Annotated in this window: 46 protein-coding genes and 3 tRNA genes (1 of these 49 running past the window's edge); 12 read left to right on the top strand and 37 right to left on the bottom strand. The window is 58.8% G+C overall.

Going from position 1 to position 57,671, the window contains the following annotated elements:
- The 4 genes from CFN46_RS15225 to CFN46_RS15210 all read right to left on the bottom strand — a co-directional run.
- Positions 1-237, bottom strand: partial view of a response regulator transcription factor gene (locus CFN46_RS15225; protein WP_024950821.1) — the 5' portion only. 426 nt of this gene lie to the left of the window's left edge; the window shows 237 of its 663 coding nt (coding positions 1-237); it begins with the start codon at positions 235-237; its stop codon lies off the left edge, out of view.
- A 228-nt stretch (positions 238-465) separates the two neighbouring features.
- Positions 466-1,359 carry a DMT family transporter gene (locus CFN46_RS15220; protein WP_246116605.1) on the bottom strand — a complete coding sequence of 298 codons (894 nt, stop codon included), beginning with the start codon at positions 1,357-1,359 and terminating at the stop codon, positions 466-468.
- Positions 1,360-1,716: 357 nt separating this feature from the next.
- Positions 1,717-3,663, bottom strand: a complete 1,947-nt coding sequence (acs, locus tag CFN46_RS15215) for an acetate--CoA ligase (RefSeq protein ID WP_024950822.1) — start codon at positions 3,661-3,663, stop codon at positions 1,717-1,719.
- A 375-nt stretch (positions 3,664-4,038) separates the two neighbouring features.
- Positions 4,039-4,677: a SprT-like domain-containing protein gene (locus CFN46_RS15210; RefSeq protein ID WP_084487930.1), complete on the bottom strand. Its 639-nt coding sequence runs from the start codon at positions 4,675-4,677 to the stop codon at positions 4,039-4,041.
- 168 nt (positions 4,678-4,845) lie between these two features.
- On the opposite strand from CFN46_RS15210, the gene CFN46_RS15205 reads away from it, so the two are divergent.
- Positions 4,846-5,574, top strand: a complete 729-nt coding sequence (locus CFN46_RS15205; RefSeq protein WP_024950824.1) for a YecA family protein — start codon at positions 4,846-4,848, stop codon at positions 5,572-5,574.
- A 101-nt stretch (positions 5,575-5,675) separates the two neighbouring features.
- Here the strand turns inward: CFN46_RS15205 and CFN46_RS15200 are convergent, their stop codons facing one another.
- Positions 5,676-6,797, bottom strand: coding sequence for a phosphatidylserine/phosphatidylglycerophosphate/cardiolipin synthase family protein (locus CFN46_RS15200; protein ID WP_024950825.1), 1,122 nt, complete (start codon positions 6,795-6,797; stop codon positions 5,676-5,678).
- A gap of 228 nt (positions 6,798-7,025) precedes the next feature.
- Between CFN46_RS15200 and plsB the strand changes: the two genes are divergently transcribed.
- Positions 7,026-9,560, top strand: a complete 2,535-nt coding sequence (gene plsB, locus CFN46_RS15195) for a glycerol-3-phosphate 1-O-acyltransferase PlsB (protein WP_024950826.1) — start codon at positions 7,026-7,028, stop codon at positions 9,558-9,560.
- A gap of 96 nt (positions 9,561-9,656) precedes the next feature.
- On the opposite strand, the gene CFN46_RS15190 is transcribed toward plsB, so the two are convergent.
- From CFN46_RS15190 to ampD, 8 genes are all read right to left on the bottom strand, one after another.
- Complete coding sequence (locus CFN46_RS15190; protein WP_088744026.1) at positions 9,657-10,484, bottom strand: class I SAM-dependent methyltransferase; 828 nt, start codon at positions 10,482-10,484, stop codon at positions 9,657-9,659.
- A gap of 134 nt (positions 10,485-10,618) precedes the next feature.
- Positions 10,619-11,434: an undecaprenyl-diphosphate phosphatase gene (locus CFN46_RS15185; RefSeq protein ID WP_024950828.1), complete on the bottom strand. Its 816-nt coding sequence runs from the start codon at positions 11,432-11,434 to the stop codon at positions 10,619-10,621.
- Between the two features lie 113 nt (positions 11,435-11,547).
- Positions 11,548-12,243, bottom strand: a complete 696-nt coding sequence (gene tsaB / locus CFN46_RS15180; RefSeq protein WP_035158653.1) for a tRNA (adenosine(37)-N6)-threonylcarbamoyltransferase complex dimerization subunit type 1 TsaB — start codon at positions 12,241-12,243, stop codon at positions 11,548-11,550.
- 253 nt (positions 12,244-12,496) lie between these two features.
- The gene (gene adk, locus CFN46_RS15175) at positions 12,497-13,153 is read right to left on the bottom strand and encodes an adenylate kinase (protein WP_024950829.1); all 657 of its coding nucleotides are present in this window, start codon (positions 13,151-13,153) and stop codon (positions 12,497-12,499) included.
- Positions 13,154-13,615: 462 nt separating this feature from the next.
- A complete protein-coding gene (locus CFN46_RS15170; protein WP_088744024.1) occupies positions 13,616-14,377 on the bottom strand; it encodes a TerC family protein in 762 nt (253 codons plus the stop codon).
- A 255-nt stretch (positions 14,378-14,632) separates the two neighbouring features.
- Positions 14,633-16,666: a pyruvate dehydrogenase complex dihydrolipoyllysine-residue acetyltransferase gene (gene aceF, locus CFN46_RS15165; RefSeq protein WP_088744022.1), complete on the bottom strand. Its 2,034-nt coding sequence runs from the start codon at positions 16,664-16,666 to the stop codon at positions 14,633-14,635.
- 95 nt (positions 16,667-16,761) lie between these two features.
- Positions 16,762-19,437 carry a pyruvate dehydrogenase (acetyl-transferring), homodimeric type gene (gene aceE, locus CFN46_RS15160; RefSeq protein ID WP_024950831.1) on the bottom strand — a complete coding sequence of 892 codons (2,676 nt, stop codon included), beginning with the start codon at positions 19,435-19,437 and terminating at the stop codon, positions 16,762-16,764.
- A gap of 457 nt (positions 19,438-19,894) precedes the next feature.
- Positions 19,895-20,506, bottom strand: a complete 612-nt coding sequence (ampD, locus tag CFN46_RS15155; RefSeq protein ID WP_088744020.1) for a 1,6-anhydro-N-acetylmuramyl-L-alanine amidase AmpD — start codon at positions 20,504-20,506, stop codon at positions 19,895-19,897.
- A gap of 221 nt (positions 20,507-20,727) precedes the next feature.
- On the opposite strand from ampD, the gene nadC reads away from it, so the two are divergent.
- From nadC to CFN46_RS15140, 3 genes are all read left to right on the top strand, one after another.
- Positions 20,728-21,591: a carboxylating nicotinate-nucleotide diphosphorylase gene (gene nadC, locus CFN46_RS15150; protein WP_024950833.1), complete on the top strand. Its 864-nt coding sequence runs from the start codon at positions 20,728-20,730 to the stop codon at positions 21,589-21,591.
- A gap of 64 nt (positions 21,592-21,655) precedes the next feature.
- The gene (locus CFN46_RS15145) at positions 21,656-22,315 is read left to right on the top strand and encodes a class I SAM-dependent methyltransferase (protein ID WP_024950834.1); all 660 of its coding nucleotides are present in this window, start codon (positions 21,656-21,658) and stop codon (positions 22,313-22,315) included.
- Positions 22,316-22,424: 109 nt separating this feature from the next.
- A complete protein-coding gene (locus tag CFN46_RS15140) occupies positions 22,425-23,219 on the top strand; it encodes an SDR family NAD(P)-dependent oxidoreductase (protein WP_088744018.1) in 795 nt (264 codons plus the stop codon).
- Between the two features lie 132 nt (positions 23,220-23,351).
- Here the strand turns inward: CFN46_RS15140 and CFN46_RS15135 are convergent, their stop codons facing one another.
- The 4 genes from CFN46_RS15135 to CFN46_RS15120 all read right to left on the bottom strand — a co-directional run bounded on the left by CFN46_RS15135 (position 23,352) and on the right by CFN46_RS15120 (position 25,880).
- Positions 23,352-23,873 carry a GNAT family N-acetyltransferase gene (locus tag CFN46_RS15135; protein WP_035158659.1) on the bottom strand — a complete coding sequence of 174 codons (522 nt, stop codon included), beginning with the start codon at positions 23,871-23,873 and terminating at the stop codon, positions 23,352-23,354.
- A 68-nt stretch (positions 23,874-23,941) separates the two neighbouring features.
- Positions 23,942-24,622 (bottom strand): acireductone synthase, encoded by a 681-nt coding sequence (gene mtnC, locus CFN46_RS15130; protein ID WP_088744016.1) that lies wholly within the window; start codon positions 24,620-24,622, stop codon positions 23,942-23,944.
- Positions 24,619-25,215 (bottom strand): acireductone dioxygenase, encoded by a 597-nt coding sequence (locus tag CFN46_RS15125; protein WP_024950837.1) that lies wholly within the window; start codon positions 25,213-25,215, stop codon positions 24,619-24,621. Before CFN46_RS15125 ends, mtnC begins: the two co-directional genes overlap by 4 nt.
- Positions 25,212-25,880 carry a methylthioribulose 1-phosphate dehydratase gene (locus CFN46_RS15120; protein ID WP_254918516.1) on the bottom strand — a complete coding sequence of 223 codons (669 nt, stop codon included), beginning with the start codon at positions 25,878-25,880 and terminating at the stop codon, positions 25,212-25,214. Before CFN46_RS15120 ends, CFN46_RS15125 begins: the two co-directional genes overlap by 4 nt.
- Positions 25,881-26,288: 408 nt before the next feature.
- Here CFN46_RS15120 and tsaA point away from each other — a divergent pair, with 408 nt between their 5' ends.
- Both tsaA and CFN46_RS15110 read left to right on the top strand, forming a co-directional pair.
- Entirely contained in the window at positions 26,289-27,020 is a 732-nt protein-coding gene (tsaA, locus tag CFN46_RS15115) for a tRNA (N6-threonylcarbamoyladenosine(37)-N6)-methyltransferase TrmO (protein ID WP_024950839.1), read from the top strand.
- Between the two features lie 182 nt (positions 27,021-27,202).
- Positions 27,203-27,781 (top strand): NADPH-dependent FMN reductase, encoded by a 579-nt coding sequence (locus CFN46_RS15110; RefSeq protein WP_024950841.1) that lies wholly within the window; start codon positions 27,203-27,205, stop codon positions 27,779-27,781.
- A 123-nt stretch (positions 27,782-27,904) separates the two neighbouring features.
- Here the strand turns inward: CFN46_RS15110 and purC are convergent, their stop codons facing one another.
- The 4 genes from purC to dapA form a co-directional block, all read right to left on the bottom strand.
- Positions 27,905-28,621, bottom strand: a complete 717-nt coding sequence (purC, locus tag CFN46_RS15105; RefSeq protein ID WP_024950842.1) for a phosphoribosylaminoimidazolesuccinocarboxamide synthase — start codon at positions 28,619-28,621, stop codon at positions 27,905-27,907.
- 199 nt (positions 28,622-28,820) lie between these two features.
- Positions 28,821-29,603 carry an MBL fold metallo-hydrolase gene (locus tag CFN46_RS15100; RefSeq protein ID WP_024950843.1) on the bottom strand — a complete coding sequence of 261 codons (783 nt, stop codon included), beginning with the start codon at positions 29,601-29,603 and terminating at the stop codon, positions 28,821-28,823.
- A gap of 140 nt (positions 29,604-29,743) precedes the next feature.
- A complete protein-coding gene (locus tag CFN46_RS15095) occupies positions 29,744-30,682 on the bottom strand; it encodes a hypothetical protein (protein WP_024950844.1) in 939 nt (312 codons plus the stop codon).
- Positions 30,679-31,566, bottom strand: a complete 888-nt coding sequence (gene dapA, locus CFN46_RS15090) for a 4-hydroxy-tetrahydrodipicolinate synthase (protein WP_088744014.1) — start codon at positions 31,564-31,566, stop codon at positions 30,679-30,681. The genes CFN46_RS15095 and dapA overlap by 4 nt, the downstream gene beginning before the upstream one ends.
- A 432-nt stretch (positions 31,567-31,998) precedes the next feature.
- Between dapA and CFN46_RS15085 the strand changes: the two genes are divergently transcribed.
- Positions 31,999-32,475, top strand: a complete 477-nt coding sequence (locus CFN46_RS15085) for a peroxiredoxin (RefSeq protein ID WP_088744012.1) — start codon at positions 31,999-32,001, stop codon at positions 32,473-32,475.
- 92 nt (positions 32,476-32,567) lie between these two features.
- Here CFN46_RS15085 and CFN46_RS15080 read toward each other — a convergent pair whose 3' ends face one another.
- Positions 32,568-33,644, bottom strand: a complete 1,077-nt coding sequence (locus tag CFN46_RS15080; RefSeq protein ID WP_088744010.1) for an AI-2E family transporter — start codon at positions 33,642-33,644, stop codon at positions 32,568-32,570.
- Positions 33,641-33,946 carry a sulfurtransferase TusA family protein gene (locus tag CFN46_RS15075; RefSeq protein WP_246116607.1) on the bottom strand — a complete coding sequence of 102 codons (306 nt, stop codon included), beginning with the start codon at positions 33,944-33,946 and terminating at the stop codon, positions 33,641-33,643. Before CFN46_RS15075 ends, CFN46_RS15080 begins: the two co-directional genes overlap by 4 nt.
- Before the next feature lie 204 nt (positions 33,947-34,150).
- Here CFN46_RS15075 and CFN46_RS15065 point away from each other — a divergent pair, with 204 nt between their 5' ends.
- Positions 34,151-35,662, top strand: a complete 1,512-nt coding sequence (locus CFN46_RS15065; RefSeq protein ID WP_254918515.1) for a M48 family metalloprotease — start codon at positions 34,151-34,153, stop codon at positions 35,660-35,662.
- 148 nt (positions 35,663-35,810) lie between these two features.
- Here CFN46_RS15065 and nadA read toward each other — a convergent pair whose 3' ends face one another.
- From nadA to purL, 12 genes are all read right to left on the bottom strand, one after another.
- Positions 35,811-36,887, bottom strand: a complete 1,077-nt coding sequence (nadA, locus tag CFN46_RS15060; protein WP_088744006.1) for a quinolinate synthase NadA — start codon at positions 36,885-36,887, stop codon at positions 35,811-35,813.
- Positions 36,888-37,186: 299 nt separating this feature from the next.
- A tRNA-Lys gene (locus CFN46_RS15055) sits at positions 37,187-37,261 on the bottom strand.
- Positions 37,262-37,277: 16 nt separating this feature from the next.
- Positions 37,278-37,352 (bottom strand) — tRNA-Lys (locus CFN46_RS15050).
- A gap of 37 nt (positions 37,353-37,389) precedes the next feature.
- Positions 37,390-37,464, bottom strand: a tRNA-Lys gene (locus CFN46_RS15045).
- 239 nt (positions 37,465-37,703) lie between these two features.
- Complete coding sequence (gene rluB / locus CFN46_RS15040; protein WP_035160452.1) at positions 37,704-38,564, bottom strand: 23S rRNA pseudouridine(2605) synthase RluB; 861 nt, start codon at positions 38,562-38,564, stop codon at positions 37,704-37,706.
- A gap of 398 nt (positions 38,565-38,962) precedes the next feature.
- A complete protein-coding gene (gene scpB, locus CFN46_RS15035; protein WP_088744004.1) occupies positions 38,963-40,066 on the bottom strand; it encodes an SMC-Scp complex subunit ScpB in 1,104 nt (367 codons plus the stop codon).
- Positions 40,063-41,109, bottom strand: a complete 1,047-nt coding sequence (locus CFN46_RS15030) for a ScpA family protein (RefSeq protein WP_088744002.1) — start codon at positions 41,107-41,109, stop codon at positions 40,063-40,065. Before CFN46_RS15030 ends, scpB begins: the two co-directional genes overlap by 4 nt.
- Before the next feature lie 203 nt (positions 41,110-41,312).
- The gene (locus CFN46_RS15025) at positions 41,313-42,527 is read right to left on the bottom strand and encodes a tryptophan--tRNA ligase (protein ID WP_088744000.1); all 1,215 of its coding nucleotides are present in this window, start codon (positions 42,525-42,527) and stop codon (positions 41,313-41,315) included.
- A 167-nt stretch (positions 42,528-42,694) separates the two neighbouring features.
- On the bottom strand, positions 42,695-44,527 hold the full coding sequence (locus tag CFN46_RS15020) for a DEAD/DEAH box helicase (RefSeq protein WP_088743998.1): 1,833 nt from the start codon (positions 44,525-44,527) through the stop codon (positions 42,695-42,697).
- Between the two features lie 189 nt (positions 44,528-44,716).
- Positions 44,717-45,541 carry a crotonase/enoyl-CoA hydratase family protein gene (locus tag CFN46_RS15015; protein ID WP_088743997.1) on the bottom strand — a complete coding sequence of 275 codons (825 nt, stop codon included), beginning with the start codon at positions 45,539-45,541 and terminating at the stop codon, positions 44,717-44,719.
- A gap of 183 nt (positions 45,542-45,724) precedes the next feature.
- Positions 45,725-47,371: an FMN-binding glutamate synthase family protein gene (locus CFN46_RS15010; protein WP_217897842.1), complete on the bottom strand. Its 1,647-nt coding sequence runs from the start codon at positions 47,369-47,371 to the stop codon at positions 45,725-45,727.
- A 374-nt stretch (positions 47,372-47,745) separates the two neighbouring features.
- A complete protein-coding gene (purL, locus tag CFN46_RS15005; protein WP_088744062.1) occupies positions 47,746-51,660 on the bottom strand; it encodes a phosphoribosylformylglycinamidine synthase in 3,915 nt (1,304 codons plus the stop codon).
- Positions 51,661-51,843: 183 nt separating this feature from the next.
- Between purL and mltF the strand changes: the two genes are divergently transcribed.
- Together mltF and CFN46_RS14995 are read left to right on the top strand one after the other, a co-directional pair.
- Positions 51,844-53,337: a membrane-bound lytic murein transglycosylase MltF gene (gene mltF / locus CFN46_RS15000; protein WP_088743996.1), complete on the top strand. Its 1,494-nt coding sequence runs from the start codon at positions 51,844-51,846 to the stop codon at positions 53,335-53,337.
- Positions 53,338-53,413: 76 nt separating this feature from the next.
- The gene (locus CFN46_RS14995) at positions 53,414-55,369 is read left to right on the top strand and encodes a GGDEF domain-containing protein (RefSeq protein WP_088743995.1); all 1,956 of its coding nucleotides are present in this window, start codon (positions 53,414-53,416) and stop codon (positions 55,367-55,369) included.
- 55 nt (positions 55,370-55,424) lie between these two features.
- On the opposite strand, the gene tadA is transcribed toward CFN46_RS14995, so the two are convergent.
- Complete coding sequence (tadA, locus tag CFN46_RS14990; RefSeq protein ID WP_254918514.1) at positions 55,425-55,994, bottom strand: tRNA adenosine(34) deaminase TadA; 570 nt, start codon at positions 55,992-55,994, stop codon at positions 55,425-55,427.
- Between the two features lie 77 nt (positions 55,995-56,071).
- Here tadA and CFN46_RS14985 point away from each other — a divergent pair, with 77 nt between their 5' ends.
- Complete coding sequence (locus CFN46_RS14985; protein ID WP_024953191.1) at positions 56,072-56,920, top strand: acyl-CoA thioesterase II; 849 nt, start codon at positions 56,072-56,074, stop codon at positions 56,918-56,920.
- Positions 56,921-57,003: 83 nt separating this feature from the next.
- On the opposite strand, the gene CFN46_RS14980 is transcribed toward CFN46_RS14985, so the two are convergent.
- Positions 57,004-57,303, bottom strand: coding sequence for a hypothetical protein (locus CFN46_RS14980; RefSeq protein WP_141103672.1), 300 nt, complete (start codon positions 57,301-57,303; stop codon positions 57,004-57,006).
- Positions 57,304-57,671: the final 368 nt, after the last annotated feature.

Raw genomic sequence — 57,671 nt, 5'->3', positions numbered from 1 at the left:
ATCCGGAGTCTGGCCACGCAGCTGAATCAAACCAGAGAAGCCATGGGCTCCCGGCATGTGCAGGTCCAACAGGATCAAGTCAGCATCGGGATGGCGGGCAACAGCTTCGTTGGTCGCTTCCATGCTGTCAGCCTCAACGATCTCCGCCTGAGAGGCCACTTGCCTGAGCGCCTGCGTCAGTGCGGCACGAAAAAGCGGATGATCGTCTGCAACGATAAACTTCTGGGCAAAGGCCATTGAGTCTCCTCCAAAACCCCGATGGTGATCATCGTCGACCTTCCTGGCCGACCAACAATCGCCGTTATTTTCTAGCATGTTACCCCATGGAACGCGCGTTTAACAAAGCAGCCCACCATCGGGAGACATACTGATGTTTCGCTCGGGGAACACGAGTATCGCACGGATTGAGGCCCGATGAGCGATCAATCCATGCGCGAGTTCTGACAGCATCCTAGGGATGGCGAATCAGACCACCCTACCCGCAACGCGACTGGCATGCCAGCCGACCAATGCCACACCAGCAATCAGCACAAAGCCGATCAGACTGGCCACATCCGGCACCTCCCCCCACAGCGCCCAACCCGCCAACGCTGAAAAGACGATGGTCAGATAGGAATAAATCGAGACCTCTCCCGCCGGCGCCAATCGATAGGCCGTCGTCATCAGAATCTGGCCACCCGCTGCAAAAAGACCAATCCCTAACAACGCCAATGCTTGCGGGCCGCTCGGCATCACCGGATTCATCAGCATCGGCACCAACGTCACCACGCTCGATACCAGCGAGAAATGTAGCACAATTGTTGCCGAGGCTTCGCGCCCCCTGAGCGCACGAATCAATGTATAGGCCGCACCAGCCAACATCGCCGAACCAAGCCCAATCAATGCTGGCACCAGCGCTTCAGCGCCACCTTCAGCAAAGGCTAACTGGGGCTTGATAACCAGAGCTGCGCCGGTAAAAGCGACTAACATGCCGACAAGTCGCCAGCCACCAAGACGCTCAGCCAGAAACAGCCCTGCAAAAAGGCTGACGAAAAATGGTGACAGCTTGTTGAGGATGGTGGCATCCGCCAGCAGCAGATGGTCAATGGCATAGAAGAAACTCATTACTCCACCAAGCCCGATCAACGAGCGCGCCAGCAACAGCGGCTGATGGTGCCAATGGCCCAGCAAGCGAGCGCCCGCGATGCGCACCATCACCACTGCCACACCGAGACTGATCAGGTTGCGTACAAAGACTTTCTCGAACAGCGGCAGGTCACCGCTTAGTTTGACCATCGCACCCATCAGTGCAAAAGAGATCGCCGACAGGCACATCAGCACCACAGCGCGTGGACGATTTTCACCGTCATCTGTCTGCAAGGAAGCCTGCTGCGAAGAGTCTCCAGACGCTATCTGTGGAGACGCCTCTGAAGGTGTCGAGGGTGCATCGGAATTACCTGCCGCTGCCATGGAGTTACCCTGATAGTGAGTTGAATATGGCTTGAATGTGAAAACCTCACACTCAAGCAGTCACATGCAGTGCCGCGTTAATAAAATCTTGCCCAAAGGTATCATTATCTGCGCTTCAAACTGTCCGTGCACTCCTCAGGAGGCCCTCCTCAACGGCAAACATGTCTTTTAGTGACACTTGACGTTTCTGGTACAAAAAAAGCGTGGGAGCCAGGCTCCCACGCTTCGGTCATGTCATTTCCACTTGCTACAGATCAGCTCACTGACTCAGCGATTAGCACGATGCTCAATCAATTCGTCCACCACGGATGGATCTGCCAGTGTCGAGGTATCACCCAGGCCATCGGTCTCGTTGGCAGCAATCTTGCGCAGAATACGCCGCATGATCTTGCCAGAGCGTGTCTTCGGCAACCCTGGCGCCCACTGAATGACATCCGGCGAGGCAATCGGCCCAATATCCTTGCGTACCCATTGTGTCAGCGCCTTCTTCAGCTCGTCAGTCGGTTCGATGCCGTCATTGAGCGTCACGTAGATATAGATACCCTGCCCTTTGATATCGTGCGGATAGCCAACCACTGCTGCCTCGGCAACCGCTTCATGCGCGACCAGTGAAGACTCGATCTCGGCGGTGCCCATGCGGTGCCCAGAGACATTGAGCACATCATCGACACGCCCGGTGATCCAGTAGTAGCCATCTTCATCACGGCGACAGCCATCACCCGTGAAGTACATGCCGTCATAGGTTGAGAAGTAGGTCTGGATATAGCGCTCGTGATTGCCCCAGATCGAGCGCGCCTGACCTGGCCAACTGTCGAGGATCGCCAGATTCCCTTCGGCGACTCCCTCCAGAATATTGCCCTCGTTGTCGACCAGTGCCGGCTGCACGCCGAAGAACGGGAGCGTCGCAGAACCAGGCTTGAGGTCAGTGGCGCCAGGCAGCGGTGCAATCATGATGCCGCCGGTTTCTGTCTGCCACCATGTATCTACCAGCGGGCAGTTGCCCTTGCCGATCACACGGTGGAACCACTCCCAAGCCTCGGGATTGATCGGCTCGCCCACCGACCCCAACAGTCGCAGACTATCTCGGGAGCTGGAGTCCATCACCGCATCACCATGCGCCATCAAGGCACGTACAGCAGTCGGTGCGGTGTAGAGAATATTCACCTGATGCTTATCGATGATTTCACCGATACGGCCATGAGTCGGATAGCTAGGCACGCCCTCAAACATCAGTGTGGTAGCGCCATTCGCCAGCGGGCCATAGACGATATAGCTATGCCCCGTCACCCAGCCGACATCGGCGGTACACCAGTAGATATCGCCATCGTGATAATCGAATACATAACGATGTGTCATCGCCGCATAAAGCAAATAGCCGCCAGTGGTGTGCTTCAGCCCCTTGGGCGTGCCGGTAGAGCCTGAGGTGTAAAGAATGAACAGTGGGTCCTCTGCCCCCATCGCCTCAGCCGGACACTCACTGGATTGACGATCAACCAGCTCATGGAACCAGCAATCACGGCTACCCCACTGGACATCACCACCTGTGCGCCTTACCACCAAGACGTGATCGACGCAGTCGGTGCCGTCGCGTTCCAGTGCTTCATCAACGTTCTCTTTGAGCGGAACACGCTTGCCACCGCGCAGCGATTCATCAGCAGTAATCACGATGCGTGAACTGGAATCACTGATACGACCCGCCAGCGCATCTGGCGAGAAGCCGCCGAAGACGATCGAGTGCACCGCGCCGATACGAGTACAGGCCAGCATCGCCATCGCAGCCTCAGGAATCATTGGCATATAGAGCGTGACGACATCGCCACGATTGACGCCCAATTCCTTGAGACCATTGGCAAACTGACAGACACGCGCATGCAGCTCGCGATAAGTGATTGACTGGGATTCGTTAGGGTCATCGCCCTCCCAGATAATGGCGACCTGATCGCCACGCGTCGCTAGATGCCGATCGAGACAGTTGTGCGACACGTTGAGCTGTCCATCCTCGAACCAGCGCACATCGACATTGCCGGGGCCAAAATCGGTATTGCGAATGATCGAAGGTGCACGGAACCAGTCCAGCGTCTTGGCCTGCTCGGCCCAGAAGTCGTCGGGAGCCTCTACCGACTGCTTGTACATGGCCTGATAGCCTTCGCGGTCTACCCAGGCACGGGCAGCGACGTCGGATGCGACCGGATGGAGCTTGGCATGTTCGCTCATGATGGTACGACCTCTGACAAGTTGGCGGGCGACGCAGGTATCGACATTGTTATTGTCGGGAGCGGATGGCTTGCATGGCGAGACGCTTGCCATGGCAAAGCTGCCCTATGGAGCATTCATATGCTCTTGAAGACGACACCTTGCGAGTCGATCAAAGTCAGATCCAGCTTAAACCCAAGCATGGGGGGGCTACACACTAGACCTTGGTAGAAAAATTTTTACTAACAATTTCAACTGATTATCAACAAACAGAACCAAGGTCACAGCGACTTTCGGAGGAGGAGAACACGCCTTTGGGAGGAGGAAAACCTGATCTTGCGCGAAAGTAGACCTCAACGGAGGAAGTGAGAAAATAAAAATGGCATGCAAATGGCCTTACGACGATACCAATGGCCCTATCAGCATTTCACCACAGCGGCGACAGCGGTAACGGTGGCCACGGCATGCGTTGGCATGACGCCGATGGCTGAAGTAATGCGGCGCATCGCAGGCGCAACCATAGGCCCACGGCATGGGACTGGCTGCCGAGACATCCATGCGGTGGGTCACCTCAGGCGAGACGCCATAGAGATTCGTCATCACCTGCTGCCACTCCGGGCCATGCGGCTTGACCCGCTGGCCGCTCGCGCGCTCCACCACTTCCATCACCACCCAGTGCGCCACCTCATGAGGGACGGTCTGGGACAGAAAGTGCTGGCGATTCTCGCTGAGCAGCTGCCAGTTAAAGCGTAGCCGTTGACGCGTCGAATCCGCCGTACCCGCAGTACGTCCCTTGAGGCGACAGGAAATGGAAGGCATGCGCAGTGCGGGGAATAACACTCGGGCGCGCGCCAGACAGGCCAGCACCTGGGCCTCTAGCGTGGCATGTAACGACGGGGCCGTTAGTGCTGCCAGCGTAGCCTCATCGGCCAAGGGCAGCGGCGTAGCCGGCGCTTCTCCCAGACAGGCCAGTACATGGCCAGCGGGAAAGCGGTAGCGGCTAACGACAACGCGAGGCGTAGGAGAAGAAGGCATGACACGAACACCAAAGTGCAAGAAAGATAGCTGAACCGAACCGCTCCGGCTCAGGTGTAGACACCGAGCGTCACAAAATACTCAGGCACGGAATGATACACTAACGTCATTCGCAGTTGCCTGAAGGCACTGCCTGACTCCTCCCCTTTGCACACGAGACTTTCCCCCATGGCCGAGCCTGTCCAGACCCAGCCGCTGCTGGATGATGAATCCCTCGATATCCTCGACGAATTCCTCGAATCCGACCTGGTCGGCCCGGAGGCGCTCGACATTATCAGTGCACACGGATTCATGTTGGCGCTAGCCATTGCGCCGCGTGAAGTGCCATCCAGCCTGTGGTTGCCAGAACTGTTCCAGGGTCAGCCGGCCTACGAAAACCCACAACAGGAAGCCGACGTCGTCGCCCTGTTCGAGAAGATGCGCAGCAATGCCATCGAGGCGCTTGAGCACGGCATACTGCCAGAGCTGCTGTTCGAGCTGGATCTTGGCGGCAGCGATCCGGTCGAGACGCCGATTGGCGATTGGTGTGCAGGCTTCATGGAAGGCGTTTTCATGGACGAAGAGGCATGGTTTGGCACACAGGAAGAGTCTGCTGCTGAGCTGCTGCTACCCTTCATGGCCATTTCCGGTGTCTTCGATGATGAAGACGCTGAAATCGGCGAGCTCATTGCTGACCCGATCGGCGCTCAGCGCTTCGTCAACCAGCTACCCGAGTTACTGCTGGATCTGTACCTGTTATATCGCGTGCCGCCGGAAAGCCCCAAGCCGTCACCACGCCGCAAGGGCTCTGCTGTTCCGGGTACCGTTGCACCTGGGGCTGCCGGTATTCCGCGCAGCAAACACGCTGGTAACAAGGCCAGTGGCAAGGGGAATAAAAGCGGCGGAAAAAAGCGTTAAGATTTTGATATTTAGCCATATCTACAAGAACGGGCGGCCTTTAGGGGCCGCCCGTTCTTGCATGTTCGCTCAGATAATTAGCCGTGCGAGACAGAAAACACTCAACGTAAACGCGTCACGAGACTATCAAGGGTGCCATAGCCCCATTCACGACAGCGCTGCAGCCAAGGCCGCTTCAGCCAGGCGGCCTGAGTAATCTCGACGCTATGTGTGAAGTGGTTCTCGAACAACGCCGCCACATCAGCAGCAAAGCGATGGTCCTGCACCTCCTGATTGGCCTCGAGATTCCATTGCAGGCTCCAGTGATCGAAGTTGCACGAGCCAATCGTGACCCAATCATCCGCCAGCGAAAATTTGGCATGCAGAAAGCTTGGCTGGAACTCATGAATACGCACTCCCGCCTTGAGCAATCGCGTGTAGAAGCGCTGACCCGCTGAGCGCACACCGGGATGATCGTGATAATTACCGGCGATCAACAGGCGTACATCGATACCACGCCGTGCAGCACGCCGCAGACGACGTCGCATGCTGTAAGTTGGTACAAAGTAAGGCGTACATATCCATAGCCGCTTGCGGGCACTGCTGGATTGATGCTGCAAAGAGTGTCGAATGGCCTGATAGCGGAAACCATGTCCCCAGACAACGCGTCCACGCATGCCGAGATAGCCATCGACACGGGTCGCGCTGACATTTACACCGCATACCGCCTGACGACTCCCCGGCCCAGCGCTGGCTGGCGAATCCCACACGCGTGCGAAGAGACGCACCCAATCACGTATGCAAGGCCCCTCGACGCGTACCGCCACCTCAGACCAGGCCTCGGCGAACACATCCACGGCACCAAATCCGCCCGTGAATCCGATCTCCCCGTCCACGACCAGCAACTTGCGATGATCACGCGTCAAGTTACCGCTTAACCGCCACCAGCGGAGTGGATTATAGATACGCAACTGAATACCGGCCTCAATCATGATCTGCCGATCTGCCTCATTGAGTCCTAGCGATCCGAAGCCATCCAACAGCACCAGCACATTGACGCCACGTCTGCGGGCCGTACATAGGGCATCAATCAATACGCGACTTAAATGTCCGCTCTCGGCCAGGTAGAGTTCAAGCAGAATCGACTGCCGTGCTTCATCCACTGCCTTGAGCATGCCAGGCAGGAAGCGTGCGCCTTCCGGCAACAAGGTAAAACGATTGCCTGATCGCCACATCCCCAGCATACCCAGCCTCCTGTAACGACAACACCCTGACATGACAACCGAGGTCGGCGTCACCAGACAGAATGCGTATAATGATCAATATCATGCACACGGCTGCGCGCACCAGCCAGACCCTGTAAAAGTACCAGTAAACCCTGATTCATCGCCTCTGACACATTACCTCTGATACCTATCGCGATGCTGTGTCCCTCAGCTGATCGTCTTCGAGCACACCTGCGAGACTCTCCCATGTCGCCAGTCACCCTGCTAGTGCGCCCCTTGCGCAACCTCAGCCGCCGTCTACTGGACAAGTGGGTAGAGTTGCGCGCGGTAGAACCCGACATCAATGCGCTCGATCACAGTGCACTGAATCTCGATCCTGATCTGCCAGTGGTCTACGTCTTCCCTTATCAGGCGCTGTCGGATGAGCTGGTCGTCGAACAACTCTGTGAGGCTCGCGGTCTGCCCTCACCGACGCTGTCCTTGAGCATAGGTGATCTGAGGCTGCATCACTCACGCCTGCGGCTATTGCGTCGCTCACGCAACGACAAGAGCTTGCTCTCACGCCGTTTGGCGCAGCTGATCGAGGCACTGGAAACCGCACCAGATGACGTTGAAGTGCAGCTGGTACCGGTCAGTGTGTTCTGGGGACGCGCACCGGGTAAGGAATTCGGCTTCTGGAAGTTCATCTCAGCTGACAGCTGGCGTGTCACAGGTGTACTGCGGCGTGCAATTGCCATCATTGTGCACGGTCGCTCGGTAGATGTTCACTTTGGTCAGCCGCTGAACCTGCACGAGGTGTTACGCGAAGGCCCCGAGGATAAGGCGCTGGCACGTCGCCGTGTTGCGCGGCTGCTGCGCGTGCATTTCCGTCGTGTGCGCACCCGTCTGCTCGGGCCAGACCTCTCTCATCGCCACACCATGATCCGCAATCTACAAAAGGCTCCCCCCGTACAGGATGTCATCGCCGAGCTAGCGCGTGAGCAGGATCAACGACCAGCACGGCTGGAAAAACGCGCACTGAAATATGGCCGTGAAATCGCCTCGAACATGGGCTATCCGGTTCAGCGCTTCCTGGCACATGCCCTCAAGCGACTGTGGAACAAGCTCTACGATGGCGTTGAGGTGCGCGGCATGTCGCGCGTCAAGGCAATTGCCGGTGACTGCGAGCTAATCTATGTTCCCTGCCACCGCAGCCATATCGACTACCTGCTACTGTCCTACGTGCTGTTTCACGAAGGCTTGATGACACCGCATGTCGCGGCTGGCAAGAATCTCGACATGCCGATCATCGGTCCGATTCTACGGCGCGGCGGTGCCTTCTTCCTGCGCCGTAGCTTCCGTGGCAATCGTCTGTACGGCGCGGTCTTTGATGAATATGTTCACCAGCTGATTACCCGTGGCCACCCGCTGGAATACTTCATCGAAGGTGGACGCTCACGCACTGGCCGTATGCTGCCGCCACGTCCGGGCATGCTGGCGATGACGCTGCGCTCCTTCTTGCGTGATACCCGTCGCGAAGTGGCTTTCGTGCCGGTCTATATCGGTTACGAGAAGGTGTTCGAGAGTGTCAGCTACCAGCGAGAGCTATCAGGAGCGAGCAAGAAGAAAGAGTCGCCGCTGGACCTGTTCCGCGTACTGGGCCAGCTCAAGCAACCCTTCGGCAAGGTCTACCTGAATATCGGTGAGCCACTCAAGTTGGGTGCTTGGCTGGATGAGAGCACACCTGACTGGCAGGCGAGTCGCCATCAACGTCGCCCCGAATGGCTAACGACGGCGGTGCCACAGCTGGGCCACGAGATCGCGACGCGCATCAATGCCGCCGCCGCCCTCAATCCTGTCTCGCTGACAGCGCTGGTGCTGCTCTCCACTGCGCACCATGCGATCGAGGCGAGCCTGATGCAGCGTCAGCTCGCCATGTTGGTACGCCTGGCAAGCAAGCTGCCAGGCCGTCAGGACCATACCCTACCCGATGGCGACCCTCAGGATTGGCTGGCACACTGCCAACACTTGGGATTGATCACCTTGCGCCCACAAAGCCTCGGTGAGCTGGTGATCGCCACGCCAGAGCAGGCCAGCCTGCTGACCTGGTATCGCAATAATGTCCTGCATCTGTTGGCGCTGCCGGCGTTGATCGCCTTCGCTTTCCGCAACAACCCGCAGTTCACGCTCGAGACGCTCTCCGATCAGATCAGCCCCGCCTGGCCGGTGCTGGTACGAGAGCTGTTCGTGCCGGAATCCGCCGACCTGACGGCAGATATCGCCACGACACTGGCATTACTGAGCGAAGAGGGCCTGCTAGAGCATCAACCGGCTACTTGCGACACGCCTGCTCGCTGGTCACGTCCTGTCGCCAGCAAGGAGCCTTCCGAGCAGCTACGCCTACTCGCTCAGCCAGTCCAACCCACGCTGGAGCGCGGCTATCTGTTGCTCGCCGTGTTGTTGCAGCATGGCAGCGGCACACTGGATCGCGAGGCACTGGAGAATCACTCTGGCGCGCTGGCAGAGCGCCTGACGCTATTGTCAGGGCTCAATGCACCAGAGTTCTTCGACAAGCGCCTGTTCAGCGGATTGCTTGATACGTTACTGGAGCTGGACTTCATCTGGCTGGAAGACGGCAGACTGTGCTTCAGCGAAGCGCTTGAGGAGCTGCAACTGCGGGGCCGTGACCTGTTCGACCCCGCGCTACGCCATCGCCTGCAGCATGTGCGCCTGCGCAACAAGGAGACCGAGGGTGAATCTGAGAGTGAGCCTGAGAGCGAGGATAGTCCTGCCAGCGAGTAATGATTGCCCCTTCATCATGCCAGCCAGATAAAAAGACCCCGCTTGCGACTCTCATCGCAAGCGGGGTCTTTAGGTTTCTTAAGGCTTGACGCCGGCCTAGCGCAGCGCCTGCTTCACATAGACATCGTAGCGACTGGTCTTCTCTTCCACCATGTGACTCGGCGCGATGCCGCCAATCGGTTCAGCCTTGCGCGGGCGCTTGACCACTACACGATGCGTGGCGACCTCAAGCGCTGCCGCAAGCAAAGCGGGGGCATCGGCATCATCGCCTGCCAGCGTGCGGAAGACGCGCATCTCCTTCTTCACCAACGCCGACTTGTCCCGGTGCGGATACATAGGATCCAGATGCACCACCTGCGGCGGGTGATCCCACTGCGCGACCAGCTCCCCCAGTTCCTGCGTGGCGTCCCCGTGCAAGGCTTGCATGCGCAACGCTATCTCACGCACCTCCTCGTCCCAGCAGCCCTGCGCCCGCGTCAGTCCATCGACCAGGATCGCTGCAGTGGCCGCAACACGCTCCACCATCAGCACCGGTGCCCCAAGGCTTGCCAGCACGAAGGCATCGCGCCCAAGACCTGCTGTCGCGTCGACAACACTGGGTAGCGCACCACGATTCAGGCCACAGGCGCGGGCAATCAGCTGATTGCGACCGCCACCGAAGCGGCGGCGATGATCGACACGCCCTGCCACGAAATCCACACACAGCGGCTTGCCGTATTCACGCTCATCACCAGCAATCACCAACCGCAGCGCCCCCTGCTCATCCAACTGTACATCCAGCAACAGTGACGGCAGGGCGTCGTCATCACGAATCGCAATGCCGAAGTGGGCGGCCAGTGTCGCAAGCTCCGGACGCGCGTCAACACGAGAGCGAGCAATGGCAATTACGGGGGCCGTGGCATCAAGGGCAACGATAGGGCACATGAAACAGACTCGGTGAGTGACGAAAGAAAAAGATTCAGGCGCTCGGGCACCTTGATGACAGGCTGACAGAAACGCTGACGGCGCCGCAAGTGCGACGCCGTCAGTAGTCAAGCTTACGCCATCCAGCGTAACGCTTACAGCAGCAACATGCCGAACAGCAGGCCACCCAGCAGCAAGCGATAGATCACGAACGGCAACATGCCGATGCTATCGATTGCCTTGAGGAACAACTTGATGCACACCAGTGCCGACAGGAAGGACAGCAGGACACCCAGCGCCACATCAAATAGCTGCGCCTCGGTACCCGTCTCGATCAACTCCAGCCCCTTGAGCCCCCCGGCCGCCAGAATCAGCGGAATCGACAGCAGGAAAGAGAAGCGCGCAGCGCTCTGGCGTTCGAAGCCCAGAATCAGTGCAGCAGTGATGGTGATACCGGAGCGAGACGTACCGGGAATCAGCGCCAGCGCCTGAAACAGGCCAATGATCAGCGCACCTTTCAAGGTCAGCGTCGCCAGATCACGCGTACGTGTCCCCTTGGCATCCGCCCACCACAGCAACAGACCGAACACGATGGTTGTCGTCCCGATCACGGCAATGGAGCGCCCAGCCGTTTCTACCACATCACCGAACAATCCCCCGAAGATGACGGCCGGCAGCGTCGCCAGCAATACTGCCCACCCGAGGCGACTATCTTCCGTCTGACGAGTGGCTAGCGTGCCAGAACCACTGAACTGACCAAACCAGCCACCCAGAATATTGATGACATCCTTGCGAAAGGCCATCACCACGGCGAGCAGCGTACCGATGTGAACTGCGACATCGAAGGCCAACCCTTGATCTGGCCAGCCAAACACCTGAGACGGCAGAATCAGGTGAGCCGAGGACGAGATCGGGAGAAATTCCGTCAGCCCCTGAATGATGGCCAATGCCACCACATGCATGAGTTCCATGAAAAATCCTTTTTAAACATCGGGCCTCAGATAGCCCACACGGACGACAAGAGTGGCGTCACGCTTGATAGAACAGTTTGACAATAAAACCTTGTACCAATCTTATGAGGCGATCAGCGCCACGCGACTTCATTGCGCAGATAAACCGGCTGCGCCTCGACGGCAGGTACGGCCTCACCACGGGCAAACGCCTGTGCTGCCAGCATCACCATGTCCTCGGCATCTGGCTGGGGCTCTGGCAGACGCTGCGCCAGGCTGGCACGCAGCACTTCAGGCAGTTCGTCATGCATGACCAGACCAGAGCCAATCGCCAACCAGTCATGCTCACGCAGGTCTGTCGGTAACTCGAGCAGTCCCGGTGCACAGACTTGCTCTGGCAGCACCTGCTCGATATTCAACTCGCCATCACTGCGCGTCATGACGCGGTAAGCGCCGGTGTAGAGTTCCCCCATGCGAGCATCAAGCATCGGCAACACGAAGCGTGCGTGGTGATGACGATGGGCCTGCAGCGCCAGCGCCTTGAGCGTCGAGACCCCAATGACGGGGCAGTTGAGCCCGAATGCCAGCCCTTGAATAGTGCCGGCAGCGATACGCAGGCCGGTAAAAGAACCTGGCCCGTGGCCGTAGGCCAGTGCGTCAAGGTCATTCAAGGCGACATCAGCCCTCGCGAGGAGCGCCTCAATCATCGGCATCATCAGCTGGGTATGCTGACGAGGGGCCTCACAACGCTCGGCAGTAACAACGCCGTCTTGCCATAGGGCAACGGAACAGGCGGAGGAGGATGCATCAATGGCCAGAAGCGTGGTCATGGGCGGTTCGTCGTCAGAAAAATGTGACGCGATTCTACCTGTCCGCCGTAAGCAGCAAAAGACGCAGGCTGTCCACGGCAGGTGTCGGCAGCGGGCGTCAGTCGTGCCGTACCCCCCGCAGCCACGCTGGAGAGTGAAATACCGCAACTCACGATTTCTTTTTCATACCCCTAAAAGAACGCCCGCAGACAATGTCTGCGGGCGTTTTCGAATCGCGTCAGTCATGCAATGTTGCAATGACGGGTAGCGGCGCTCAGTGCTCCAACGCACTGACCAGCTGACCACGAATGTCATCGACAGAGCCGATGCCTTCGATACGATGGTAGGCGGGCGCTTGCGCAGCACCAGTGGCAGCCCAGCTGGAATAGTACTCGACCAGCGGTTCGGTCTGCTCATGGTAGACCGACAGGCGGTTGCGCACGGTAGCTTCGCGGTCATCCTCACGCTGGATAAGCGCTTCACCAGTGACGTCGTCCTTGCCCTCTTCGCGCGGCAGGTTGTACTCGATGTGATAGACGCGACCGGAATCCGGATGCACACGACGGCCAGACAAACGTTTGACGATTTCTTCATCGGCCACCGCAATCTCGACCACGTGATCAAGCTTCACACCGGCTTCCTTCATGGCGTCCGCTTGCGGAATCGTCCGTGGGAAACCATCAAACAGGAAGCCATTCTCGCAGTCAGACTGGCTGATGCGTTCCTTGACCAAGGCGATGATGATCTCGTCGGACACTAGCCCGCCAGTATTCATGATCTCCTTGACCTTGAGTCCCAGCTCGCTGCCGGCCTTGACTGCGGCGCGCAACATGTCCCCGGTGGAAATCTGCGGAATGTTGAAACGCTCGCAGATGAACTGGGCTTGGGTGCCCTTGCCGGCGCCGGGGGCGCCCAACAGGATCAAACGCATCGGTACTGCTCCTTGAATGTGCAAACGAAAAATATGAAACAGGTGTCAAAAAAGTCATCTGACGCTTGCGCGCCCCGCCCTCGGTAGCAGATGGCCATCCGAGGCGCTCTGATCGTCGACGCTATCGATGTCGTTGAAATAACCGAGATCGTCGATTACCAGAATGAAAACAGGTATTGGACCGACTGGTGACGAGCACTCACTATTTGCCCGCACTTGCGATCTCATTATGTCATTGGCATGCAATGTACAACCCGACGATACCGCTCACACGGCAATGGCACAAGCACACCAAAGGCGCGTATGCCGCCTCGCGCGGCCGTAGTGCTCGGGACATCAGGGAGTGCTATCAACTGTTGCTATCAATGCATGCCATCAGTGCAATGCTACAAACAAAAGTGCCCCCTGCGACTCTGAGTCGCAGGGGGTACCGGAAAATTCAAGCGGTTTGCACGTGAACGCTTATTCGGTCGTCTTTTCTGCCTGGCTACTCCGACGCAGACGCACTGCCTTGGCGCGCTTGCCGCGCAGACGGATATTGAGCATCTCCACCGCCAGCGAGAAAGCCATTGCCACATAGATATAGCCCTTGGGAACGTGAACCCCAAAGCCTTCCACCATCAGCATCATGCCGACCATGATCAGGAAGGACAGCGCCAGCATCTTGATGGTCGGGTGACTATCGACGAAGTCGCCAATCGGCTTGGCGGCTACCATCATGATGCCCACCGAGATGACGATCGCGATGATCATGACCATGAGCTGATCTACCATTCCGACGGCCGTGATCACCGAATCCAGCGAGAAGACGATGTCGATCAGTGCAATCTGGAGCATGATCGCCATGAAGCTGGCTCCCCCTTTCTTCGCACCCTCTTCCGCGGGATCCTCCCCTTCCAGATTGGCATGAATCTCATGGGTACTCTTGCCGAGCAGGAACAGTCCGCCGAAGACCAGAATCAGATCACGCCCGGAGAAACTGAAGTCCGCCACGCTGAACAACGGCGCGGTCAGTGACATCAGCCACGACAACGACAGTAGCAACACGATACGCATGCCCATCGCCAACCCAAGCCCGATCATGCGGCCACGTTGACGCTGAGACTCCGGCAGACGTGCCACCAGAATCGACAGGAAGATGATGTTGTCGATACCCAACACGATTTCCAGTGCGGTCAGGGTTGCCAGGGCCACCCACGCCGAAGGGTCCATCAGCCATTCCATTGCCTTGCTCCTTGACCGATCCAATAGGGTTCAGTGAAGCGCGCCTGCTGACGCCCGTCCCCCATCATCCGATGAGTCGCGCCACGGCACTCTTCCTGGCAGGAATCATGGCATGTTGCGTGAATCAGCAACAGATATGCCGTCATTGACGCGCCAACGCTCTCGAGATGCGCCAGACACAAAAAAACGGCCTCCCGAAGGAAGCCGTTCTGTCAGTGAGCAATACGTCGCTCACAGAGATGACTGCATCTGTCGTTACAGCAGCATACGACGCACGTCAGTCAGCACCTGAGCCAGATAGGCGGTGAAGCGCGCCGCATCTGCTCCGTTGACTGCACGGTGATCGTAGGACAGCGACAGCGGCATCATCAGACGCGGCTGGAAGGCAGCGCCATCCCACATCGGCTTCATCTGCGCCTTGGAGACACCCAGGATGGCGACTTCCGGCGTGTTGACGATCGGCGTGAAGGCAGTCCCACCAATCGAGCCAAGGCTCGAGATGGTGAAGCAACCACCGGTCATCTCTTCGCGCTTGAGCTTCTTGGTCTGTGCCTTCTTGGCCAGCTCAACGGATTCGCGAGCCAGATCCAGCAGGCTCTTCTGATCCGCATTACGGATCACCGGCACCATCAGGCCATCCGGCGTATCCACTGCGATACCAATGTGCACGTACTTCTTGTGCACCAGGGTCTCGCCGTCAGACTTGAGGCTGACGTTGAACTGCGGGTACTTGGCCAGCGCATGCGCTGCCGCCTTGATCATGAACGGCAACGGCGTGAGCTTGGCACCCGCGGCTTCCGCCTCGGCCTTCATGGACTTGCGGAAGGCCTCAAGTTCGGTGATATCGGCTTCGTCAAACTGAGTCACGTGCGGGACGTTGAGCCAGCTGCGATGCAGATTGGTGGCACCAGCCTTCATCAGGCGGCCCATCTTCGACTCTTCGATCTCACCGAACTGGCTGAAGTCCTGATCCGGCACCTGCGGGATACCGGCACCGCCGGTGGCCTGCGCAGCGGAAGCTGCCGGTGCGGACTTGGCCTTCTTCATCACTTGCTTGACGTAAGCTTGGACGTCTTCCTTCACCACGCGACCTTTCGGACCGCTTGGCGTGACATCAGCAAGATCAACCCCGAACTCGCGGGCCAACAGACGGACAGCCGGGCCAGCGTGTGACTTGGCGCCCTTGCTCGGCTTCTGTGCCGCCATCTGCGCTTCCGGACTCGGTGTTTCAGCCGGCGTCGGAGTCGGCTTCTTCGCTTCGGCAGCCTTGGGAGCGGCCGGAGCTTCTGCCTTGGCAGCTTTCGGCGCCGGAGCAGCACCTGCCACTTCGATGTAACCGATCAGATCGCCTTCAGAGACCGAGTCACCTTCCTTGACGGAAAGCTCGACGATCTTGCCCGCATACGGGCTGGGCACATCCATCGTCGCCTTATCGGATTCGAGCGTGATCAGCGCATCTTCTTCGCTGACCTCATCACCGACTGCCACGCCCATCTCGATGATCGGCACAGCATCGCTGCCAGAGATGTCAGGCACACGCAATTCCTTGCGCTGCGGCTCGCCGGACGTCTGCTCTTCTTCGGCTGGCGCTTCAGCTGCCTGCTCTTCAGGCGCTTGTTCTGCCGGGGCTGACTCGGTAGAGGCCGCATCGTTGGAGGAGGCACTGTCACCGCCTTCACCTGCGATTTCCATCTGACCGATGACATCACCGGAAGCGACGCTGTCGCCTTCCTTGACGGTCAGCTTGACGATCTTGCCCTTGTGCGGGCTCGGGACGTCCATGCTGGCCTTGTCAGATTCCAGCGTGATCAGCGCATCTTCGGCGTCAACTTCATCGCCTTCGGACACACCCATCTCGATGATTGGCACAGCTTCGGAATCACCCAGATCCGGCACGACGATGTCGACGGTCTGTGTGCCACCGGCAGCGGCCTTCTGAGGGGCTGCCTGCTGCGGAGCTTCCTCTTTCGAAGCTTCCTGCTTGGGAGCGTCAGCTTTCGGCGCTTCCTGAGCAGGCTCGGAAGCTTCCTCAGCAGGAGCATCGCTCTCGCCTTCCGCTTCCAGCTCCAGAATGTCATCGCCTTCGGAGACGGTATCGCCTTCCTTGACGAGAATTTTTACCACCTTGCCGCCCTTCGGTGCCGGCACATCCATGCTGGCCTTGTCGGACTCAAGCGTGATCATGGTGTCTTCGGCAGAGATCACATCTCCCACCGCCACCGTTACCTCGATGATCTCGACATCGGAGCTACCGCCAATGTCGGGAACCTTGATGATTTCGCTGCTCAAGATCGTGCTCCTTCCAAAACGTGCACGGGGAGCGGCACTATTATCACCGTCATCTTGATAGGTGAAGTGCCGCTCGCCTGTTCCGCGATCTCCGCTTAGACGTTCAGCGGATTCGGCTTATTGGGGTCGATGCCATAGGTTTTGATCGCTTCCGAGACGACCTTGCGGTCAATCTCACCGCGGTCCGCCAGCGCCTTGAGGGCCTGAACGGTGACGAAGTTACGGTCCACTTCAAAGAAGTGACGCAGCTTCTCGCGGGTATCGGAACGGCCGAAACCATCGGTACCGAGCACGTGATAGTCAGTCGGCACCCAAGCGCGTACCTGGTCGGCGAACAGCTTCATGTAATCTGTCGCTGCGATGGCCGGTCCATCACGCCCTTCCAGGCACTTCGTGATGTGCGGCTTGGCCGGGGTCTCTTCCGGCTTGAGGAAGGACTGACGTTCAAACTCAAGCGCTTCACGACGCAGCTCATTGAAGCTGGTGACGCTCCAGATGTCAGCATCGACACCGTAGTCATCCTTCAACATCACCGCAGCCGCTTCGACTTCACGCAAGATGGTGCCGGAGCCCATCAACTGAACGCGTGCCTTACCGTCTTTCGCGCCTTCCTTGAGCAGATACATACCCTTGATGATGTCGTCTGCGGGCACCGTTTCAAGCACGGGTTGCTCGTAGTTTTCGTTCATCACTGCCAGATAATAGAAGATCGGCTCGTGCTGCTCGAACATGCGCTTCATGCCGTCCTGCACGATGACCGCCACTTCATGCGCATAGGTCGGATCGTAGGTACGGCAGTTCGGAATGGTCGAGGCCAGGATATGGCTGTGACCATCCTGGTGCTGCAGGCCTTCGCCATTCAGCGTTGTTCGACCCGCGGTACCACCGACCAGGAAGCCACGCGCCTGCAGATCGCCTGCGGCCCACGCCAGGTCACCGATACGCTGGAAGCCGAACATCGAGTAATAAACGTAGAACGGCATCAGCGGCAGGTTGTGGTTGGCATACGACGTTGCCGCCGCGATCCATGCTGACATGGCGCCCGCTTCGGTGATGCCTTCCTCGAGAACCTGACCTTTCTGGTCCTCGCGGTAATACATGATCTGACCCTTGTCGACCGGCTCGTACTTCTGACCCGCCGCCGTGTAGATCCCCAGCTGACGGAACATGCCTTCCATACCGAAGGTACGTGCTTCATCAGGGATGATCGGGACGACACGCTCGCCGAGAGTCTTGTGCTTGACCAGGCCATTGAGCACGCGCACGAAGGCCATGGTGGTGGACACTTCGCGGCCGTTGGAACCCTTGAGCTGGGACGCGAAGATCTTGTCGTCCAGCGGCGGAATTTCCAGCGTTTCGTACTCGGTGCGGCGCTGCGGCAGATAGCCGTTAAGGCGCTCACGCATCAAGTGCATGTACTTCATTTCCGGGCTGTCATCGGCCGGCTTGTAGTACGGCACTTCTTCCAGCTGTTCATCGGTCAACGGGATACCGAAGCGATCACGGAATGTCTTCATCGCCTCGTATTCCATGGTCTTGACCTGGTGGGCTTCGTTGGCGGCTTCGCCATCGCCCATGCCCATTCCGTAACCCTTGACGGTATGCGCCAGGATGACGGTCGGACGACCATTGGAGTTGTTGACCGCTTCGTGGTACGCCGCGTAGACCTTGTACGGATCGTGACCACCACGGTTTAGACGCCAGATGTCGTCATCTGACATGTCCTTGACCAGATCGGCTGTCTCCGGATACTTGCCGAAGAAGTGCTCGCGCGTGTACGCGCCACCGTTAGCCTTGTAGTTCTGGTAGTCACCGTCGACGGCTTCATCCATGCGTTTTTGCAGGATGCCTTTCTTGTCCTGCTCGAACAGCGGATCCCAGAAACGGCCCCAAGTGACCTTGAGCACGTTCCAGTCGGCACCACGGAAGACGCCTTCCAGCTCATCCATGATGCGGCCGTTGCCGCGAACCGGACCGTCAAGACGCTGCAGGTTGCAGTTGATGACGAAGATCAGGTTGTCGAGGTTCTCGCGACCCGCCAGCGAGATGGCCCCCAGAGATTCCGGCTCATCACACTCGCCGTCACCCATGAAGCACCATACCTTGCGGTCGTACATGGACTTCAACTCACGCGAGTTGAGGTACTTCATGACGTGCGCTTGGTAAATCGCCTGAATCGGACCCAGCCCCATGGAAACGGTCGGGAACTGCCAGTAATCCGGCATCAGCCACGGGTGCGGGTAGGAAGACAGGCCATTGCCGTCAACTTCCTGACGGAAGCTATCCATCTGTGTTTCGGACAGACGGCCTTCCAGGAAGGAACGTGCATAGATACCCGGCGCCACATGGCCCTGGATATACAGCAGGTCGCCTTCAAAGTCCCCTTCCGGCGCACGGAAGAAGTGGTTGAAACCTACGTCATAAAGCGTCGCACTGGACATGAAACTCGAGATGTGACCGCCCAGGCCCTTATGGGCACGGTTATTGCGGATCACCTGAGCGATGGCGTTGTAACGGATAAGCGAACGGATACGACGCTCCATGAACAGGTCGCCTGGCATGCGCGCTTCGCGATGCACAGGGATACTGTTGCGATGGGGCGTGGTCACCGAGAAGGGTACCTGATGGCCATCACGACGCAGACGGTCGGCCAGGCGTGACATCAGGTACTGGGCACGATTTTCGCCCTCGCGATCCAGAACCGATTCCAAGGAGTCCAACCATTCCGTGGTTTCGATCGGATCGAGATCTTCTCTTGCCTCCAGACTCATAGACGTCTCTCCGAGTGAAGAAATTTTTTGTCAGATGTTCCGACGAAATGCTACGTCGGAACCAGTGGCGCTCTTCAGTGTGGGCGTAGCCTTCTGAGTGGGCTACATCTCCGATAAAGCGTCTGAGGCGGCATTGACCGACCGTCAGGTGCGACATGCGTTGTGCGCCAAAGCGGGGCACAAGATGCCGTCATTTGGCGTGAAAGATACCGCAAACACCCCCCCGTGCCAATTCGGAGAGCAGAGTCCTCACGCAATAATGCAGGTAATGCCTTCCCCGCCTCACCACTGGCTTGCGCCACTTTTCGGCAGGGATTCACACCCCGTTCATATAAGGCTTGTCGACCGAGCGTGTAATAAAACTACCAACATGCCCCGCCACAGCGCACTTCGTCGACCATCAGTAAAAATCTGCATCTACGATGCTGCAATGCACCATTGCGGCGCGACCACGACCTTAGCCCTGAATGTCATCCAATAACCGATCAAAATACGCCCAATCAAACGCAGGACCAGGGTCCGTCTTGCGCAACGGCGCAATCCGCGCATGCGAAGTAATCCGATCGCGCGTCAGTGCTGGGTAACGTTGCAACAGCCCTGCGACAGCGCGTGCCAAGGTGCGGTACTGCACATCGCGATACGGGTGAACCTCATCACCTTCCAGCTCGATACCAATACTGAAATCATTGAGCTCGACCCGCTCACGCTCACCGTCATGCCAATGTGAGCGACCGGCATGCCAGGCACGCCGGTCAAAAGGCACAAACTGCACTAGCCGCCCATCGCGCTGGATCAGCACATGTGCAGAGACACGCAATTGATGGATGTCGGCGAAGTAGGGATGTGCGTCGGGGTCGAGCTGATTGGTGAATAGCTGTTCGATGGCAGGCCCACCGAAACGCCCTGGCGGCAAACTGATGGAATGCAACACCAGCGCCGACACTTCTCCCTCAGGGCGGGCATTATGATTGGGCGAGGGCACGCAGCGGGCGCTCTCCAGCCAGTGCTCGGCGGTGACCGACAGGCGTGCCAACTGGCCCGACCGTGGGAAGGAAGAAAAGGGGGGCATCAAGAACTCCAGACGGGAACGGCATCGCACGTAGGGCGGGCAAGGTTGAGCAATAGCGCATATTGTCCTCGCACCAGACGAACAGTGACTGACCGCTCGCGTGGCTTTTCCTATAATGGCTCTCATTATGGCATGCTCGGCAGCTATGGGTCTGTGTCAGCGGCGTTCCGCCGCCAACAGCCCTGCTCCGGCAGCACTTTTTGCACAAGGACCCGATACGCATGCACTTCCACGACGCCCTCGCCGAAGATATCCGTACCAGTGCCGCCCGCCTGCTTGCCGAAGATGTCGGCGGTGGCGATATCACTGCCGAACTGATTCCGGAGCGCCAGTGGGCCAAGGCCCGCGTCATAAGCCGTGAGCCAGCAATACTCTGCGGAGTACCGTGGGTCGATGAGCTATTTCGTCGCCTCGATTCGCGCGTCAGCCTCAAGTGGCTTGCCAGCGATGGTGACCGTATCGACGCCGATCAGCCCTTCCTTGAGCTGGAAGGCCCGGCGCGCTCACTGCTGACTGGCGAACGCGCAGCGCTCAACTTGTTGCAGACTCTGTCCGGTACTGCCACTCGCGCCAATCACTATGCGACGCTGGTAAAAGGCAGCGATGTACGCCTGCTGGATACTCGCAAAACCCTGCCCGGCATGCGGGTTTCCCAGAAATACGCCGTCAGCTGCGGGGGTGGCCACAATCACCGCATCGGTCTGTATGACGCCTTCCTGATCAAGGAAAACCACATCGCCGCCTGTGGCAGCATCGCGGCAGCCGTGCGTGAGGCACGCGACATCGCCTCTGACCTGACCTGCGAAGTGGAAGTCGAGAATTTCGAGGAGCTGGCCCAGGCGCTGGATGCCGGTGCCGACGTCATCATGCTGGATAACTTCGATAACGCGCAGCTGATCGAAGCCGTCGCCCGCAACAAGGCACATGCCACGCCGGCAGTGCTGGAGGCGTCAGGCAACGTCAACGAGACTACTTTGCCCGGCATCGCTGCCACCGGCGTGGACTGCATCTCAATAGGCGCGCTGACCAAGGATGTAACCGCCATCGATCTGTCGATGCGTGTCTACACTGTCGAAACCCGCTAGCCAACCGGCAGGCTCTGCCTCCTTGAGGGGGCATCCTGCTTGCCATGCCGCCAGGGAGGCGCCCATGTCCCCTTTTTCTCCCGTCACGCCTCCACCTGCCAGTACCTCCAAAGCACGCAGAGGCTGGAAGACAGCTCGCTGGAGTCTTTACGCACCGATTTACGATCAGGTAGCAGCGCGCGCACTGAAGTCGGCACGCCGTGAGGCACTTGCCACACTGGACCTCAAGGCCGGCACGCGCGTACTGCTACTTGGGGCAGGTACGGGGCTCGATCTGCCCTTCCTACCGCGCGATATCGAACTTGAAGTCATCGATGCCTCTCCCGCCATGCTGCGCCGTTGCCGTGAACGTGCCGAGACGCTGGGCTTTGATGCCAACGTAAAACAGGGCGACGCCATGGCACTCGATTTCCCTGACGGTTACTTCGATGTAGTGATCGCCCACCTGATCATTGCCGTGGTACCTGAACCACAGGCTGCCCTTAATGAGGCGTTGCGCGTGCTGGCCCACGATGGGGAACTGTCACTGCTCGACAAGGGCTTGCGCGGTCAGCAGCCGGCCGGTGTGATCCGGCGGCTGCTCAACCCACTGGCACGGCTGATCGCCACCAACCTCAGCGTACCATTGGACAGCCTGCTGCAAGAGCATGCCGTAAAGCGACTGGGTGATCGTGACCTGGGCCCCGGTGGGCTGTTGCGTCATATGCACCTGCGCAAGATCTGATCCGCATCGCCTTCACCCTTGTTTTACCTGTCTCCCGACATCATGCCTTGCAGAGTGTCAGGACATTTCTACTGTCACGTAAAGCTTCCCGCTTTGTGAAGGAGGATGCATGCAAATCGATCTCACCGGACGTAGTGCCATCATCAGTGGCTCCACCGCGGGTATCGGCTACGCCATTGCCTCGGGCCTTGCCCATGCAGGCGCCAGCGTCACTCTCACTGGCCGCCAGCAATCACGGGTTGATGAGGCCGTGGCTAGTCTTCGACGAGAGCTGCCAGATAGCAGAGTACAGGGCGTAGCGGCAGATCTTGGTACTCGCGAGGGCTGCGACACGCTGATTCGCGCCGTGCCGGACACCGACATTTTGATCAACAATGTCGGTGTCTTTGCGCCACAGGACTTCTTCGAGACGGATGACGACACCTGGGAGCAATTCTTTCAGGTCAACGTGATGTCAGGCGTGCGCTTGTCGCGCCATTACGCTCGCGGCATGAAAGAGCGCAATTGGGGCCGTATCCAGTTTCTCTCCAGCGAATCCGCGCTCAACATTCCCAGTGAAATGGTCCACTACGGCATGACCAAGTCTGCCGTACAGTCCGTCTCTCGAGGCCTGGCCAAGGTCCTGGCCGGAACCAATGTCACCGTCAATGCTATCTTGCCGGGGCCGACACGCTCCGAAGGTGTGGTGGAAATGCTCAGGAAGAGTGCCGAGGAGCAAGGCAGCACGCTCGAAGAGGTTGAGGCCAACTTCGTCAGGCAAACCCGTCCGTCCTCCATCATTCAGCGCATTGCGACAACGGAGGAAGTGGCCAGCATGAGTGTCTATGCCGCCTCTGAGCAGGCCAGTGCCACTACGGGCGCTGCATTGCGTGTGGAAGGCGGTATCGTCGATACCATGGCCTGACACCCGCCACATTCATCACGCCATAGCTATCACGTCATAGCCATCATGCCGGTGATCCTGCGCCCAGATGACTGACGCAAAGCGCCCCCAGCGAGCGATCGCTGAGGGCGCTTTCTTGTCACGAACTTGCACTCACTCGTCGAGACGCTTCTCGAAACGCTCACGCTTGAGGCAGATTCCATTACGCTTGACGTGCTCCAGCCCTAAACTCTCCCAGCCACGGCGCACCAGTCCTGGTGATAGCATCAGACTGGCTTCAAGACTCACCACGCGCACACTACGTCGACGCAAGTCACTCTCGGCAGCAGCAAGCAATTGTGAGCCGATACCCTGTCCCGTCAGGCCTGGATAGACATATAGCATCTCGATGCGTGCCAACGGCCACTCGGGGGCGTACTCGCAAAAGCCGATGCAACGACCATCACGCTCAGCCACCAATACCTCGAAGCGGTGCTGACGTGCAGCCCAGCGCTCTGCATCACGCGGTACACGTCCTGCCCACTGTTCACGCTGTGCCAGATCATAAAAGCCTGCTGCCCCCTGCATGACAGCCTGATAAAACACCTCGGCCTGATCTGCCGCATGCTGGGTGCACGCCGGCACGATACTGATGCGAACGTCCTGTACTTCGCTGCTATCTGTCTGACTGTGCAATCGTTCGTCCCCCTTATGCCCTCCCGAAAGAAAGCCTGCCAATGTCCCTGCAAGCCAATGCTATTGACTCAACCGCTGAAGGATATCTCATCAAATCTACTAGCCTGCGGATGGTCACCGGTAACCATGTTCGGCTCGCGCACTAGCTGCCATGTCTGAAAGTCGGCAGCGGCGGCGGCGTCCAGCTCAGCGACGACATCGGACAGGAATAGAATCTCGGCACCCGGTATCCCGAGTTGACCAGCAATGCGGCGATAACTATCGGCTTCCTGCTTGGGACCAGTAATGGTATCGAAGTAGCCAGCAAACCACGGTGTCAGGTCTCCCGCATCAGAATGACCGAACAACAGCTTCTGCGCCTGAATAGAGCCTGAAGAGTAGACATACAAGGACAGTCCGCGTTCCTTCCAATCGCGAAGCCCCTTCACCGCATCAGGATAGACATGTCCCGTGAAGTCACCAGCCTCATAGCCCCGCGCCCACACCATCCCCTGTAGAGCCTTGAGCGGCGTGGCCTTGCGGTCCGCGTCAATCCAGCCTTCCAGGATAGCGATCACGCCTTCGACACTGGCCTCGGGTGCTTCGGCCAGCGCGCGGGTGGCGGCGATCTGCTCCGCCACGTCGGCACGTTCGGCATTCTCGCGCAGGAAATCGCCAAGATGCTGGCGTGCATAAGGGAACAACACCTGATGCACGAAGCGGATCGAGCCGGTAGTGCCCTCGATATCGGTGACGATGGCGCGAATCATGCGGACTCCTCGGAATGTGGGGCTGCTGTCTGGGTGAAGTGCTCAGCCAATGACTCGTGACGCGGAAAACGGCTCGCGATGTCACTGGAGGTAAAGTTGGCGACCCAGCCTTCTGGATTGGTGAACAGGCGGATGGCGGTGAAATCCGGCGTCGGCCCCATATCAAACCAATGCGGTGTACCTGCCGGTACCGCAATCAGATCATTCTGCTCACAGCCGACCGCGAAGACGCGCTCACCCAGATGCAAATAGAAGATGCCGCTGCCGCGTACGAAAAAGCGTACTTCGTGCTCAGCATGACGATGCTCATCGAGAAACTTGCCGCGCAAGGCCGCCCGCTCAGGATGATCAGGCGTCAAGCCGATCACGTCAGCAGTAACGAAACCGTTCTCGGCCTTGAGGCGTGCCACATCATCGGCATAGGCCGCCAGCACCTGGGTCTGATCGGTCGGGTCACTCATCTCACAGCCCGCCGTCCAACGCTCGAAGCGAATACCCTCGGCTTCAAGCTCACGGGCGATCTGCGCACCATCGGTGGTGAGCAACTGCGGACGCGAGGCGTCCTGTTCGGCGTAGATCGCTAGAAAGCTCATCGCTGTCTCCTCAGTTCCAGTTCACAGCCCATCAGGAAATCGAGTGCTTCGATATGACGGCGGCAGGCAGTCATGCTGCTGGCCCAGGTGTAGAGGCCATGGCCACGGATCAGGTAGCCGTGAAGATTGGCATCCACTTGCAGCCGTGCCCGAACATCAAGCGCCAGCGCCGCGATGTCCTGAGTATTGTCGAATATTGCCAGACGTACCGGTGTCTCGTGGCTTTTGACACCCTCCAGCGCCTTGTTGAGTTCAAAACCCTCAAGACTCAGCGTATCGCCGACGTGACACAGCGACAGCACCGTGGCCGCACGGGAGTGGGTATGCAGAATCGCGTGAGCCTCAGGCAGGTCTTCATACAGCTGACCATGCAGACGCGCCTCATCAGAGGCCTTGCGGGAGGTGCCCAGCAACCTGACGGCGAAATCGCTGACCAGGACATCAGCTGTCGTCAAACGGCCCTTGTGGCAGCCCGAGGCGGTCACTGCCATCAAGGTGTCGCTCAGACGACAAGAGAAATTACCACCGGTCGCGGGTACCTGGCTTGCGGCGTCCAGCGCTCGCCCAGCCTCAATCAACTGCTGGCTCGCCTGCGCAAGACGGTCCAGGTCCAACATCGACTGTACGCCCGAAGAAGTGGCGGCAATGGTGATAGGGTCTGACATGATGAAAGTGGCCCTCAAGAGTCCCGTGGGGCAATCAGCCCATACGTCAGCATCACGATGCAGCGCTGCGAGGCGATGCTCTCGCGGCAGACTACACAAGCCGGCAAGGCGAGACCAGTCATGGCGCGCGGCAATCATGGGATGAGGCCGTCATGGCGCAAGACATGCCGCGCGCTACCGAGCGTGGCATCATGGCGTCTACGACTCTTTTTTTGCGCTGCTTTTCTTGTTTTCTATCGAGTGCGCTTTTCTCACGCCCATTGTCGACGACTTATCATGACTCCCTCAGATCACATGGATCACTCCCCAGTACCAGACGCGACTGGCGAGGCTACTGCGCTGGCACGTCGGTTGCCGCGGCTTCCCGTGCATTTACGCGAACAAGCAGCCGCCCTGAGCGAACAGGCCATGCAGCCGGTGGGTATCATCGAGAGCTGCTATCCGGACAAGTTCGGCATTCCCCGTCAGCCGGGATTGGCACGTCATGCCACCGCCATCCTGCATCTACTGCCGCCCTTCGATGACCCGGATTGCGTACGCGACATTGAGGGGTTCAGCCATCTATGGATCCACTTCCTGTTTCACGCAAGCCCTACCCGCTGGACGCCGCTGATCCGACCACCACGCCTTGGCGGAAACGCACGTACCGGCGTGTTTGCGTCACGCAGCACGCACCGCCCTAATCGTCTGGGTCAGTCTGTCGTTGAGCTGGCCGGCGTCGAAACCGGGGCACGCAAGAGCGGGGCTAGCTCGAGCGACAATGGCGTGCGTTTGCTGCTACGCGGACATGATCTGCTCGATGGCACGCCAGTCATGGATATCAAGCCGTATCTGCCGTGGGTCGATGCTGTTCCCGATGCCCAAGCCGGTTATGCACCGGCAGCGCCTGCTCGTCATGCAGTCGTCTTCAGCACAGCCGCCACCGAGACACTCCAGCAGCGGGCCGATCACGCCACCCTGCGCGCATTGATCGAGGAAGTACTCGCACAGGACCCACGCCCGGCTTATCACGCTGCCAAGCCAGCCGATGGTCAGCGTCAGTATGGCGTACGTCTGGTGGATGTAGATGTACGCTTTACTGCGCTCACTCAGCCGGACGACCAATTGTTCATGCAGGTCCAATCCATCGTCACTGCGTAACGCTTCCTATCGATCACTCTCATCAACACCACCGCTTGAGCAGATGAACGCAACGGCATATTCCTCTGAACTACATCAGGCAAGACGAATTGCGGGATGGCAGATAACCTCGCTGACTGCCCATACTGGGCAGGTATGTCGACTACTTGCTGTTTATCCGCCATCTCTCGGGAGTCTGCCGTATGAGCGTCCGCCTACTAGCCTTCGCCGCCAGTACCCGCAAGTCCTCTGTCAATCGCCGCCTGATCACCCGTCTGGCGCATCTGGCCGGTGAATCAGGTGCCGAGATTACTCTGCTCGACCTCAACGATTTCCCGATGCCACTCTACGATGGTGATAGCGAAGAGGTCAGCGGCCGGCCTGCCAGCGCTGATCACCTACAAGCGCTGTTCGCCAGTCATCAAGGGCTACTGCTGGCGACACCGGAATACAACGGCTTCTTTAGCCCGCTGCTCAAGAACACCTTCGATTGGCTATCGCGTCCCGCGACTGATGGTCAGAGCGGCATGGATGCACTGCGCGGCATGCCGGTCGGCATCGTCTCCGCTTCACCGGGGGCCATGGGTGGCATGCGCGCCCTGCCCTTCGTACGCCTGTACCTGAACAATCTCGGCATGCTGGTCACGCCACAGCAGATCGCAGTGTCACGTGCGGGGAGCGCCTTCCGCGAGGATGGCAGTCTGGATGACGAAGGTCAGGACCACGCGCTGGCGAGCGTCGCGCGGCAGGTAATCGAACTGGCAAGCCTGCGCTCTTCGTAAGCGACGTTTTTGACAACATCATTCTGGCCCCTGCCCCATCAACAACAACGCCCCCTCTACCAATGGCAGAGGGGGCGTTTTTTCATGCACTTTACAGCGTGACGACGAATCGTCAGGCCGCCATCACGCAGTGAAGTCGATACCGATACGGCGACCGACTTCTTCATAGGCTTCGATCACGCCACCCAGCCCCTGACGGAAGCGGTCCTTGTCGAGCTTCTCGCGCGTCTCGGCATCCCACAGACGGCAACCGTCCGGTGAGAATTCATCACCCAACACGACTTCGCCATTGAAGACACCGAATTCCAGCTTGTAATCGACCAGCAGCATGCCGCCGTCGAGAAACAGCTTCTTGAGAATGTCGTTGACCTGGAAGGTCAGTTCCTTGGCGCGCGCCAGGTGCGCAGGCTCTGCCCAGCCGAAGGTCTCGACCAGCGATTCATTGATCAGCGGGTCACCCATCGCATCGTTCTTGAGGAACAACTCAAAGGTCGGCGGTGTGAGCTCGAGACCTTCTTCGATGCCTAGACGACGTACCAGCGAACCCGCGGAAATGTTACGCACCACACATTCCACCGGCATCATGTCGAGGCGCTTGACTAGACATTCGTTATCGCTGACCAGACGCTCGAAGTGAGTCGGGATACCGGCCGCCTTGAGCTTCTGCATGATGAAGGCATTGAACTTGTTGTTCACCATGCCCTTGCGCGCCAGCTGCTCGATACGCTTGCCGTCGAAGGCGCTGGTATCGTCGCGGAATTCCAGCAGCAGCAGATCCGGGTCGTCAGTAACGAAGACAGACTTGGCCTTGCCGGCGTAGAGCGCTTCACGCTTTTCCATGAGGTTCCCCCTGATGACGCACACAGCGTCGAGTGTTTAGGCGGTCGAAATTGGCTCGATCACGCTTGAATCTTTGATAGCCACGTCGTTGGCCGAATGAAAGACCCACCACATGACGGAATACGTTGAGAGCTGTCCGTCTGGTCAGCTAGTCCTGAATCACAAACGCCCGATCGCAGAGCGACCGGGCGTTTGTGATTCAGGCAATGGCCTGCCAACCAAAGCCGCTGTCCTGCGCGGCGATGATCAGGCGGCTATCGTCACCCTCAAGCCAAGGCGCAAGCGCCTCACGGGCGAGTGACGGATGATTATTGTGCTCTGACAGATGTGACGCTACCAGTCGTTGCAGACGTGCCAACCCAAGATATGGCAAGGCAGCACAGGCCTGTGCATTAGCCAGATGCCCAAAACGCCCGCCAACACGCCGCTTGAGACTAGGCGGATACGGGCCCTTCGCCAGCATCTGCGGATCGTGATTGAACTCCAGCACCAAGGCATCGCAATCCGAAAAGCACTGCAACACATGCTCACTGACATGACCAAGGTCCGTCAGCACACCCAGTCGACGCGCCGTTGTCTCACCACGTCGACTGAACACGAATTGCACTGGCTCACGTGCGTCGTGTGGCACGGTGACCGGCAGAATCTCGAGATCCTTGATCGCGAATTCCAGCTGAGGTGTGATCAGGTGACGAGTCGGCAATATCCCAAGCTTCTTCGCACGTCCAGCAAGCCAGGTGCCCACCGTCAGATGCACAGGAATTTTATGTCGACGCGCCAACGGGCCAACCCCACTCAAGTGATCACCGTGCTCATGCGTCACCAATACGGCGTCCAGCTGAGAAGGATGCACTCCAAGGCGCGCCAGACGTGCCTCGGTATCCTTGAGCGTAAAGCCGCAATCGACCAGCACCAGCGCCTCACGCGTTCTTATCAACGTGCCGTTGCCCTTGCTGCCACTGCCAAGCGATGCCATCGCCATTACGCCCTGACGCCCCTCAACCAGCAGGCCAGAGGCTATTGCACCGCCCTCGGGTGCGGGAAAGAGGGACTGAAACGACGCGACCGCCTCATCCGACGAAACGTCAGATGAGGCGGCGCAAGGCGTATCAAGCAGCATGCTCAGCGCAGTGTCGACGCCACGGCGTCGAGCAACTCGCGCGCCAGTGCCGGCGAGGTATCTTCACCGTCGGCACGATGTGCAGTGACCAACGTGTGATCATCTTCGCCACGCAGTGTCAGCACCATCGGCAACGGATCACCGTCACCACCGATACCCAGCCAGCCACCGTCACGATCTTCGCGCGGAATATAATCGACCATGAATTCACCTTTGGAGCGATTCTGATCGGTCAGCTTCTGGTATTCGGTATTGAAGTTCTTCTGCAGCTGATACAGCAGCTCAGCCCAGCTGCGCTCGGTATCCAGTGCCAGATCGACCTGCCAAGTGCCATCACGGCCTTCAAGGCGTACACGGTCATCACGGCTCAGCGACTGCGCTGCCAGCGATACACCACTGTCAGAAGAAGAGGCAGACAGATAGCCGCGCAGGGCATTCAGACAGCTACCGGACACACCGGCACCTTGCTGACAGCGCACTTCAGAAGCGTCGGAACGCAAGCCTTGGCTGACACTGATCACGCCTTGACTGGTCGTGATCTCGCCTTTGCCGGCATCGATATTCTGCACGTCGAGACCCTGGTCACGCGCAAAGGATTGCAGTCGTGTCCAGACAGCTGCCGGCGCAGCGTTCACTGCCAGCCAGCGGGCATCACCGCTCTGACGCAGAGCGACGAATTCACGTTCGCCCTGCTCACTGGTCGCCAGCGGCTGAGGGCGCGGTGCCTCAAAATCTTCGCTGGCAAGGAAGTCACTGCTGGCCTGCGGCACCGGCATGGAATCCTGGTAATCCGCTGCATTACGGGTCGCCGGCAGCTCGAGCGGCGGCGCAATGCTCGCATCCCCATATTCGCTGTTACGGTCGTAGTAATAGCCATCACTGGAGCAGCCCGCCACCGCAAGTGCGGTCAACAGGGCCAGTGGCACAATACGCTGACTCATTGGTTAAGCACCTTGGCCAATTGCAGCGCCTCATCAACCGTGGAGTGATACTGATCGGACAACCAGGTCATCGGCAGACGCATGCCAGCTTCCGGTGCGATCCCCATGCGATGCATGGCGTATTTGACCGGAATCGGATTGGATTCGACACCCAGCGCGGAGTGCAGCGGCATCAAGCGCGTGTTGATCTGATGGGCACGCTCTGCATCGCCGGCAACCGCAGCAGTACACATGTCGTGCATCAGGCGTGGCGCGACGTTGGCCGTCACGGAAATATCGCCATGCCCGCCCATCAGGATGAAGTCACAGGCTGTCGCGTCATCGCCGGAGTAAAGCGCAAAGTCAGTATCCTTGAGACGATCGATCAGCTCCTGACCACGCTCCAGATTACCGGTGGCGTCCTTGAGGCCGACAATGTTGTCGAGCTCAGCAAGACGGAAGACCGTCTCGTTGTAGATATCGGAGCAAGTCCGGCCCGGCACGTTGTAGAGAATAACCGGAATACCGGCCTGCTCTGCGACGGCCTTGAAGTGCTGATACAGCCCTTCCTGGGTCGGCTTGTTGTAGTACGGCGCGACAGACAGGCAGTAATCAGCGCCGACTTCCTTGGCGTAGCGTGCCAGCTCAACCGCTTCAGAGGTGGCGTTGGCACCCGTACCGGCAATGACCGGAATCTTGCCAGCAACCGTCTCGACCACGCAGCGAATCACATCGAAATGCTCCGCAAAAGACATGGTGGTGGGCTCGCCGGTGGTACCGGCAGCCACAATGGCATCGGTGCCGTTATCGAGGTGAAAACCGACCAGCTGGCGCAGGGCGTCCCAGTCGATCTCGCCGGTGGCTTTCATCGGGGTCGCCAGTGCGACAATGCTACCTGTGATCATCCCTCGATCTCTCCTCTGGTGCCTGATGCGCCAGCCGCTCTTTCTACCTTCTGGACGAGGGCAGACAAGAGCCAAACTCTGGCATAAGTGGTAAACGCAAGACCATGAATGCGTGAGCACGACATCACGCGAACCGTATCAATGATGTCGATGTTACAAAGACCATCGAAGCCTGTACAGGCGCCATCTGCACAGGTTCATGCCAACAAGGGGCAATCGCTGTGATCGATGGCTTGCGTACGGGGCTGTAGCACGCACCGTAACGCGGACTTTGACAAGCTGCGACACCCTGCGTGTAATGCAGGACAGGGCACGAAAAACTCGCGCGACGGCCCGTTTCTCGCCCGCGTGTTTCGACCCGCCCCGTTTTTAGCCATCCTTCCTTCTGCCACCCGCTTTCACGCGTGGCACCTTTTCTGCCAGGAGAACACGATGAGCGTCAGCGTCGGTCAGCCAATCCCCGATTTCACCTCTCAAGCCACCAGCGATACCGTGGTCACGCCCGAAAGCCTCAAGGGCAAGCAAGCCGTCATCTATTTTTATCCGAAGGATCACACCCCGGGCTGCACCACCGAAGGCGGTGACTTCCGCGACCATCTGCAAGCGTTTGAAGCCACCAACACCATCATCTTCGGCGTTTCTCGCGACAGCTTGCGCACCCACGAGAACTTCCGTGAGAAGCAAGGCTATCCGTTCGAGCTGATCAGCGATCCGGACGAAGTGCTGTGCGGCGTCTTTGACGTCATTCATCTCAAAAAATTCATGGGCAAGGAGAGCATGGGCGTCGTGCGCTCCACTTTCCTGATCGATGCTGATGGCAATCTGGCACGCGAATGGCGCGGAGTTAAGGTCAAGGGCCACGTCGAGGAAGTGCTGGAAGCGGCTCGCGAATTGAACTCAGCAGCGTGAGACTTCGTGCTGGCGCTTGATGCACCGAACCCGAAAATGAACAAAAAAAGCCCCGCCAGATGGCGGGGCTTTTTTCATCTTCAAAGGTCACATCAGACCATGTTCTCCTCGGCACGCGCTCGGCGTGGCCAGGCATACAGCAATGACTTCATCAGGGTTGCCAGCGGGATGGCGAAGAACACGCCCCAAAAGCCCCAAATGCCCCCGAAGAACAGCACGGCGAGAATGATCGCTACCGGGTGCAGGTTGACTGCCTCGGAAAACAGCAACGGTACCAGCACGTTGCCATCCAGTGCCTGGATAATGCCGTAGGCCACCATCACGTACATGAAGGTATCGCCCAACCCGAAATGGAAACCTGCGACGGCTGCGACCGGCAGCGTTGCGCCTGCCGCGCCGATATAAGGGATCAGCACCGAGAAGCCGACCACGATCGCCAGCAACGCCGAGTACGGCAGCCCGAACACCACGAAAGTGACATAGCTGATACCGCCGACAATGACGATCTCGATCACCTTGCCGCGCACGAAGTTGGCAATCTGGTCATCCATCTCGTTCCAGACGCGACTCATCAGCAGGCGCTTGTTCGGCAGCAATGCCAGCGTGAAGTCCACTAGCCGTTCGCGGTCCTTGAGCATGAAGAACACCAGAATCGGCACCAGCACCAGATAGATGATCACGCCCATCAGATTGCCCAACGACGCTAGTGACAACGAGACGGCACGCTGACCGAATTGCGTCAACTCGCGTCCAGCGGCCCCAATCCACTGCTGAACCTGCTCTGGCGTAATCAATCCCGGGAAGCGCGTTTGCAGCTCACCCAGCCAACGCTGGCTGGAAGCAAACATGCCGGGTATCTCTTGAATCAGGTTGGCTAACTGGTGCCAGACCAGCGGCAACAAAATCAACGCGCTAGCCAGCATGATGCCCATGAAAACCAGTGTCATCAGGCTAACGGCGGCCAAGCGCGGCAGGCCGCGGCGCTCCAGCCAGCTAACACCGCTTTGTAGCAAGAAGGCTACGACCAGCGCAGTGAAAAAAGGCGCCAGCATACTGCCCAGCAAGATGACGGCGGCAAAAACCAGCACTAGCACCAGAAACAGGACCACCGCCTCCTCATCGGAGAAATAACGCTCGATCCAGCCGCGCAACAGGGTCTTCATGGTCATGATGGGGTTTCCTCGGACTGCACGGCGATCAGAAAACGATAGTCACCGCTCGCGGTTTCCTCGCGAGAGATGAGCGCATGATCACTCAGCGCGAGATAAGCCGGAATATCCCCCCAGGCACCGGCGTCGCTGGCCAATACTTCAAGCTGCTCGCCAGCAGCCATGCTGGCCAGCGTGAGCTTGGTGCGCAGCAGCGGCAGCGGGCAATGAAGACCGCGAGCATCGAGCTGTTGAACGTCGGTACCTGATTTTGGGTCTATCATCGGATTCGCAGTCTCAGCGGTAGGTCGTTCGGATGCCATCTGCCCTTCCGTTATCGTTGTGATGTTCTGCTACGTGCCATGAAGACCGTAGCTTGAAAACGCCCCGATTTAAGGGCACCTTGCCTGACAAAGCAACTTTCCGCCCCATCAGCTAATAACAGCGGGGTTGCCAATGCCAGTCTGGCCCACGTGCTTATGCCCGAGCGGCTTGCGCATTGCGCCTTATTCAAGAGGATTGCCTGCATGTCGTTGCTATCCCATCTGAGACGCTCCACATCATCACAGGCGATCATACGCCCCTCGAGCATGCGTTTACCGAGCATCCTGCTCGGCATTCTTCTCCTCAGCACACCTGCTGTAAGCGTATCGGCTGCCGCCCAGAATGACTATGGCTTACCGGACTTGGGCAGCGCCAGCGGCGGTATTTCCAACAACGATGAATATCGTATCGGGCGTGCCTGGCTGCGCCAATTCCGCGCCCATGTCCGCGAGTGGGGTGATCCCATCACACTGGATTGGATTGGCGGGCTAGTCCGCCAACTAGCCCCGTGGAGCGAGCTGGATGATCGCAACTTCATCATCACACTGGTCGCCAGCAGTCAGCTCAACGCCTTCGCCGTGCCCGGTGGAGTCGTCGGCGTAAACACCGGCCTGTTCGCCTTTGCGCCAGACCGCGACGCCTTTGCTTCAGTGCTCGCTCACGAGCTTGGCCACCTTTCCCAGCACCATTTCGCGCGCAATATGGAGCGCCAAGCCGAAACTCGCCTGCCGACACTAGCAGGCTTCCTTGCCGGCATGGTGATCGCCGCTGGCGGCGGTGGTTCCGCCGGCATTGCGGCCATGGCGGGCACACAGGCTGCCGCCATTTCCGATCAACTGGCCTACTCACGGCGCTTCGAGCAAGAGGCCGATCGCGTGGGCATTGAAGCGATGTCACGCGCGGGCTTCGATCCAAAAGCCATGCCGCGCATGTTCCGCGCCATGCAGCGTATGGCTAGCCTACAGGGCAACGATGCTCCGGAGTTCCTGCTGACTCACCCCGTGACAGAAGCGCGCATCGGTGACAGCCAGGCCCGTGCTGACAAATTGAAGACCGCAACGCCTAATCCGCTGGCCACGCTGTCCTATTCACTCGTACGGGCTCGTGCATTGCTGGCGCTCAACCTTCGCCAACCGGAGCAGGGGCTGATCACACTGCGCGGAGACTCTCCAGACCCTGACGCCATTGCCTATTATCAGGCGCTGGCGTTGGCTGAGAATAACGAGACCGACAAGTCACTGGCCGCACTGGACCGCCTGCATGACAAGCATCCTGATCTCACGTTGATCAGCGCAAGCGCCGTCGAAGTCGCGCGTGATGCGCGCCGCTATGATGAGGCCACCCAACGTGCCAAGCGTCTGCTGCGCCTGCAACCAGACTACCTCCCGACACGCCTGGCGCTGGCTGAAGTCGCACTACAGCAAGACCCTGCTGCCGCTCGCCAACAACTCGAGGATATCCTGCGAGAACACTCAAGTGACCCCGCGGTCTGGAGTCTTGCCTCGGAGGCCAGTGGTCGTAGCGGACACAAGGCCGAGGCCTTCCTCTACCGTGCAGAATTCGATCAGCTGGAGGGTCGCATGGACCGCGCCTTCGCACAGCTGAAGCTGGCTGACGAGGCCGCACGTAAAGATGGCGACTTCAGTATGGCCAACCGCATCAGCGCGCGTCGCGAAGACTTCAAAGGCTATCGCAACGCCATCGATGAATTTTGATCCGTTGTGACTGAAGGCGCCAGACGGCGCGCATGACACACGTAAAGTACCGCACGAAAAACCGCCGCCCCGAGAAATCGGGAGCGGCGGTTTTTTCATGTCCAACTCAGCCATTCCTGGTGCCATCACATCAGGAAATGGCCAGACATCAGCGGTTGAATTCCAACATGCGCGTCAACGGTTTCAAGGCGCGCATACGCAGGCCATCGTCCACAAAGACCTCCTCGGGATTAACCTGAGCCGGATCACGCCGTAGCACGGCCGCCAGATTCTCCAGTCCGTTCATCGCCATCCATGGGCAGTGCGCACAGCTCTTGCAGGTCGCGCCATTACCTGCGGTCGGCGCTTCAAACAACTGCTTGTCCGGCGCTGTCTGCTGCATCTTGAAGAAGATACCGCGATCAGTGGCGACGATCATCTGCCGATGAGGCAATTCCACCGCCGCCTTGATCAGCTGTGAAGTAGAGCCCACCACATCGGCTAACTCCACCACCGCCTGCGGGGATTCCGGGTGCACCAGCACGGCGGCGTCCGGGTAGACCTTGAGAAGGTCCGTGATTCCCTGAGCACGGAACTCGTCGTGCACGATGCAAGCGCCGTCCCACAGCAGCATGTCAGCGCCGGTCTGTTTCTGAACGTAGCCACCCAGGTGCTTGTCCGGCGCCCAGATGATCTTCTCACCCCTGGCGTGCAGGTGCTCGATGACATCAACAGCAATCGAGGAAGTCACTACCCAGTCTGCACGCGCTTTCACGGCAGCCGAAGTATTGGCGTAGACCACCACGGTACGCTCTGGATGGGCGTCACAGAAAGCCGCAAATTCGTCTTCAGGACAGCCGAGGTCCAGCGAGCAAGTCGCCTCAAGCGTCGGCATCAGAACACGCTTCTCTGGCGACAGGATCTTGGAGGTCTCGCCCATGAAGCGCACCCCTGCGACGATCAGCGTCGACGCCTCGTGGCGGGCACCAAAGCGAGCCATCTCGAGGGAATCGGCGACACAGCCACCGGTTTCCTCGGCGAGCTGCTGGATGGCGTCATCGCAGTAGTAATGTGCGACCAACGCAGCGTCCCGCTCGATCAGCAGCTGCTTGATCTCTTTTATCAAGGCTGCATCTTCTGCTGCAGGGCGGGTCGGGCAGTATGCGCGGGCCAGATGCTCACGCACCTGCTCACGGACGGCATTGTGGGCCTCACGACCCGGCGTGGCGTATGTCAGGCTATTCATATCTCTCTCACCTGCTCACAGAGGCTCCCCCTGTGCTGAGTGGGTCAGGACTCGGCCTCGGACGCGAACGGCCCGTGGTGGCCCTGCCTGCGCAGCAGCTGGGCTCCCCAAGCTGCCGCATATGCCTTGGGCGTCTATCGCCCGCAGCGTTGCCCGCATGTCACGGACTCTACAAGGATACTCCTGCACACTCCCCTCTCCAACTGCGAGAGCCGCAAGTACGCATCCCTTGAGACGACACACGTTTTCCTTGGCACAACAAAAATTGCCCCGCGCCAATAAAGGCACGGGGCAAGATCTGGTGGGTCGTGAGGGATTCGAACCTTCGACCAATTGGTTAAAAGCCAACTGCTCTACCACTGAGCTAACGACCCAAAACTGGGTGGCGGATGGTGGGTCGTGAGGGATTCGAACCTTCGACCAATTGGTTAAAAGCCAACTGCTCTACCACTGAGCTAACGACCCGCCGCCGGGTGCTTTGCAAGAGACCATTTTCAAAAAATGGTGGGTCGTGAGGGATTCGAACCTTCGACCAATTGGTTAAAAGCCAACTGCTCTACCACTGAGCTAACGACCCTTGCGAAGCGGGGCGTAAGATACCGCCATTCCCGTGATGACGCAAGCCTTTCGCGAAAAAACTTCAAGCAAATGACCAGCTTGACCACGACTGACCGACGACTCACTCCCCCGCCCTTGGTATCTTTGGATACACGCAAGCCCGCGACAGGCGCGGGCTTGCGTGGCATTGCGACATTCCAGCTCGGGCTTGAAGGGCCACGAGCAGAGCCAGTCGTGACTGCGGACGTGAAACGCCTATCAGCGCGGCTTGCGCGTACGCTGCGGTGGCTTCTTCATCGCGCGCACCGGACGACGCTTCTGCTTGTCGCGACTCCAGCGGTTCTGCTCATCCGGCGTCAATGCTGGCGCCTTGCGATGCTCAAGACCCGATAGGGTCGACAGTTCGTCGATCTCGCTCTGTTCCAGCTCCACCCACTCGCCAGCACGTGCGCGCTTGTCGAGGAAGATGGTGCCGTAGCGCACGCGCTTCAGACGGCTGACGGTCAGGCCCTGGGAGTCCCACAGACGGCGAACCTCACGATTGCGCCCTTCCATGATGACGACGTGGAACCAGCTATTGATGCCTTCGCCACCAAATTCCTGCACATCGGTGAAGCGTGCAGGTCCATCTTCCAGCATCACGCCGCTGACCATATTGACGACGTGCTCGCGCTTGACCTCACCCATGACACGTACGGCGTACTCACGCTCGACCTGCGTCGACGGGTGCATCAGGCGGTTGGCCAGTTCACCATCAGTGGTGAACAACAGCAGACCACTGGTATTGATATCGAGGCGGCCGATGGCGATCCAGCGCTCACCCTTCAATCGCGGCAAACGCTCGAAGACCGTACGACGACCTTCAGGGTCCTTGCGCGTGCACAGCTCACCTTCCGGCTTGTTGTACATGATGACGCGACGCGCACTTTCCTCAGCACCCTTGAGGTTCTGCGGGCGATCATCGAGGCTGACCTGATGGTTCGGCCCGATGCGATCACCCAGCTGGGCAACCTTGCCATTGACCTTGACGCGACCAGCACTGATCGCCGCTTCCATCTCACGTCGCGAGCCGAGACCGGAGCGTGCCAGCACCTTCTGTACCTTCTCGTCCTCAAGCAGCTTGTCCCCCTTGGCCTGCGGCGGCAACGGACGCAGCTCAGGCGCTTCTGCCACCGGCTTCTTGCCGACGTTGGCCTTGCTGCCGCGCGTGGACTTGCCCGTGTCACGTGACGGGCGAGCCGGCGCCTGTTCAGCACCTTCAGCAGCCTTGCTTGCAGCCGCTTTCGCGGTCGCGACCTTACCTGTAGCTGCTTTGCCTGTCCCCGTTTTGCCTGCAGCAACCTTGCCTGCTCCAGACTTGCCAGCAGCATCCTTGCCGGAACGGAACTTGCCTGCGGCATCTTTGGTACCAGCGGGCTTGCCGTTGCTCGGCTTGCTGGCTGCCGGACGAGAGGTCTTGCGCTTGTCGGAATCTGTCTTGCTCATGACATGAACCATTTCATCAATAGGAGTTTCGCTTACGCAGGGTCGTCATCATCGACGGTCCCGGCAGTGGAGGAGTCGTGCGGCTGCGTCTCCGCAGCGTCATCATCCTCGTCTACACCGCGCAAACGTTGGCTGAGGCGCGCTTCGAGTGTGGCGAAGTCGAGACCCAAGCCTGTGGACGCCATCCCGGCGTGGTCTTCTTCCGCCTGCGTAGCGGAGGGTGTTGCAGCCGAGGGAAGCGAAGAGGCTTCAGGCACGCTTTCCAGCGCACGTATCCTGAGCGCCTCTTCAAGCTGCTCGGCAGTCACTTCCGGCGGCTGCCAATCATCAGGCACCGCCGCGGCCGTCGCGTCACCAGAGTATGTGGGAGTCTCCTCACCACCCTCATCCGGTTCCGCCACGGTGTCGTTATCCGTGGTCACACTGGCCGTCTTACCACCTGTGGCCTCGATACCGTCCATCTCAGCATCGTCTATCTCAGTACCGCCTGCATCACCGTCTGCATCACTACCGTCAGCCGCTTCCGGATCTTCCGGAAGCGGCAAGGTCTGTGAGGGCGGCACATCATACAGCTCTGCCTCAAGCTGTTCGAGTCCTTCGAAGCCTTTCAGTTCATGTACCGGCGGCAGCTCTTCAAGCGTCTTGAGCCCGAAGTCATCCAGGAACTGGCGTGTGGTGGCAAATACCGCCGGGCGCCCCGGTACATCACGATGGCCGACTACCCGCACCCAGCCACGCTCGACCAGCGTGCGCATGATCGATGAGCTGACCGTCACGCCACGTACCTGCTCTATGTCACCACGCGTCACAGGCTGACGATAGGCCACCAGTGCCAGAGTCTCCAGCAAGGCACGCGAATAACGCTGCGGACGCTCTTCCCATAGCCGCGAGACCCAGGGGGAAAACTGCTGGCGAACACGCAACCGCCAGCCACTGGCCGTCTCGATCAGCTCCAAGGCACTGCTCTTGGGCAGGTGACGTTCGCCCAAGCGACCGAGTGCTTCACGTAGCGCCGGCTTGGTGGGACTCGTGTATTCATCGAACAGGCCCGCCATGCGGTCCAGCGTCAACGGCTCACCGGCCGCCAGCAACGCGGCTTCAATGATCTGGTCTAGAGGGGCATCGCGTTGACTCATGACGCCGCGTTCTCCTGCTCGTCGGATTGAGGGGGATAGGAGGAAGTGGCATCGCCGTGGGCATCATCGGACCGGGCTTCATCAGGTTGGACATCATCAAAGGCACCCTGCCCGGGGGCTACTTCATGTTCGTCACCGAATTCCTGCGCCAGCCAATCATCACCACCTTCGCCATCCGGTTCCGGCGTGCGAGCACGCACATGGATAGGTGACAGCGCCGCGTTCTGGACGATCTCGATCAACGATTCCTTGGCCAGCTCCAGAATCGCCATGAAGCTGACGACAACACCGGCTCGGCCTTCATCCAGCGTGAACAGCTTCTCGAATGGCGTGAAGTGATCGTGCGTCAGCAGATTCATGATGAGCAGCATGCGCTCGCGGGTCGACATCACCTCGCGGGAGATGGTGTGGGCCTGGACGAGGTCTGCCTGTCGTAGCAGGCCGGACAATGCGCCCAGCAGCTCCGAGAGATCAACCTCGGGATGCGCGATACGCGTTTCAAGCTCAGGAAGATCGGCCGTGGCGATGAACCAATCACGTCCCTGGCGCGGCATTTCGTCGAGCCCTTCGGCCGCCAGCTTGGTCTGTTCGTACTCCTGCAAGCGACGAATCAGCTCGGCCCGTGGATCTTCCTCGCCCTCTTCATCGTCCTGCCGCGGCTGTCGCGGCAGCAGACTGCGCGACTTTATTTCCGCCAGCATTGCGGCCATCAGCAGATACTCACCCGCTAGGTCGATCTGCATGGCGTGCATCAGTTCGACGTATTCGATGTACTGATGCGTGATGGCCGCGACATTGATGGCGAGGATATCGAGGTTCTGGCGACGGATGAGGTAGAGCAGCAGATCCAGCGGCCCTTCGAAGGTCTCGAGGAATACGCGCAGGGCCTCGGGCGGAATATAGAGGTCTTGCGGCATTTCCGTGAGAGCCGTGTCGTTGACGCGCGCCAGCACTGCCGAGGCCGCCGCAGGGGCAACGACGAGCGGTGCGGGCTGATGCCCATCGGTCAGGACAAAGCTTGCGCCATCGAGCAGGTCGCTCATGAAATCTCCTGCGAGGGGGCCTGAATCATTGACCCACGGGGACCCGCGACTGCGGGGGGACGGGCATTCTAGCGGCTCATGGCCCATCCCCCAAGCCATGATGTTGCCTATCACTAACCCCGCACATCAGAGCAGGGCTCGTGACAGACATGCGGGCAGTGGCTGCAGACTATCAACGGCGACACTGGCGCAAGCGTCAGCCCTCAACGATAGGTCAGGCCAATGACGCGCCTCAGCTCGTCGAGCGTATCTCGTACGGTGTCACGGGCACGCTCAGCGCCTTCCGTCATCAGTGTACGTACCTTGCCGTGATTGCCTTCCAACTCCTCGGCGCGTTCACGTATCGGGGCAAGCGTGGTATCGATGTGCTCGATCAGGCAGCCCTTGCACTCGAGGCACCCGATGGATGCCTCGCGGCATCCACTGGAGGCCCACTGAAGGTCAGCGTCGGGTGTGAAGCTCTGATGAAGACTCCACAGCGGACAACGTTCAGGATCACCGGGATCACTACGCCGCACGCGCGCAGGGTCGGTGGGCATGTCGCGTATGCACGCCTCGATTTCACGACGATTGCTACGCAGGAAGATGGCCTCATCACGCCCACCGCCACTGGCCTTCAGCTCCATGCCCAGCAGTGACGGCGTCTCGCTCTGCCAGTGTTCCGGCTCGCCGAGAATACGGCGACCCCCGCCTTCCAGATAGCCCAGCAGACGCTCCTGCTGATGACGGTTGAGCTTGTCCTGCTCAGCCAGCAGACCACGCGCGCGCTCGAAGGCATCCAGATCGCCTTCCTCCTGATAAGCCGTCAGCCAGTCGCGATACAGGCGGCCACTCTTCTTGCCAAGACGAGCAATGGCGCGCTCGGCCTGCTCTTCAAAGCCGGCATCACGGCCATAGCGATGATTGAAGCGCCGCGCGACCTCACGCGTGAACTCGACGTGCGCTCGCTGCTCCGGGCCGGCCGGCACCACTTCACCGCGCAATGCCAGAATATCCGCCGCCTGCATCAGAGGAGCCCCCAGCATGGCGAAGCTGGCACCCTGTTGCTCTCCAAGGCCTGCCACCATCTCGCGATAGCTGGGCAGGCGCTCCAGCCATGCTTTGGGCGTGACACTGCCCAGAATCATGTGGATGTCGGTCAGTTCTGGCACCCACGATTGGATGAACAGGGTCGCAAGCTTGGGATTGACGCCACAGGCGAGACAATCGATGACCATCGCCCAGCTGTACTGCTCGATCTCATGAGGCGTATGACCGCTGACCGCCAGTGCATTCCAGTCGGCGACCAGAAAGTAGGCATCGTGATGGTATTGCAGCTCGGTCCAGCGCCGGATCACTGCTTGATAGTGTCCGAGTTGCAGGTGTCCAGTGGGGCGTAAACCGGACACTAGCCTGGCCGAGGTATCGGTGGCACTCACCTTGTGAGTTCTCCCTGAAGCGTATGAGGCGGTCAGTCTATCAACCTCAAGCGCCGATCAGCAGCCCCGCGACGCCATGTCATTTGTCGCATACGCCTCCGCCAGCCATCATCCATCGCCTGACAGGCCTGCGGGCGCCCGCCATGGAGCGTGAAACAGCCGCACTATCAGCCTGCCGCAATGCCTGTCCGGTAGCGGCCAGCGTAGTCAAATAGCTTGTCACGAATCTGCCAGTAGCGACCGCTCTTGCGGCCGATGACGAAGTCCGGCGCCTTGAGGCGCGCTTCACCCGCCAACACCTCGGCAATGTCCTGCGGCGCCCAGTCACTGCCCGGCGCACGCAGATGACGCGCCAGAAAACTGAGCCGGAAGGCATGGCGTTGTGGGGCGGTTTCCAGCGCAAACCATTCCGAGAGGTCAGTACCGTCCTCATCGAAGTAGGTGACCTTGAGGCGTGGCAAACCACGCCCGTTGCGCGCCTCCTCCAGCTGCCAACCGCTGACACGCAGCACCCGTGCATCACGCAGTTTGAGCGCATCACGCAGTTTGTCATCCGGGTCCACCAGCCGAGCCTGACAAGCATGACAATGCCGCGCGGCAATGTCATTGGCCTCACCACACTGCGGACAGGCCTTGGCACGGTAGCGAAAATCACATTGCACCAACTTGATGGCCTTGACCGGCGAGCCATCGTTGCCTGGCTCAGCCTCGTGCCTAGGCTCCGCTGCGCCCAGCAGTGCGGATGGCTCGACCAACCCCTGACAGCGTCGCCCGAAGTGCTCGATGACCAGATCACCGTCCTTGCGTCCCCAGAAGAGATTAGCGTTGCCACACACCGGACACTCAACCTGAACTGGTTCGGTGTCACCTGCCGGCTTGGGGGTCGCCACTTCCGGCGCGTAGAGATCCCAGGGGTTGCCCGCATAATCAAGGATCAGGCAGTCGGACTTGCCGGGGCTGAGGCGCAGGCCGCGACCGATGATCTGCTGATAAAGACTGACCGATTCTGTCGGTCGCAGGATGGCGATCAGATCGACATGCGGTGCATCAAAGCCCGTCGTCAGCACGGCTACATTGACCAGATACTTGAGCTGCTGCGCCTTGAACGCCGTAATCAACCGCTCACGTTCATCGCCGTGCGTAGTACCGGTAATCAATGCCGCCTCGCTTTCGGGCAGCAAGCCAGTCACTTCCTCAGCATGCTCGACGGTAGAACAGAACACCATCACGCCACGTCGCTCACGCGCCTGGGCGACGATATCCAACACGATGCCGGGTGTGGCGCGAGAGCCCTGCACCACCTCATTGAGCTCCTCTTCCTTGAAGCTGCCTGCACTGCCGGGCGCGAGCTGAGAAAAGTCGTAGCGCGCCACCGCGACATCGATACGCCGGGGCTCGCTCAGGAAGCCCTGACGCACCATCAATCGCAGTGGCTGCTCGAAGACGCAATCACGGAAGAAGCAGTCATCGTCACCGCGCACCATGCCGTGATAGTGGCGGTGATAGATGAACCCCTGCCCCAATCGAAAAGGAGTCGCGGTCAGCCCCAGCACCTTGAGACGCGGGTTGCGTTCGCGCAGATGGGCAATCACCTTGCGGTAGCTGGCATCCTTCTCCATCGAGACACGATGACACTCGTCGATCACCAGCAGGGTAAACGCGGGCGCGTCAGGCGCGGGACTGAAGGCGTCAAGGTTACGCACCACGGACTGCACCGAACCGAAGACTACCTGCCTATTGGCCTGCTTGCGTTTGAGTCCGGCGCTGAAGATATCGGCTTCGAGTTCGTAAGACTCGTACTTGGCGTGGTTCTGCTCCACCAGCTCGCGCACATGCGCCAGTACCAGCACACGCCCACGCGCAATACGTGCCAGTTCAGCGATGACGAGCGACTTGCCGCTGCCGGTAGGCAGCACAATGACACCGGCCTCGTCACTGCCGCGAAAGTGCTCGACGGTGCGACGGACCGCCTCTTGCTGATAAGGACGCAGCTCAAACATGGCGCACCCGAACCACAGGGGCGTGCAGAGGACAGACAGAATTCATGACAGGAGCCACCGGATCAAGACTGGGGAGAAAGCGTGCCCATTATCCTGATCCTCCGCGATGGCCGCAAAGACAGGGGTGTGGGCAACCTGATCTGCTGACAAAGGCCAGCACAAGAAAACCCACACACACCATGACGCGCGCTATAAAAAGTGAGGCGTGCGCCCTTCCAGCTTGGCCGTGACGCACTCCATGTGTTCTGCCTTGCCCAGCAGTCCCGACTGCAGCCTGGCCTCGAGCGCCAGTGCGTCAGCTTCCGAGGCCATCAGCGCCTCCGAGTAGAGTTGGGTGATGGCACGAATGGCATTGGGAGAGCGACCCGCAACCTGACGTGCAAGCGCCAATGCCTCCTCACGCGGATTGGAGACAATGCGCGTGACCAGCCCCGCTTCACACGCCTCGCGCGCGCCGACCTTGCGGCCACTCCAGCTCAATTCATGCAGCCAGTCACTGCGCACGCCGCGCGCAGTGACGCTGATACCCATGTCGGGGATGATGCCCCAGTCGATCTCGAGAATGGCAAGACGTGCTTCAGGGTCACACAAGCGAATATCCGCCCCAAGCGCGATCTGCAGCCCACCGCCGAAGACATTGCCCTGCACGGCAGCGATGACCGGCACACCGCTATCTCGCCAGCCCAGCGACAGTTGCTGCACGGTATTGCGCGTCGACGTACAGCCATTGGCACCCGCGACCAGCAATTGCGGCACGCGCACGGCATCACCCATGATGGCCGCCATGTCGAGCCCGGCACAGAAGCTGGCACCTTCTCCCGACAGCACGATGGCACGCAGACTGCCCTCCTCGACGCGTACTTTCAGCTCGGCCTGCACGCCCAATATGGCCTCGATCATCTGCCAATCCAGACCGTTATGCTTGTCAGGACGATTGAAACGCACATCGGCGACATGTTCGCAGATCTCGACGGTCACGCGACGCGAATCGGAACTGCTGGGGGCTTCACTCATGGCGGTCTCCTCGAATAGCGAACAAAGCGACGATCAGATATTGATCAAAAAGCAATACGGGCGGCCACTCCGCCCCTTGTCGACATGAGGTATTTGCCAGCGTACTTGGCAGATACCGCAATCTCAGGATCAGTGTGGCCGCCCGTGACGAATTATAAAACGGTCGTTTGGTCGCAGATCAGACTATTCGCGCTTGGCGCCAGAGACCTCCGCCAACGAGCGTGGCTGGAAGCTTTCCGCCTGCGCCATGGCCCAGACACGACGATAGAAGGGATAGTCATCCGCATCACTGAGCAAGGCGCCAGGCGTCAAGAAAGGATGAAGGTGTGAGAACAGGCGGACTTCATTCTCCGAGACACGGTGCACCAGATGGTCCGGCGTTATCTGCCAAGGCGTGGAGAGACCAGCCGCCGAGAGAATTTCCGCCAGCGCATCCAGCGTGTTGTGATGGAAGTGACGGACCTGATCGGCCTTGTCCTCAACCACCAACGACTTCTGACGCAGATCATCCTGAGTGGCAATCCCGGTTGGGCACTTGTTGGTGTGGCAGCTCAACGACTGGATACAACCGAGGGCGAACATGTAGCCACGCGCCGCATTGACCCAGTCTGCGCCCAGCGCCAGCACACAGGCGATATCGAAGGCACTGATGATCTTGCCGCTGACCCCGATGCGTACCTCGTCACGCAAGCCAGCCCCTACCAGCGAGTTGTGCACGAACAGCAACCCTTCACGCAACGGGGTCCCGAGGTGGTCGGTGAACTCTGTCGGCGCAGCACCCGTCCCCCCTTCGCTGCCATCCACCACGATGAAGTCGGGCACGATCCCCGTTTCACACATCGCCTTGACGATGGCCATGAATTCCCATGGCTGACCAAGACACATCTTGAAACCCACCGGCTTGCCACCGGAAAGTTCACGAAGCTGATTGATGAATTCCAGCAACTCGAGGGGCGTGCAGAAAGCACTGTGGCTCGCGGGTGAAATACAGTCCTCTCCCATCGGAATGCCACGCGTCTCGGCAATCTCTTCGCTGATCTTGCTGGCAGGCAATACACCACCATGACCCGGCTTGGCGCCCTGACTGAGCTTGATCTCGATCATCTTGACCTGTGCATTGGCCGCCTGACGGGAGAACTTCTCGGCATCAAAGCCGCCCTTCTCGTTACGACAACCGAAATAGCCGCTACCCAGCTCCCAGATCAAATCCCCCCCGAACTCACGGTGATAAGGACTGATGCTGCCTTCGCCAGTGTCGTGAGCAAAGCCACCCAGCATCGCGCCCTTGTTGAGCGCACGAATGGCATTGGCACTCAGCGAACCGAAGCTCATCGCCGAGATATTGAACAGTGAGCTACTGTACGGCTGGGCACATTGGGCGTTGCCGATAGTCAGACGGAAGCCCTTCGTGTCCGGCACGTCGGAAGTCTGCATGGAGTGGCCGATGAACTCATAGCTGTCGGAGTAGACATCGAGCAGTGTTCCGAAGGGCTGGGAGGAATTGCGCTGGCGACCGCGCGCATAGACCAACTCGCGCTGCTTGTGGGAGAACGGCAGCTGATCGGTATCCGATTCGAACAGGTACTGACGCATCTCCGGACGTAGCGCCTTGAACAGATAGCGCATGTTGCCGATGACCGGATAGTTGCGACGCACCGCGTAGTCCGCCTGCTGAAGATCATTGATGCCGACGGCCACCAGAAATGCCATTAGCAGCGTGAAGGGCCACATCCAAGCCGTCATCAGTGCCAGTGGCAGACCCACGATCAGACCGAGAATACAGAGGCCAAATACGCTATAGCGCGGTAACAGCGACCATTTCAATTTCATCAAACTTTCCTTTGCCAGCGAGCTGCAATATCAGGGCAGCGGTAAGGCAGCAATGTCAGGGCTGCGATTGAGGTGTTGTGTGTGGTGATACGCCAGAAGACCTGCAATGGACGCGTTGCCACATCTGGAGGCGCCATCATCGGGAAAGCCAGTCATGGGGACCAGCCATGCGATACAGGGGCATCCATATGCATCAGACTGCATCATGACAAGGCACCTGTCTCCACCATGCGCAGAACATGGCGTTGAACTCTCGGTACCGACTTCCGGCCGTACGGCAAGATCGTCAGCATCATGACGCAGAACGCCCCCATGGAATCAACCATGAGGGCGTTCTTCATGCCGTCATCAGACCTGCATGATCACGTGCGAGATCAATCGACCCAGCGACGTGCATTGCGGAACATGCGTAACCAGGCACCGTCTTGCGTCCAGTCATCCGGGCGCCATGAGTTGGTGACGGCACGCGCCACCCGCTCAGGGTGCGGCATCATGATGGTGACACGCCCGTCGTCAGTGGTGAGGCCGGTGATACCGGATGGCGAACCGTTCGGATTGGCCGGATAGCGCGTGGTGGTCTGGCCGTAATTGTCCACGTAGCGCAATGCGACCTGACCACTGCCCTGCATCTTGCGCAGGTGAGCGCTATCGCGGAACTCGGCACGTCCTTCACCATGCGCGATGGCGATCGGCAGACGCGAGCCTTCCATGCCGGAGAGGAACAATGAGGCACTCTTCTCGACTTCGACCATCGCCACACGTGCTTCAAACTGCTCAGATTTGTTACGCACGAACCGCGGCCATGCCTCGGCACCCGGTATCAGCTCCTTGAGCTGGGAGAGCATCTGGCAACCGTTGCAGACACCCAGTGCGAAGCTGTCATCACGCGTGAAGAAGCGCTCGAACTGCTCGCGGGCACGGGCGTTGAACAGCACCGATTTCGCCCAGCCACCACCAGCGCCAAGTACGTCACCGTAGGAGAAGCCACCGCAGGCGACCAGACCGCGCATCGTCTCCAGATCCACACGACCGGAGAGGATGTCGCTCATATGGACATCGACTGACTCGAAGCCGGCACGATCAAATGCCGCTGCCATTTCAAGCTGACCATTGACACCCTGCTCACGCAGAATCGCCATGCGCGGACGTGCGCCAAGGTTCAGATACGGCGCAGTGATATCGTCGTTGACGTCGAAGGTGATCTGAGCCGACAGGCCCGGATCACGCACGTCGTTGATGGACTCGAATTCGCTCTTGGCGCAATCGGCGTTGTCACGCGCGGCCTGCATGCGATAGCTGGTCTCGGCCCACAGGCGCTCGGCGCTGGCACGCGTGGTGGAGAGCAGCGTCTGACCCAGCAGCGTGATGTTGATCTGCTCATCGCCGCGCGGCGTGGCGATCACGCCACTGTGTGCAAGGCCAGCAGCCTTGAGCTCGGCAAGGATGGCTTCAGTGTGCTCACGACGCACCTGAACCACAGCACCCAACTCTTCAGCGAACAGCGCACCTGTGGCCTGGCCCGGTTCGGCAGCCGTCCAATCGAGGTTGATGTCGAGACCGACACGACCCGCAAAGGACATTTCCATCAGCGTGGTCAGCAGACCGCCATCACTGCGATCGTGATAGGCCAGCAGCTTGCCATCGGCATTGAGACGCTGGATGGCATCGAAGAAGGCCTTGAGATCTTCTGGATGCGCCAGGTCCGGCGCTTCATTACCTACCTGACCATAGACCTGAGCCAATGCAGAACCACCGAGACGGTGAGCACCGTGGCCAAGATCGATCAGGATCAGATCCGTCTCCAGCACTTCATCACCCAGAGTACGACGCAACTGCGGGGTCAGCGTCCGCAGAGCATCCGTCACCGGCGCGAAGCCTGTCATCACCAACGACAGCGGCGAGGTGATGGACTTGTCTTCGCCGTTTTCATCCTGCCACGCGGTACGCATGGACATGGAGTCCTTGCCGACCGGGATGGTCAGATCCAATGCTGGGCACAGTTCCATGCCGACAGCATGTACGGCATCAAACAACGCCTGATTCTCACCGACGTGGTCAGCCGCGCTCATCCAGTTGGCCGAGAGCTTGACGTCAGAGAGCTTGGCAATCGGGGCAGCCGCGAGATTGGTGATGACCTCGGCCACCGCCAGACGCGCAGAGGCCGCCGGCGAGATCAATGCAACTGGCGTGCGCTCTCCCATGGCCATGGCTTCGCCGACGTGACTGTCCAGCGAGCTGGTGGTGACAGCGCAGTCAGCCACAGGCACCTGCCACGGGCCGACCATCTGATCGCGGGCGACCATGCCAGTGATCGAGCGATCACCGATGGTGATCAGGAATTTCTTGGAGGCCACGGTCGGCAGCTGCAGTACGCGTGTCATCGCTTCGCGCAGATCGAGGTTATCCAGCCCCAGCGCCGGCAGTTCCAACGACTGACGCTCGAAGCTGCGTGACATCTTGGGTGCCTTGCCGAACAGCACATCCATCGGCAAATCGACCGGACGCGTATTGAAGTGGCCATCCTCGACGATCAGTTCGTGTTCTTCCAGTGCTTCGCCGACGACGGCATACAGGCAGCGCTCACGCTCGCACAGCGCTTCGAAGGTGGCGAGATTTTCCGGCGCCACCGCCAATACGTAACGTTCCTGAGACTCGTTGCACCAGATTTCCAGCGGACTCATGCTGGATTCAGCACTCGGCACGGCACGCAGATCGAACAGACCGCCACGTCCACCGTCCTTGACCAGCTCCGGCAGCGCGTTGGAGAGACCGCCCGCGCCCACATCGTGGATGAAGCAGATCGGATTGTTGTCATCCAGTGCCCAGCAACGGTCGATGACTTCCTGAACACGACGCTCCATCTCGGCGTTGTCACGCTGCACGGAGGCAAAATCGAGATCTTCGCTGGAGCTGCCGGAAGCCATGGAGGAAGCGGCACCGCCCCCGAGGCCGATCAGCATCGCAGGGCCGCCCATCACGATCAGCTTGGCGCCCACCGGGATATCACCCTTCTCGACGTGCTGGCTACGAATGTTGCCGTAACCGCCGGCGAGCATGATCGGCTTGTGATAGCCGCGACGCTCGATACCACCGGCGCCGAAGGCATCCTGCTCATAGGTACGGAAGTAGCCATTGAGGTTGGGACGACCAAATTCGTTGTTGAAGGCGGCACCACCGATCGGTCCTTCAAGCATGATGTCGTAGGCCGTCTTGATACGCTCCGGCTTGCCGTAATCCTGCTCCCACGGCTGTTCGAAGCCCGGAATGCGCAGATTGGAGACGCTGAAACCGGTCAGGCCTGCTTTCGGCTTGGAACCGACGCCGGTCGCACCTTCATCACGAATCTCGCCACCGGCACCGGTCGCCGCACCCGGATACGGCGCAATGGCCGTCGGGTGGTTGTGCGTCTCGACCTTCATCAGGATGTTGATCGGTTCCTGGTGATAGGTGTAGACGTGGTCTTCACCGACCGGGAAGTAACGCCCAGCTGTCAGGCCAGACATGACCGCCGCGTTGTCGCTATAGGCCGAAAGCACGCCATCCGGGTGATGCTGATAGGTGTTCTTGATCATCTTGAACAGTGAATGCGTCTGCGCTTCACCGTCGATGGTCCAGTCAGCATTGAAGATCTTGTGACGGCAATGCTCGGAATTGGCCTGAGCAAACATCATCAACTCGATATCGGCCGGATTGCGTCCCAGATTCTTGAACGCCTCTACCAGATAGTCGATCTCGTCTTCTGCCAGCGCCAGGCCCAGAACATCGTTGGCCTTGGCCAGTGCATCGCGCCCGCCGCCGAGAATATCGACGTGAGCCAGCTTGCCGGGAGGCTGATGCTGGAAGAGGCGCGCCGCATCCTGAGTGCGCGTCAGCACGGTCTCGGTCATGCGGTCATGCAACTGCGAGGCAAGCGTCGCGAATAGCTCTTCGCTGAGCGGAGACGCGAGCTTGATACGGTAGGCAATGCCACGCTCAAGGCGGCGCACTTGCGGGAGACCGCAGTTGGCGGCGATATCGGTGGCCTTGGAAGACCACGGAGACAGCGTGCCGAGGCGGGGAATGACGAGGAAGAGATGGCCTTCCAAAGCACTCTCCTCACGGCTGGGGCCGTAATCCAGCAGGCGCTCCAGCGTTGTCCGATCGATACTGCTCAGTTCACCATCGACCTCGGCCAGGTGCAGGTACTCGGCATGAAGGGATTCCACCTCCGGCACTAGCTCGCGTAACACAGCTAGTAAACGGGAGTGACGGAAGGCGGAAAGGGCAGGCGCGCCTCGCAGTTCGAGCATGGTCAGGGAAAGCCTCTGAAGCAGCGTGAACGGACAACCGCCGAGCGGCGGCAGCAAGCGCATATCATACGTGAAAGGCGAGCGTGAACGAAGCCCGTCCGCCTTTCACGTATGATATCCGTTGGATGACAGTGTGCTGAGCTGCCGGTATGGTGGAAGCCCTGCCGCGAATGATGCTGACGCATGCTCAAGACCTCGCTCTCCCCTCTCATAAAGCTTGTGCGGCAACTGCTGCGCCATGCACGCTGGCTCACCCTCGTCACGGTAGCAGCGCTGATCCTGCTCATGCCCGAGCGTACTCTGATTAATCTGCCCACCACACTTGATGAGATTCGTGCGCGCGATTTTCTACAGGTGGTTACCCGTAATACGCCCACGACCTATTATCGAGGCCGCCAAGGTCCTACCGGGTTTGAATACGAGCTGGCACGTGATTTCGCCGACCATCTCGGCGTCAGCTTGTCGATGGACGCAGAACACAACATTCAGAGCCTCACGAAAAGTGTGCAAAGCGGCCAGGCTGACTTCGCTGCTGCCACCCTGCCGCTGGATCTTTCCGAGCAGGACCTGCGTTTCTCACGCCCCATTCTCGAGCTACAAGCGATGGTGGTCTACCGCCGTGGAATGACACCTCCCAAGCAACTAAAAGATCTGATAGGCAAACGCATCGGCGCAATCAAGGGTGCCGGTACCAGTCTGATTCTGCGCGAGCTACAACAGGAAACTCCTGAGCTCAGTTGGCAAGAAACCAGCGAATTGGAAGTGGCGGACCTCCTTCAGCGCATTGAGGATGGCAGTCTTGATGCCGCTGTTGTCTATGCCCATCAGTTCAAACTCAATCGTCTGTTCTTCCCCAATGTGGAAAACGGCTTCAGCCTGGGCGACCCGCTGACACTGGCGTGGGCATTTCCTGCTCATGGCGATATTTCATTGCTGACGGCGGCGAATGATTTTCTCGAGACGCGCAGTCAGGACGGCACGCTTGATAAGTTGGTGGAGCGTTACTTTGGCCACGATGATTATCTAGAGTATGTGGGGGCACGCACCTTCATTCGTCAGGCGCGCGATCGCTTACCCCGCTATATCGATACTTTCAAACAGGCAGCACGAGATACTGGAATCGACTGGAAGCTACTGGCTGCCCTCGGGTACCAGGAGTCACATTGGAAACCTCGTGCGACCTCTCCTACTGGAGTACGAGGCCTGATGATGCTGACGAATGCCACTGCTCGTGAAATGAATGTAGCCAACCGTTTGGACCCCGTTCAGAGCATCGATGGCGGATCACGCTATCTTGTGAGTATAAAGGGCCGGCTACCCGAGGCGATAAAGGAGCCAGACCGCACCTGGATGACGATGGCTGCTTATAATGTCGGCCTAGGACATCTGTATGACGCCAGGCGTATCGTGAAGATGAAAGGTGGTGATCAGAATCGCTGGAAGGATGTACGCGAAGCCCTGCCGCTACTGCAGAATCGCGAGTGGTACCAGAAGGTGCGTTATGGGTATGCTCGTGGTGGAGAACCCGTCATCTATGTACGTAACATTCGTAGATATTATGAAATACTGAATTATGTTTACCGTAGCCAGCAGCAGTTTTATCAGCTGGATGAGCGACAAAGTACGGATAATCAGGGGGACGAGAACCCCTTCGATACGATCCCCCCGATTCTCTGACAAACAGAAAGCGGGGCATTAGATCTACGGTGCTCAGGATGATACGCAACGCATCAAGAGCCTCTAAGGACAGGGAATGACACGTAGACTCATCTTGATGTTCCTCAGTCTGCTCGCCCTTGGCATCGCCTTGTTGGGCTTGTGGCCTCATGCAGGGCATGAGGCCAATGCATTGCTGTTGTTAATGCTAACGCTGCAGGCGGCAGGGCAAGCTGCATGGCACTGGCGCAACCTGCTTCTGAGTCAGCTGTTTTTGGGCCTCTCGCTGCTAATCAATCTACTGATCACTTGTACCTTCCTGCTGCCGGAAAGCTGGGTGGGCGTTGATCACTGGGGAGCGCTGCTGGCTTCCTTGCCGGGTGATTGGCACATTGCCAATATCCGCCCACCGATATTGATGCTGTTAGCATGTCTCGGACTGAACTGCTCAGCGCTTCTCCGCCTACGCCTGGGTCTGGGATCAGCCATTCAGTTGGCCCAAATCTCGTTGCTAATGATATTCGCGATTGCCGCTGATCCTAGTCTATCTGTGGCTAGCATGTCCCTCGCTGGCTTTGAGCGAATCACACTCCTTTCCTTCATTGGCTTACTATTATTAGCCCAGTGGGCTGATCTGCTACCTGCACTGACTCAAATGTGGCGACGCAACGTCCTGCCTTTGATCATCTCCACCATGCTCACGTTTATTTGCCTGTTGGCATGGCAACAGCAAAGCCAAGATGAAAACAATCGTATCAATCAAGCAACCTATGTACTGGGAGACAAGATTGCGACTCAGCTGTCGCGAGAGATAAATGACCAACTCAATGCCATGCGTCGCTTTGCCGGCTTCTGGAGTCTAATGGGCCAAACTCCTACCGGGGGGGAGTGGCAACGCTTGGCGAGAAGTTATTACAAGGATTTCGATTACTTCCAGAATATTGCCTTCATCGATCCCGACAGTGTGGTCACACGAGTCTTCCCTGATAAAGCCGGAAATCATGATGTCCTCGGCATACGCCTTTTTGATACGCAACCAGATACTCCTCTGCGTAATCCTCTAGAGTTAGGTATCGAGGGACATACCGGCATTATTGATCTGCTACAGGGGGGCAAGGGAATGGTCTCTTACCTGCCGGTACGTAACACTCGTGATGGCAGCATACTTGGTGCCATTGCCATGGTGGTCAACCTGGAACCACTACTCGATAAAGCATTGAATTCGGCACGTAATGAGGCATTCGCGATCACCCTATCAGAGCGCGGCAGTATTTATATCCACGTTGGTCCGGAAAGCCGACTGGCACCTTGGGGGCACAGAATACCCATTGAGCTGCCGGCAACCGATCTGACACTCGGTCTACAGCCAACACAACAGTACCTCGCAGCAAGCCGAGGCAGACTCCCGGAAGTGACGTTACTGACGGGCATCATGCTGGCCTACCTGCTATTCCTCGTCATCTACATGTATCGGCGCGTTTCTCAGGAACACGGCATCGTCAAGAACGCCAATGATGCGCTCAAGGAAGAGATGGTGCGCAGGGAACGCCTGCAGAAGGAGATCCAATGGCTGGCTCGTCATGACGAGCTAACCCAGCTGCCAAATCGACGCTATTTCCTGGAGCAGGTGCAAAGCTTCAGTGGCAAGATGCCACTAACAGTCATGATTCTGGATATCGACTTCTTCAAATCGATAAATGACAAGCTGGGCCATCTGGAAGGCGATCGCTATCTACAGAAAATAGCAGCTGTCTCACGTGCACCGGTAGAAGCCGCTGGCGGTATTCTGGCGCGCTTCGGTGGTGAGGAATTCGTGGTGTGCATACCGGAGTGCCCTCGCGCAGTAGGGCGGACACTTGCGGAAGAATTGAGGCGTGCCGTTCAGGGCGCCGGCCTGCCACAGCCCGCAACCGATAGCGTAGTGACAGTATCGGTTGGTATGGCCTGTGTAGCGCGGGCTCCCTTGAGACTTGAGGCACTTTTACAAGCAGCAGATGAAGCCCTATACCGCGCCAAGTCCAGTGGTCGCAATCAGGTGCAGGTCGCGGCCTGATTACCAAACCTACGTCTCATCAATCGCCCTTCTCACAGAAAGCCTGCCACCGCGATCACTCCGACGAGGCGGCACGACGCTCAGCGAAGAACTGCTTCAATAGACGCTTTGCCTGCACTGCCAGCAAGCCACCTTCCACTTGAACATGATGGTTATGCCAAGGCTGTGCGAACAGATTGGCTTTGGACTCAACCATACCTGTCTTCGGCTCAGCTGCGCCGTAGACTATTCGCATAAGCCGAGCATGAATCAGAGCGCCACTACACATCATGCAAGGCTCGAGCGTCACATACAGCGTGCAGCCATCCAATCGATAATTGCCAATATGGGCAGCTGCAGCGCGTAAAGCCTGCACCTCTGCATGCGCTGTCGGATCTGGAGTGCTCAACACGGCGTTATAGCCACTCCCAATGATCTCACCTTGTGGATCTACCACCACGGCACCAACCGGAACTTCGCCTGCTTCAAAAGCCAGGCGAGCCTGATCCAGTGCTCGATGCATGTAGTAATGATCGTTACGCGCGCCTGTGGGCACTGGCTGTATGACTGCCAACTCGTCGTCCACCACTATTCTCCGGTATCCTGAGGTCATGCTTGCAGGAGCCATGATAACGACTTGCGCCATCAGGTTCTCCCTTGCGCCTCTATCCACATCACCCTGCAGACAATCATCTACCCGATTCACCGTAAAAGGATGCATACATGACCCGCACTGCTGCTTCGCCTCTTGAGGCATTGGTTACACTATTGGGTCTGGAGACTCTGGAGGAGAACCTCTTCCGTGGCCATAGTCAGGATCTTGGCTTTCCTCAATTGTTTGGCGGGCAGGTACTGGGGCAGGCATTATCAGCCGCAACCCACACCGTACCGGTCGAGCGCCAAGTGCATTCGCTACATGGCTACTTCCTGCGCCCGGGAGATGCCAGCAAGCCCGTTGTCTATCAAGTAGATAATGTCCGCGATGGTGGCAGCTTCACGACCCGTCGCATCAGTGCCATCCAGAACGGCAAGACCATCTTCTTTTGCAGCGCCTCCTTCCATGGCCGAGAAGAAGGGTTTGAGCATCAGCAAGCCATGCCAGTGGGAGAAAGTCCCGAGCAACTGATTGAGCAAGGGGCAAAGATTGAGCGCTACGATGGCCATCCCATAGAATTTCTCCGCCTCAAACCACCGGAATCTTCAGTAACCGTCGAAGGACAGGTAGCCCCTCCGCGTCAGCGACTGTGGTTTCGACTGGCAGGAGAGCTGCCGGAAGATAATGCACTACATCGTTATCTACTGACCTACAGCTCTGACTTCAATCTGCTGGCAACAGGACTGGGCGGGCACGGCGTACGCTTCGGCTCCCCTGAGCTTCAGATGGCAAGTCTCGATCATTCTCTGTGGTTCCATCGTGATGTCCGCGTCAATGACTGGCTGCTTTACGAGATGGATAGCCCTTGGGCAGGCGGAGCACGCAGCTTTGCCCGCGGCAGCATTTATAACAGACAAGGGGAGTTGGTTGCCTCCAGCGCCCAGGAAGGCCTGACACGACTGCGCCAAACGCCCTGAAAGACTTTGTAACGATAGAACGAGACCACAAACGGCCCTCCTGGAGTAACTCCACAGGAGGGCCGTTGTTCCTCAACACGGCATCATTTCAGCGCTGTACGGACTCGCGTGCAATTTTGATCACGATATTTCTGTTTATAGTCATTACGACGAGATTGCCATCCTCGCATCTCGCTTGAAGAGCCGCCTCCGCGCCGCATCGCAGTATAGTGTTGAATCTTGTTCTTGATAACCTGGCATCGTGCAACCTGTGCCTCGCGATCACCAGCCATAGCCTGCTCAGACAGCAATAGACTCAATGATAGAATACCGACCAGCATGATTGGCAGTAAGATCTGATGATTCATTGAATCCACCTGCCGAGCTTTTACCAAGAATGTCACCTCACGCCTCCTTGCGCCTCTTCACTATTGCTCGTTATAACACTACACCCTTCCACCATGGGCTCCCTCCTTAGAAGGTATCCTCTCTTGCCGTGTGACGCTTTCACGAAATGGTCACTGCCAATCATCAATACGCTATATCTTTCTCTGCCATAAACACTAGAACGCAAACCGCCCTATCGCAGTGGCGACAGGGGCGGTGTATCACGAAAGCATTCAGGTGCACTCGCGTTCAGTACTCTTGCTCGGTCTGGCGTGTTCCTGCGCACAAAGAGAACCGCCCCTGCAGCAAGGCTACAGGGGCGGTTCAGTATAGGTGCCTGACGATGACCTACTCTCGCATGGAGAAACTCCACACTACCATCGGC

Source organism: Cobetia sp. QF-1 (assembly GCF_002213105.1).
Taxonomy (GTDB): domain Bacteria; phylum Pseudomonadota; class Gammaproteobacteria; order Pseudomonadales; family Halomonadaceae; genus Cobetia; species Cobetia crustatorum.
Note: the sequence above shows the minus strand (reverse complement) of the source record. Positions and strands in the feature narration are given on the sequence as shown.

Coding starts and splice junctions, on each gene's coding strand:
- CFN46_RS15145 (WP_024950834.1), top strand. CDS start 21,656: ATGTCCCCTTTTTCTCCCGTCACGCCTCCACCTGCCAGTACCTCCAAA.
- tsaA (WP_024950839.1), top strand. CDS start 26,289: ATGCAGCCGGTGGGTATCATCGAGAGCTGCTATCCGGACAAGTTCGGC.
- CFN46_RS14985 (WP_024953191.1), top strand. CDS start 56,072: ATGACCCGCACTGCTGCTTCGCCTCTTGAGGCATTGGTTACACTATTG.
- adk (WP_024950829.1), bottom strand. CDS start 13,153: ATGCGTTTGATCCTGTTGGGCGCCCCCGGCGCCGGCAAGGGCACCCAA.
- CFN46_RS15205 (WP_024950824.1), top strand. CDS start 4,846: ATGGCCGAGCCTGTCCAGACCCAGCCGCTGCTGGATGATGAATCCCTC.
- CFN46_RS15100 (WP_024950843.1), bottom strand. CDS start 29,603: ATGGCGATGGCATCGCTTGGCAGTGGCAGCAAGGGCAACGGCACGTTG.
- acs (WP_024950822.1), bottom strand. CDS start 3,663: ATGAGCGAACATGCCAAGCTCCATCCGGTCGCATCCGACGTCGCTGCC.
- CFN46_RS15085 (WP_088744012.1), top strand. CDS start 31,999: ATGAGCGTCAGCGTCGGTCAGCCAATCCCCGATTTCACCTCTCAAGCC.
- CFN46_RS15065 (WP_254918515.1), top strand. CDS start 34,151: ATGTCGTTGCTATCCCATCTGAGACGCTCCACATCATCACAGGCGATC.
- CFN46_RS15030 (WP_088744002.1), bottom strand. CDS start 41,109: ATGAGCGACCTGCTCGATGGCGCAAGCTTTGTCCTGACCGATGGGCAT.
- CFN46_RS15110 (WP_024950841.1), top strand. CDS start 27,203: ATGAGCGTCCGCCTACTAGCCTTCGCCGCCAGTACCCGCAAGTCCTCT.
- CFN46_RS15095 (WP_024950844.1), bottom strand. CDS start 30,682: ATGAGTCAGCGTATTGTGCCACTGGCCCTGTTGACCGCACTTGCGGTG.
- CFN46_RS15120 (WP_254918516.1), bottom strand. CDS start 25,880: ATGTCAGACCCTATCACCATTGCCGCCACTTCTTCGGGCGTACAGTCG.
- CFN46_RS15125 (WP_024950837.1), bottom strand. CDS start 25,215: ATGAGCTTTCTAGCGATCTACGCCGAACAGGACGCCTCGCGTCCGCAG.
- ampD (WP_088744020.1), bottom strand. CDS start 20,506: ATGCCCCCCTTTTCTTCCTTCCCACGGTCGGGCCAGTTGGCACGCCTG.
- CFN46_RS15200 (WP_024950825.1), bottom strand. CDS start 6,797: ATGCTGGGGATGTGGCGATCAGGCAATCGTTTTACCTTGTTGCCGGAA.
- CFN46_RS15010 (WP_217897842.1), bottom strand. CDS start 47,371: ATGAAATTGAAATGGTCGCTGTTACCGCGCTATAGCGTATTTGGCCTC.
- aceE (WP_024950831.1), bottom strand. CDS start 19,437: ATGAGTCTGGAGGCAAGAGAAGATCTCGATCCGATCGAAACCACGGAA.
- dapA (WP_088744014.1), bottom strand. CDS start 31,566: ATGATCACAGGTAGCATTGTCGCACTGGCGACCCCGATGAAAGCCACC.
- mtnC (WP_088744016.1), bottom strand. CDS start 24,622: ATGATTCGCGCCATCGTCACCGATATCGAGGGCACTACCGGCTCGATC.
- purC (WP_024950842.1), bottom strand. CDS start 28,621: ATGGAAAAGCGTGAAGCGCTCTACGCCGGCAAGGCCAAGTCTGTCTTC.
- CFN46_RS15015 (WP_088743997.1), bottom strand. CDS start 45,541: ATGAGTGAAGCCCCCAGCAGTTCCGATTCGCGTCGCGTGACCGTCGAG.
- CFN46_RS15185 (WP_024950828.1), bottom strand. CDS start 11,434: ATGGAACTCATGCATGTGGTGGCATTGGCCATCATTCAGGGGCTGACG.
- tsaB (WP_035158653.1), bottom strand. CDS start 12,243: ATGACCACGCTTCTGGCCATTGATGCATCCTCCTCCGCCTGTTCCGTT.
- nadC (WP_024950833.1), top strand. CDS start 20,728: ATGCACTTCCACGACGCCCTCGCCGAAGATATCCGTACCAGTGCCGCC.
- CFN46_RS15080 (WP_088744010.1), bottom strand. CDS start 33,644: ATGACCATGAAGACCCTGTTGCGCGGCTGGATCGAGCGTTATTTCTCC.
- CFN46_RS15170 (WP_088744024.1), bottom strand. CDS start 14,377: ATGGAATGGCTGATGGACCCTTCGGCGTGGGTGGCCCTGGCAACCCTG.
- CFN46_RS15210 (WP_084487930.1), bottom strand. CDS start 4,677: ATGCCTTCTTCTCCTACGCCTCGCGTTGTCGTTAGCCGCTACCGCTTT.
- CFN46_RS15075 (WP_246116607.1), bottom strand. CDS start 33,946: ATGGCATCCGAACGACCTACCGCTGAGACTGCGAATCCGATGATAGAC.
- CFN46_RS15020 (WP_088743998.1), bottom strand. CDS start 44,527: ATGTTTGAGCTGCGTCCTTATCAGCAAGAGGCGGTCCGTCGCACCGTC.
- mltF (WP_088743996.1), top strand. CDS start 51,844: ATGCTCAAGACCTCGCTCTCCCCTCTCATAAAGCTTGTGCGGCAACTG.
- scpB (WP_088744004.1), bottom strand. CDS start 40,066: ATGAGTCAACGCGATGCCCCTCTAGACCAGATCATTGAAGCCGCGTTG.
- CFN46_RS14995 (WP_088743995.1), top strand. CDS start 53,414: ATGACACGTAGACTCATCTTGATGTTCCTCAGTCTGCTCGCCCTTGGC.
- tadA (WP_254918514.1), bottom strand. CDS start 55,994: ATGGCGCAAGTCGTTATCATGGCTCCTGCAAGCATGACCTCAGGATAC.
- CFN46_RS15190 (WP_088744026.1), bottom strand. CDS start 10,484: ATGTGCCCTATCGTTGCCCTTGATGCCACGGCCCCCGTAATTGCCATT.
- plsB (WP_024950826.1), top strand. CDS start 7,026: ATGTCGCCAGTCACCCTGCTAGTGCGCCCCTTGCGCAACCTCAGCCGC.
- nadA (WP_088744006.1), bottom strand. CDS start 36,887: ATGAATAGCCTGACATACGCCACGCCGGGTCGTGAGGCCCACAATGCC.
- CFN46_RS15140 (WP_088744018.1), top strand. CDS start 22,425: ATGCAAATCGATCTCACCGGACGTAGTGCCATCATCAGTGGCTCCACC.
- purL (WP_088744062.1), bottom strand. CDS start 51,660: ATGCTCGAACTGCGAGGCGCGCCTGCCCTTTCCGCCTTCCGTCACTCC.